This window comes from Flavobacterium sp. JAS, assembly GCF_020991455.1.
GTDB lineage: Bacteria > Bacteroidota > Bacteroidia > Flavobacteriales > Flavobacteriaceae > Flavobacterium.
Map to the genome: position 1 here is coordinate 1 of NZ_JAJMOX010000017.1, position 57,671 is coordinate 57,671.

A 57,671-nucleotide genomic window follows, 5' to 3' on the forward strand; every position below is an offset into this window, starting at 1 on the left:
ATCACAACCGCCACTTACGCTAAAGCCTTGTTTGAAGGTTTCGAAAGCAGCATTTACCGCAGCCTGATCGGCATAAGCACAAGCTGAAGCAGTGAATGGATCTGGTGATACCGGAACTACTGCCGCTGGAGCGGTGATAGTGAAAGTAGCTGAGCATGATTTCTGTAATCCGCAAGCATCAGTAACATTGTAATTTACAGTTACAGTTCCGCCGCATAAAGCTGGAGGAGTCAAATTCTCCAATCCTGTAATTGTTAAAGTTCCGTTACCTCCTGAAGCTGAAAATCCTTGTTTAAAGATTTCGAAAGCAGCATTAACTGCAGCCTGATCAGCATAAGTACAAGAGCTTTTTATATTATCCGGAGGACAAACTATATCAATAGGTGTTGGCGGAGTACTTGTAATAGTTACTGAATCTTCTGCCGAACATCCATTTATTGGGTCGGTGACTGTTAAAGTATAAGTCCCCGCTTTATCAATCGTTGGTGTTAGAGTCGTACCGTCTGAAACAATGTGTCCGTCTAATGTACTCCATAAATATGTAGCATTAGGCGTACTTGATGAGCCTGACAATTTTATCGACGTTATCAAACAAGTTAAGGCTTTATCGTTTCCTGCATTAACATTTGGCGGTACTTTATTTTCAAGAACCGTGACGGTTTTTTTAGCAAAACAGCCTTCTAAATTAGTATAAGCATATACGGTATAAATTCCCTTAACAGATACAACAGGTGCATTTCCCGCTATAAATGGTCCATCGACAATACCATCAGGTGAAGGTCCGTACCATTTAATAGTAGCATTTGCAGGAGTTGGTGTTGCTGTTAAAGTTGCTGTTGGATTATTACAGGTTAAAGGATTACTAACATTGCCTACTACGGCTACATCAGTAATATTTCCGAATAAAAATGGTCCTGAAAAATCTTTTAATTCTGAAGTAAATGAAGATGAAGATCTTGTTTTTACTAAAAGTGAGCCTAATAAATTTGAGCAAGGACTTTGGTTAATATTTCTACTATCTAATCCTAATGCTGTCAAATTAAGTCCAAACTCTGTAAACTGCAAAGCTTCGTAATCATTTTGAAAAGAAGCTTGTGAGCCTCTTAAAGTTCCCCATGGTGGCCCTAGTGTAGAAGCAGTTACATTAACAACTGCAAAAACATTCATATTTATACCTCCACCTTTTGCATTTATTTCTGCATATCCGTAAGGAGGCGCACCATTACCCTGGTCAAAAACACCGGTTAGATCAAAAGGTCTGTTAGGTTTTGAATTAAAAGCTGCTACATCAGCACTAGACATCCAAACTCTTACACTGGCAATTGGTTTTGTACCACCATTTTCAAAATCAATGGCGACAATTACATCCCCCGGAACAAGTATTTTTCCGGTGCCGTCAAAAGTCCATGCTGTGTGTCCTGACTGGCCACCTGTACCAACTAAAGCACTACCGTTAAAAGTAACTTCTGTTCTGAAAAATTCAAAATCAAAATGTGAATTCCCATCAGAGGAAATTTTAGATGCTCCTCCATATCCCCATAAAACTCCATTAGGATTAATTGCTAATGCGGCCGGAGATAAATCTCTTTTTAGGTAGCCGTATACATCAACAATATCATCTTTTTGAGGAATACTACCCGAACCTAAAGACCAAGTAGCAGGATTATCACCATTTTTGTTAGAATTTCCAGAAAAAGTATTAGAATCGCTGTTACTTTGAGTAGAATTTCCATCACGCCCGTAAACAGCATCAATCCACAAAAAATTACCAACCATGGTATTTTTTGGTTTCGACATTCTTTTTTCAAATGTAAAATTATTATTCGATTGGATTGATGTTTTTAACCCTGCCGCATTGCTCTGATCAATAACATTTTCACCGGTTCCATTAGCAAAAGCTGAGCTAAAAAACCAGTCATCATAAATACCAGAAACCGTAGGGGGAACCAAAAATTGTTCTTTGTTTGCATAAACATCAGCATCAATACCAAAATTAGCTTTTACAGCTGCTCCTGATACGGCTTGCGAATACAAATAAGGGTGGAAAGCAAATAGCATAAAAAATACCAATAAGCAAAACGGATACTTTTTGTGCATACTAATTTTCATCAAATTAAAATTTGGGAAAATTAGACTAATAAAAGAACAACGAAAGATTTTACACAATTCATGGTGTGTAATCTTCATGTGATAAAAAATAGTTTTTTTCATAATAATAGTATTTAAAATACCATTACATTAGTAAAAACCAGGAAGTTTACAGATTTGGAAATTACATGAAAAATAATTAACCATCTTCAAAAAGTTATGAAGTACAAAATCTAAAAACTCTTTTAAAAAGAATTGACCCTCAGAAAAAAATCTGACTTTAACGATCATGGGGAAAAAACATTTGTTAAAATTAGTTAATAACATAAATGCTCTCACTTAAAAGGAAGTATAATCGATATTATTCAAATAAAATCGACGAACGGAATGCAACAATAAGAAAAGTAGTATTTAATGTTTTTAAATAAATAAAAATCAGGCCTATCTATTTTTCGAAAATGAAAAATATAGACCTGATTTTTATGAATATCACAAAAAAGCGACTTTATATTAAACTAATAAAAGCCTTACTAATTAAAAAAATATTAATTTCGTAATTACTTCGTTTTAGGTTTAAACAATATTTTGCTAAAAAATAATACATGATAAGGCAAAGAATTTTCCCAATAATCCCAGGTATGTGCTCCTGGACGTTCGGTATAATCATGTTCTACTTTATTATATACTAATCTTCGGTGTAACTCTCTGTTAGATTCTATTAAAAAATCATCTACACCACAATCTATAATTAAAGGTAATTTGTTTGCTTTGATTTTATCTAGCATATTCATAACCGCATATTGTGCATACATTTCTGAGCTATCACTTTTATCTCCAAAAACGGGCTGCATTAATTTCACTACTTGCCCTGAAGATTCACGATTAAGCATTGTGCTCATATCAACGGCACCACTCATGCTTCCGGCAGCACAAAATAAATCAGGATGTTTTGCCGACAAATACAAAGCGCCATGACCACCCATAGAAAGTCCTGTAATGACTCTTCCACTTCTGTTGCTTATTGTTCGGTATGTTTTATCTACTTTTTGAACTACTTCCTGCGTGATAAAGGTTTCGAACTGACTTCCTTTATTCACAGGACTATCCAGATAAAAACTAAAAGTTTCACCTTCAGGCATCACAATAATAATATTGTATTGATCTGCTAAATTCTGAACTGTTTTTTTATTCGGCGTATTTTTTAACCAATCGCTAAAATGTCCATAAGCTCCATGTAACAAATACATTACGGGATAAGTGGTTTTGCTTTTAGCATACGAATTTGGCAATACAACAGCGGCTTTGTAGGTTTTGCCCATCGCTGTACTGGCAACTTGTAAAGTATCTACTTTTGCAGCATAACTCATAGACGAGGCACACAAAAGAACCGTAAATACTAAGATTTTAAAGTTTTTCATATTTATATTTTTCGATTAAGGAGTGTAAATATACCTTTTTTTCGAATTAATTATATGAAAAATCCGACCAGTTTTTTACTGCTCGGATTATGAGTTTGTGATATTATTTCTGCCATGGATTGCACAGATTAAAAGATTTTTTTCTCTACGGTAAATGTTTGCCACGAACTGAATACTGGATATTTTTTTGCCACAGATTATGTGGATTAGAAGAATTTTTATTTGTGGTAAATGTTCGCCACGAATTTCACTAATTTTCGCTAATTTAATTCGTGTTAATTTGTGACCCGAGCGATAGCGAACAGGCGAAGCAAATTCGTGGTGAAAACCCGTAAAATCCGTGGGCAGCTATCTTAGCTAATAATAATCTTATGCTCAAGACGATATTGCGAAGCGCTTTTACCCGTATATTGTTTGAAAGATTTACTAAAGTGACTGAAATTATTAAAACCGCTTTCGTAACAAACCTCATTAATACTCATTGGTTTTTCGGCCAGAAGCTTGGAGGCGTGAACCAATCGATATTCGTTTACAAATTCGGTAAAAGTTTTATTTGAAATCTTTTTGAAATAACGGCAGAATGAAGGCGTGGTCATACTCACCAGATTCGAAACCTCATCTATTGCTATAGATTCCTGAAAGTGATCTTTTACGTAATTAAAAATCACATTGATTCTGTCACTATCCTGCGTTTGCAATTCCAGCGAAAAACCGTCGGCGTTAAGCACTGTATAATCTTGTGAGGAATCTAACTCGTCGAGAATACTCAAGAGTGTCAGCAAGCGTTCAAACGGAAGCTGATGTTCCATCATTTCGATTTTCTTGCCTATATGTTTTTTAGTTTCTCCGCCAAAAGCAATTCCAACTTTGGCCTGATTAAAAATATTCTGAACCTTTTTCATTTCGGGAGCGATAAAAAAATCATTTCCCAAAAACTCTGGTTTAATATGAATAACGGTTTCGTTTTTGTTTCCCGTTTGTTCGTTCGTAAAACCACAATGTGGCAAATTAGCACCTATTAAAATCAAATCACCATTCGTATAATAAGAAACATGGCTTCCTATTTGTCTCTTCCCTGCTCCACCGTTTATAAAAACCAATTCAATCTCCGGATGATAATGCCATAAGTGAGCTTTACTATTAGTCTTTTCGGCGTGTTTAGTGTAGGTAAAAGAACTTCCGTAGGAGTTTGATATCACTTCAAGAGCTGGGGCGACTGTTTTCATGATACTATCTTTAAAATATAATAGCAAATTTAACAAAAAAACCTATAATAATTTAAAATTTAACCTATATCGGTTTCGTAAATGAGAATACAGCACGAAAAACAGTAAAATTCTAAAGCTGAAAATCGTGATTATTCGATTATTTTTTCAAGACCCATATTTTTATCCTTGATTTTTTCAATATATCGCATTTAAACAAAGATTTTATAAGTATATGCTAATTTTTGTAAGAATATTGGATAATTCAAAAAAGGTTAATAAATTTGAAAAAGTTAAAAAATAACAACCTAATTAACTAAAATACCTAATATAATTCAAAATTTAACCTATAACGCTTTCGTAAATGAGAATATAGCATCGAAATAGGAAAACACAGTTGTGAAAAAATAAGAGCTCCTGAAGTAATTTAGCATCAGAAAATTAGAAGTAAAAATTTAAAAACGAATAGCCATGAAAAAGATCTTAAAATTAAGCTTAGTATGTGCAGTGCTTTTTACAGGAATGAGTACTTATGCAATTGATGGGAATGATAATGGGAATAACGATTTTAATCTTCATGTATTAAAAGCGAATGGTAAACTAATTACGTTTGCTATGAATCAGGTTAAAAAAGCAAACCTGACAATTTACGATAAAGATGGTACTGTACTATATTCTGAATCAGCTTCAGGTAAAGACGGAATCTTAAGAACTTTTAGCTTAGAAGAATTTCCAGCTGGAACTTATTACTTAGAAGTTGAAGACAATGCAAAAAAAGTAAGACACGAAATTACTATTACTGATGAAACTTCGGTTTTATCATCAAAAGCAGTTTCATCAGTTTATAAAGCAGGAGTTTCTGCTAAAAATACAAGCGTAGCAGTACGCTAGAAAAGTTTATACTCGCATACAGTATAAAAATGAGGTTAGATAGTTAGTAAAGTTTAAAAACTGTATAGTTTTAGAAACAGCTCTTTGTGGTTATTGAGCTGTTTTTTTTTGCTTTATACTTTTTTAGTTTAACAACAAAGTTTTTTTGCCTTGGATTGTGGATTTTAACCGCAAAGCGCGCAAAGTTTTTTTATTCTGGATTGCGCATAGGAAACACAAAGTTCGCAAAGCTTTATCAACACAAAGCTTTGCGAACTTTGCGTTTATGTAAAAACTCGCGTATAAAAAAAATCTTTGCGTACTTTGCGGTTAAACTTTACCACCCACTTTTTATAAGAACCAAACACAAAGCTTTGCGAACTTTGCGTTTATGTAAAATCTCACATATAAAAAAACCTTCGCGCACTTTGCGGTTAAATTCTCAAGCACATTCTTTTGTAAGAAATGTAGATAAATTTACATTATCTTAATTCAAGTAAAACGTTGAAAAATAATAATCAAATTAACAAATACGATAAATATAATTCAAATTTTAACCTACAACGGTTTCGTAAATGAGAATATAGCATCGAAATCGGCAAATAGAGTTGTGAGAATATGTTTATTTGATAAGTAATTTAGCATCAGAGAATTAGAACTATTAATCTAAAAATTAAATACCATGAAAAAGATTTTAAAATTGAGTTTAGTATGTGCTGTACTTTTCACCGGAATGAGTACTTATGCAATCGACGGGAATGAAGATTTTAATCTTCACGTAATTAAAACGAATGGGAAAGTGATTACGTTCGCTCTGAATCAGGTAAAAAAAGCCAGTTTAACAATTTACGACAAAGATGGTAATCTAATTTATTCTGAATCTGCTTCAGGTAAAGACGGAATTTTGAGAACTTTTAGTTTAGAAGAATTTCCTGAAGGAACTTACTTCTTAGAAGTTGAGGATAATGTAAAAAAAGTGAGACATGAAATTACAATAACTGACGGTACTACGGTTTTGTCTAAAAAAGCAGTTTCATCAGTTTACAAAGCAGGTTTTTCTGCTAAAAATACAAGTATTGCCGTGCGCTAAAAAGTTTACGCACATAAAAAGTCTAAATGTGAGATTAGACGTTGTGAAAAATTAAAATAATAGTCTTCAAAAAACAGCTCCTTTGACGTTAATGAGCTGTTTTTTTATGCTCTTTTTTTACCGACTCTTTGCAAACCATTTTTTTTTGGAAAACTATTCTTAATAATTTCAAAAGTCTGGTTTTTACGGGATTAAAAAATTGCTTTTAAAAACATCAACGAGCCCAGTAATTACGTACATATTTCAGTAAAAACACTGAAACGTCTTTAATTCAACAATTTACACTTATAAAAAAATGTTTTTTTTGCATAAAATTAAATTTTAATTTTTAGTTTTGGGCTTGCCTCAAATACTAATAAACAATTAAAAAAGACATGACAAAATTTATCAAAATGGGCTTAGTTGTTGCCGTATTTTTAACAACTATTTTTACTTATGCAATTGATGGAAAAGGTGATTATATTTTGAATATAAAAACCGGAAATGGAAAAGTGGTTAGTTTTACTTTGAACACCGTTGAAAAATCAATTTTCTCAATCTATGATGAAAACAATAATTTAGTTTACAAAGGAGATTCTGCTGCAGACAAATTAGAGATTTCAAAAACAATAAGCTTAGAAGGTTTTCCTTCTGGAACTTATGTATTAGAAGTAAAAGAAAACAGTAAAGTTGTAAAACACGAAATTAAAGTTGCAGCTAAAAAAGAAAAAGCAGTTAAACTTGACGAAACGGTAAACGAAAGTCCTGGTTTCCGTCGTTAATTTTTTTTGCCCTAAAAAAAATTAAAAGCATCAGCCACGGCTGATGCTTTTTTTATGTGCTTTCTTTCCTGCGCAAATCACTTCCAAATTGAACCAGTCTCCAGAAAACATCGCAATCTGATGGAACCGGAATTTTTTGACTATCATTTTTTAAACTCTCCTGATAAATAGATGAATGTAAAATAGCATAGCAGTAATCTAATACATCTATTGTTGTAAAGCTTTGTCTAAATTCCGGGCGCAGTTCTTCACTATTTGCAAAACATACATTGCCTTCGCTTTCTTTTTCATTTACAAACAATAAATCTAAGTTTTTGGCTATTTGCTTCATAAATTCAGGGTTTATGAAAATAGAGTTATCAGCTACTTTTTTAAAAAGAACAAAATATATTCCATTACGCTCTATTGCAGTCTTTATAATAAGATTTTCCAATGCTACATTATCCAAATGTTCACTTATGCCTTCTGCAAGATACAAAGTATTGATTTTATTTAGATATTGCTGAATTGTCATGATGATTTTAGCTTAAGAAATATAAAGTTATGTCATATATTTAATATAAGTACACCGCATCTATAAAACGTTTTTTACCAGATAAAAGTTCCTAATTTGTTGCATCAGTTTTTTTAGGATAATTAGCTTCAGCCCTAAAAAAAACACTCGATTATCTTTTTATATCATTGATTTATATACATTTGCAAAACAAAAGCACCATTTTCAATAAACAAATGAAATTTTCTTACGTTATAAATTATTCAATATCAATAAAGGAAAAAAAATGAGTAGCCCTAACATTTTTTTAAACTAAAACCTATGCAAAAAAAAATAGTTCTTTTAGCACTGCTGACATTTTTTTCATTTCGCATTTCTGCGCAAGATGAAAAAAACTATGTAACCGATAAAGTAAGTAAAAAATACGCTTATGTTAATGTAATAGCGACCTACGAAAGAGTTGCTGCAAAAGGCTATAAATCAGTAGAGTTATTTCAAAAATTAGGAAATTCTTCTTACTCTGATTGTAAACTGGAAAAAGCGGCAATATGGTACGGTGAATTGTTTGCCTTAACATCTGATTTAGACCCTGTATATTATTATCGTTATGCCGACGCTTTACAATTCATCTGTCAAAATGAAAAAGCTGATGCCATACTTGCAAAATTGAAACTCAAGCCTAAAGGATCCTAAAAAAGTAAAGTCAAAATAAAGTAGCGGAGTTAATGATTGCTGTGGGAGGTCAGGAGACTTCGCACAGCAATTGTGAAAACTTAGCGGAGCGTGGGTTCACGGGCGAGACGCTCGCACCAGCAGTGGCTGGCAGGTATAATTTTTCCATTCGTATGTTTCTCTTTTGCGTTTTAATTAACACCTAAAAAACAGTTAAAAACGATATGAATCTTTATAACTCACCGAACCTTCATAAATACAAACACTATCAACTTCTACAGGTTTATGGTATCCGAGAGGTCGATTATGTTTTAAGATATGGTTAATGTTGACATTTCCGTTAGTTTAGTTTATATGTTTTTTTTTAGTAAATTTTAATTTTTTAACAGGAAATTCATGAATTATTAAACATACAATAAAATATGAAAGTTTTAAAAATAGCCAGTAAATAATTTACAAAAAAACAAAACAACTCAACAATTCTATTAAGGTTTTCCATAATTCAAAACATATAAAAACTCTATTAAACAAAAAACCTCCCATTTCTGAGAGGTTTTTCCATAAATATAAAATCGTAAAATCTACATATTCCTTCTATACTGCCCGCCAACTTCAAACAATGCCGAAGTAATCTGACCAAGCGAACAAACCTTTGTAGCTTCCATTAAATGGTCGAATAAGTTTTCGTTTTTAATAGCGGCTTCTTGCAGTTTGCTTAAATGCTCGTTTACTTTTGCTTCGTGAAACTGGTGTAAGTTATCCAGCATCGTAATTTGATATTGTTTTTCTTCTTCGGTGGCGCGAATTACTTCTGCCGGAATTACCGTTGGAGAACCTTTTGAACTTAGGAAAGTATTTACACCCACAATTGGGAAATCTCCGTTGTGTTTTAAGGTTTCGTAATACAAACTTTCTTCCTGAATTTTAGAACGTTGGTACATTGTTTCCATTGCTCCAAGAACTCCGCCACGTTCTGTGATTCGGTCGAATTCTTGCAGAACGGCTGCTTCAACTAAATCTGTTAATTCTTCGATTATGAATGAACCCTGAATTGGATTTTCGTTTTTAGCTAACCCTAATTCTTTATTAATAATCAACTGAATCGCCATGGCACGACGCACAGATTCTTCGGTTGGTGTTGTAATTGCTTCGTCATAAGCATTGGTGTGCAATGAATTACAGTTATCGTAAATCGCATACAAAGCTTGTAAAGTGGTTCTAATATCGTTAAAATCAATTTCCTGAGCGTGTAACGAACGTCCGGAAGTCTGAATATGATATTTTAGCATTTGTGCTCTTTCGTTGGCTCCGTATTTGTTTTTCATGGCTTTTGCCCAAATTTTACGTGCCACACGGCCAATAACCGAATATTCAGGATCTACTCCGTTTGAGAAGAAGAATGATAAATTAGGCCCAAAATCGTTGATGCTCATTCCGCGGCTTAGATAATATTCCACGTAAGTGAAACCATTAGAAAGCGTAAATGCCAATTGCGTAATTGGGTTCGCTCCTGCCTCGGCAATATGATATCCTGAAATCGAAACCGAATAGAAATTACGAACATTTTTGGTAATAAAATATTCCTGAACGTCCCCCATTAATCTTAAAGCAAATTCGGTCGAGAAAATACAAGTGTTTTGCGCCTGATCTTCTTTTAAAATATCTGCCTGAACCGTTCCACGAACTTGTGATAATGTTTTGGTTTTAATTTCATTATAAACTTCCAAAGGCAAAACCTGATCTCCGGTAACGCCCAAAAGCATTAAACCTAAACCATTGTTTCCTTCTGGTAAATCGCCTTGATATTTAGGGCGTTCCGTTCCTTTTTCTTTGTATATTTTGTTGATTTTAGCTTCAACTTCTTTCTCTAAATCGTTGGCTTTGATGTAATATTCACATTGCTGATCGATCGCCGCATTCATAAAGAAACCTAACAACATTGGCGCTGGCCCGTTGATGGTCATACTTACAGATGTTAAGGCATGAACCAAATCAAAACCTGAATACAACTTTTTAGCATCATCCAAACAACAAATCGAAACTCCTGCGTTTCCAATTTTTCCATAAATATCAGGACGAATATCTGGGTCGTTTCCGTATAAAGTCACACTGTCGAAAGCTGTCGAAAGTCGTTTTGCCGGCAATCCTGCACTTACATAATGAAAACGTTTGTTGGTTCTTTCTGGTCCGCCCTCGCCCGCAAACATTCTTGACGGATCTTCGCCTTCACGTTTAAACGGATATAATCCTGAAGCAAAAGGAAATTCTCCAGGAACATTTTCCTGTAAATTCCAACGTAAAATATCGCCCCAAGCTTCGTATTTAGGCAAAGCAATTTTCGGAATCTGCAAATGCGATAAACTCTCTGTATGTGTAGCGATTTTAATTTCTTTATCACGAACTTTAAACGAGTAAACCGGATTTTTGTATTTGTTTACTTTCTCATCCCAATTCAGGATAATTTCCCAATTATAAGGATCTAGATCCATTTTTACTTTATCAAACTGATTTAGTAAAAGGTTTAAGAAAATACGATTCTCGTCGTGTGCTTCGGTTGCGCTTGGTAAAACAGCCGAATCATCAATTCCTGCTTTATTAATTTGCGGAACTTTTCCAGAAACAGATTCTATCGTTTTAAAGATTCCGTATAGTTTTTGAGCTACTTTTTGCTGCGAAAGTGCGATTTCATCATAAGATCTGTTATTCTCAGCGATTTCAGATAAATAACGTGTTCTGTGTGGAGGAATCACGAAGATTTTCTCGCTCATTTCGCGTGTAATTTCAAAAGTCGATTTTAGATCTGAAGCTGTTTTTTCGACAATTTTATCCATAATCGCTTTATAAAGCGTATTCATTCCCGGATCGTTAAACTGCGAAGCAATTGTTCCGAAAACCGGCATTTCATCAGGGTTTTTATCCCATAAATTATGATTGCGCTGGTATTGTTTTTTAACGTCACGAATCGCGTCTAATGCTCCTCTTTTGTCAAATTTATTTAAAGCTACCAAATCAGCAAAATCAAGCATATCGATTTTCTCCAATTGTGTTGCTGCACCAAATTCAGGCGTCATTACATATAAGGATACATCTGAGTGATCCATAATCTCCGTATCTGATTGTCCGATTCCCGAAGTTTCAAGGATAATCAAATCGTATTTTGCGGCTTTTAAAACCTGAATCGCTTCGGCAACATATTTAGATAATGCCAAATTAGATTGACGTGTTGCCAATGAACGCATATAAACACGTGGATTATTAATCGCATTCATTCTAATTCTGTCTCCTAAAAGTGCTCCTCCTGTTTTACGTTTTGAAGGATCGACAGAAATTAATCCGATTGTTTTCTCTGGAAAATCAATTAAAAAACGACGAACTAACTCGTCTACCAAAGATGATTTTCCGGCTCCACCTGTTCCTGTAATTCCAAGAACCGGAATTTTAGAATTGGCATTATTGGTATGAATTTGATCAAAAACTGGTTTTGCTATTTCTGGGAAATTCTCTGCTGCCGAAATCAAACGTGCAATTGCGGTTGGAATTTTGTTTTCGATATGATCAATTTCTCCGTTTAGTTTATCTCCAATTGGATAATCTGCACGTTCTACCAAATCATTGATCATTCCTTGTAAACCCAAAGAACGCCCATCATCCGGAGAATAAATTCTGGTAATTCCATATTCATGTAATTGTGAAATTTCGCTTGGCAGAATTACTCCGCCTCCGCCTCCAAAAATCTTGATATGTCCTGCTCCTTTTTCGTGAAGCAAATCATACATATATTTAAAGTATTCATTATGTCCTCCTTGATAAGATGTCATGGCAATAGCATTTGCATCTTCCTGAATAGCTGTATTTACAACTTCTTCTACACTACGATCGTGACCTAAATGTATTACCTCAACTCCAGTTGACTGAATAATACGGCGCATAATATTGATGGCAGCATCATGTCCGTCAAAAAGTGAAGCAGCGGTTACAATTCTTACTTTATTTTTAGGATTATATGGTATTTGTTGTTCCATTTTATGAATATGATAATTTTAAGGGAGCAATTTACAAAATATTTTAATATTTGATCACTTCGATAGCTTTATGTTAACAAAAAAAGGAATGTTTTTTTTCATACCAAGGGTAACAATCTAAACCATTAGTTGATATATACATATAAAACCTACAAACATGGCAATTTCGCAACATTTAAACACAATGCAACAACTTATGTAACAACATGATAGAGTAATTTAGCACAGAACAAAAACCCCAAATTTTTGCCAAAACTAATTTATCTAAAGTAGTAACGTAAAAATTTAAAAAATGAAAACATTATATTCCACCAGCCTAATTTTTGTCTTTAGTTTTTTTATCTTTTCCTTTAATCGAATCGAAAAAAATGACTCCGGAACAGTAAAAACTTTGACAAACAGTTATAATCACACCACAGATGATTATTCTGATCCATTGGTAGATAACAACGTTCAAAATGCTTTCTTTAAAACATATAATGATTTAAAAAAACAACAAAACGATGTAATCTCTATTTATAAGAATAAATCTTATGAAACTTTATTAGATACTCTGATCAAACCTAAACGATTGGAAAAAAATGATGAAGTACTTTTTAATCAATATTACAAACTTCAAAATGCTCTAAAAAAATATCAAAAAATAGAAAAAGAAAATAACTGGAAACCAATAACTTTCGCAAGTCCTTATAAAGACATTCGACCAGACGAAAAATCGATCACTGTTGCACAAATCAGAAACCGATTATTTGTAATGGGAGATTTGAAAAATGACTCTAAAAGTGATTTTTATGATCAGGAATTAATGGATGGTGTAATGAAATACAAATTGAGAAACGGGTTAAAACCTAATTACATTATTAATGAAGATCATATTAAAGATTTAAACACTCCTATTGCAGACAAAATCAAAACATTAATGATCAACATGGAACGTTGCCGCTGGATTTCGCCTCAACTTTTAAAAGACAAAGAATATATCATGGTTAATGTACCATCGTTTGAATTGGTTTATGTAAAAAATGGTAAAATCGAATTGGTTTCTAAAGTGTTTGTTGGTTCTCCATTGACTGAAACAACAATTTTTAACGGCAATATTGAGAAAATAGTTTTTAGCCCTTATTGGACAGTACCTCAAAGTATTGTGGACAATGAATTGAAATCAAAAATTGCTGCTGATGAAAATTATTTGACAGAACATAATATGGAGATCATAAATGGTCAGGTGAGACAAAAACCGGGTCCGGAAAATTCATTAGGGTTAGTAAAATTTATTTTCCCAAATCCAGATGATATTTACATGCACGATACACCTGCCAAAACATTATTTGATTTTGAAAAAAGAACTTTTAGCCACGGTTGTGTGAATGTAAGTAAAGCTAAAGAATTAGCAATTGCAATGCTAAAAGATTATCCTGAATGGACAGAAGAGAGAATAAACAAAGCCATGGACGGTACTGAGGAAACTACTTTTAAATTGCCCAACAAAGTGCCTATCTATATTTGTTACTTTACTTCGTGGGTAAACGAATCTGGTGAGGTGAGCTTCTTTCAGGATGTTTATGACAAAGATGGCGATTTGAATAAAGTTCTTTTTCCTGAAAATGCTGTAGCTGATAAGTAATATAAATTGAGAATATTAATCTCGTAAGAGCTGTACAAAGTCATTCTTTTTGTACAGCTTTTTTTTTGTCTTATTCTCACCTATTAAAACAACCTTAACTTATTAATTTTAAATCTTTTAAAGGATAAAAAAAACACCAAAACTGAAAGAACTTTGTATCATAATAATACCACTAATTTCTAATTAAAATTAATTATCATGAAAACAGAGAATATCGAAGGATTAACACTTTTTGAAATAAATCTATTGATTCAACAAGGCGGAAGATTTGTAATGTTTCCAAATCTGATGACCAAATTAAAAAGTTCAACTATCTATTTTGTTCGTCCTGAGGAAAAAATAATAAAATATGCATTACGACATTTTTTAAGAATTTCTTAAATGGTTGGCGCTCATTACCTCTAAGACCTTTTTACATCTCAAAATCTATATTTTATTTAGCGATTGGCGGTAGAGATTATACACACAATATATTAGCCGACTTAAAGCAAATCAACCCTGTTTACAATCCTAATTTATACTGCTTGCAATACGTATAAATTTCACATACTTAAAATCAAAGCGAAAATAGAATTAGTTCTGTTTTCGCTTTTTTTATTTATTGAATAAAAAACAATGTCTTAAAATACCAATTTTAAATCTTTTCAAATCCGTTTTTTAAATCGGTTAAAAAGATATTTGCAGGCATTTTCATTCAAGCATTTGAAAATACCTTTAATTAAGAATAATGAAAAAACAGCTTGTAATTTTTAGTATTGTAATAATTTTACTTTCTTCCTGTAATAATTTTACTTCTACTGAAAATAATACCTCAAATGAAAAAAACATTCCGCGACCTACACCTCCAAAAACCAGCGGACCCCCACACATATTGTTTATAGGAAACAGCCAGACAGAATATTTTGTAAGCGCCCCTATATTATTTAAAGAATTTTGCGACGCCAACAATCAACCAATGAATGTTGATCAATTAATTACCGTTGGAGTTTCGCTGCAAAAAGTTTATGAAACAAATAAAACAGAGGCAAATCAAATTTTTTCTAATAAAGATAAGGATGGTAATTATTTCGATTATGCAATTATACAGGAATCAACTGCCATAGCTTTATCTGAAATCGGGAACTATAAAGCCAATGTCAAAATGATTGTTGAAAAAATACATAAAAACAGTCCAGATGTTGCAATCTATATTTACCAAGGAATATCGCCCTTAGCTTATACAGATTCTGATTTTATAATGTCTCATAATACAATACGCAAAAATGCGATTTCGATTGCGGCATTTATAAAAAATGCCGGTTTGTTGAGAGTAGGCGATGCTATTAAAGATGCTTATGATGGTAAAAATGGTTATAATTATTTGGTTGAGAATAAAGACAATCTACGTTACGGGAAACATACACTTCATCTTATAAACGACGGTGGATTTATGCAGGCAAATTTGCTATATGCTACTATTTTTGACAAAAAACCAATTATTCCTAAAAAACTTCTGCTAATTACCGGAACAGGATATTACGATTCTTTGAGAAAACAAGAAGTTACTACGGCCATTAGCAACCCAAATGCTCTGCAGGAAATAGCCTTCGATAATAAATAGTCTAATTTTATCACATTTTATACAAAATCATCTTACGAAATAAGATGATTTTGTATTTATAATACTCTTATCTTATTAAAAAATATGTACTTTTAAATTCAAATTTTAACACAAAACATATATCGCCTTTAATCTAAAACTATGGAAGATTCAAACGAATTAATTGTTAGAAAAAGTTGGTGGGACAGAAACTGGAAATGGTTTGTTCCAACAGGATGTTTAAGTCTTTTGGTACTTTTAGGTTTATTTATAGCTGGAATTTTCTTTGGTATAACTTCTATGCTAAAAGGATCAGATTCGTACAAATTTGCTATGAACGAAGCACAACATAATAAGATCGTAATTGAAAAACTAGGAAGTCCTATAGAGGATGACGGAATTGCTTCGGGCAGTATTAGTTCAACTAATAATATGGAAAGCTGCGACTTACAAATTCCGATAAAAGGACCTAAAGGAAAAGGAACTCTATTTATTGTTGGTACTAAAAGAGGAACCTGGAAATACAACGAAATGAGCCTTTATATTGAAGCTTCTAAAGAAAAAATTGATTTATTAAAGAAGTAATTCTATTTTTAGATTGCTGAAATTTCCTGTTATTGATAAAATCTTTGTCGAAGTTTAAAACTTTGACAAAGATAAAAACCTTCCCAAATTTTATATGAAATCATTCCTTTTTGTGTGTTTCTGCCTTTTTAAAACTATTTGCATTTCGGCACAATCTCAAAATAAATACGCACAGTACACTAATAAAATTGTGCAATTTTCAAAACCCGTAAAAGTTTTAAACAACCACATTGATGCAACCGGAAGCGGTTCTATCGAATTTACAAATGCAAAGAAACAAGTACTTCGGTTTCGTGTTATGAATCACAAATTGCAAGTACTACATGGTGAGATTGCTTTTCAGCTTTTCTATTACAATAATAATTTTTTAGAAAGGGTCGAAACTTTTGATACAAACGGAAGTTTAGCCGGCGAAAGAGAATCAAATAATGAAGCCGCAGTCGTCTTTATTATTGAAAAACCACGTTTGTACTTAAAGAAAAAGAAACTAATTGACGCTGCCGAAGGAAACATCAGCCTAAAAGATGACAGCAACGAAAAAATTATAAGAGTACAATTCTACGATCACAACAATCTTCTAATACCAGAAATGCACTATACCTATATTTCAAGCAAAACATATTGGAATCAAAATATTAGGATGAATTGGCCGTAAACAAGGTCCTGAGGTTCTAAGTTGCTAAGATTTTAAGTTACATAAATCAATTATAATTTTGCTGTTTTGAGCAATTACTCAGCACTAAATAATGTATAATAAAATAAAAAAATGGCTAAAGAACCGTTCGCAGCAACACTAACATTACTCTGGATTGGAGGCTTTTTCTTTTGGATGATAAAAGGCTTTAAAGGAAAATTAGCAGATCAATATAACGAAGAATTTAATAATCGAAATATCTGGACCGGTTATACAATTACATTAATTTTTACAGGGATAATCGTTTATTTCATTATCCGAAACGAACTTTAATATACCAAACAAACAGGCAAATATCTTAATTTAAGAAGTTTATTAAACAATTGTTTCTTTTTAATTAAAACATCGTTTTTAAACTAAATTTAATGTCCATATTCATATATTTGGCAAAAATAAACCTATGAAAAAAATTACATTATTCTTGTTGCTAACTATAATTGGCAGTAGTTCTTATGCTCAGAAAGCAGACACAAATAAGAAAAAAGTTAAAATTAGTATCCCAAAGTCGGAGTTTTTCAAAAACATCAAAACGTATAACATTATCGTTCAGGGAGATGATACCTGGAATGCAACTTATGCCGATAAGGACACAAAAACGTATGAGCAAAATGTTCCTAAAAACACTATCGAAGATTACACTAAAAAAGATGTAACAAACCCAGATATCCGTGTATTAATGGGGTACAAAGGCGCAACTTATAAAAAAGCCGACAATGGCACATACCTTTTAGATGGAGATTTCAAATATTTAGTTTTAGGTAAAAACAATGAAATTATATACGAAAAAGGAACAAACGCTAAGATGTATTCCGCTGCTTATGTTAATGGAAAACCAAATCAAAGTTTAGCTAGTGATTTGAATAATATTGGTTATAAATATCTTACTGATAATAATATTCTTGCTGCTGAAAAGGAGTTCTCTTTAAACTATGGTTTATTTGAGAAAGCTGAAGAGTTCAGTGAACTAGTTGAATATAATACTAAAACTGATGAGTTTTTAAACAAAATAGCAAGTAGTTCTTTAGATTCATCATACTTAACAGATTTAGAAAAATTCTACTTGGGTTATGTAGGTAAAGAATATAAAAAAATGAAGCCTAAAGATTATAATAAAGTAATTTATTTAAATTTAGCTTTAACACAAATGTTTCTTCCAAATTTCGAAAAGTCATTAGAATATCTTGAAACTGCTAAACAAGGTGCAGGTATGATGAGTATGTGGCCAGGTGATACCGAGGCAAACATAAGAAGTTTGATGACTATTAATCAACAAAAGTTTACAGCTAAAGTTGAAAATCCTACGTTTGATTCTGCTTATTATATTTATATTAACGGAACTGTATCTCAAAACGGAAAAACGCTGGCTGGAAAATTAAAAACAGATCGTTTTACCAACAATGCTGAAGGAAGTATCATGCAATCAAACAATCCTACAGAAGCTAAAGTTTGGGTTTATAAAGATAATGGAGATGTTGATTTTGTTATTGTTAATGATAAAACAACCATTGCAAATGACAAAGGTCTGGAGTTGAAATTTATTTCATATAACAACTCTTTTATTTTAGTTGAAAAAACAGGCGATTCATGCTTTAAAAAATACGAATCTAATTCAACAGATGTTTATTGCGAGAAAGATGGCAAATTTGAAGTAAAAAAATAAATTTCTTTCTTTTTAAGAATACAAAAATCAAAAGAGATTCAGCTTATGTTGAATCTCTTTTTTTTATTAGTAATTGTAAAACCAAAAAGCTCTCCTTTAGGCCCGATAGAAGTGGAAATCTTTTTGCTTTTTCCTTTAAAAAGCAAAAGATTACTTCACCTAATACTTATTTTATTTGGAGTTCAGTGAACTTCGTTTGAAACGAATAGCTGGATTAGGTCCTAAAAAAAACTTAGAACCTTAGTAACTCAGAGGCTTAGAGACTAAAAAAAACAAATTGTTAATTATGAAACAAATTGTTTATGCTCCTAAAATAAAATTGTGGCTTTGTTTTTGAATAAGTAGTATTTTTGAAACTTATATAAAAACCTACTCAATGAAAAAGATTTTAATTTTAGCCCTTGTTTTTTCTCTTAGCTCTTGTGCTCAGGTACAACAAACCCTAAATCAACTACCTCAACTGTCTTCGCAAATTCCAGGATTGGGTGGCGTTGATATCGCATCTGGATTAAAAGAAGCTCTTAATAAAGGTATTACGCAACAGGTAAGTAAATTAACCGCAGTTGATGGTTTCTATAAAAATGAAGCCGTAAAAATATTAATGCCTGCCGAATTACAAAAAGTAGATGCTACTTTACGTAAAATTGGTCTTAGTTCTCTTGCCGATGAAGGTATTAAAGTGCTAAATCGTGCGGCTGAAGATGCAGTGAAAGAAGCAACCCCGATATTTGTTTCGGCGGTTAAGAATATGTCGTTTACAGATGCTAAAAATATCCTTTTAGGAAATGACAGCGCTGCAACTAGTTATTTGCAAAATAGCACTACTACAGCTTTATACGGAAAATTTAATCCAGTTATTAAAAATTCTTTTGCAAAAGTGGGTGCCGATGTAGTTTGGACAAACATTATAAACAAATACAACACGATTCCGTTAGTTAAAAAAGTAAATCCAGATTTAACTGATTATACTACAAATCAAGCTTTGGCAGGAGTTTTTAAAATGATTGCTGTTGAAGAAAAAGATATCCGAAATAATATTAGCGCAAGAACAACACCTTTGTTAAAAAGTGTGTTTGCAATGCAGGACGGAAAATAATTTTTTTGAAGGCTCAAAGGCTCAGAGTTACAAAGGTTCAAAGCAACCTTTGTCGCTTTGAACCTTTGCAACTTTGTAACTAACCAAAATAAACCAAAATGCAAAAAATTACCATTCTGATTCACTGTAAAGACCAAAAAGGAATTATCGCAGCCGTGACTACTTTTATTGCAAAGGTAGAAGGAAACATTATCTACATTGATCAGCATGTTGATGTGGAGCAAAATGTATTTTTTATGCGATTAGAATGTGAATTAACCAATCATAATGTTACTATCGAAAGCTTTAAAGCCGATTTTGACCAGACGATCGCAACTCAATTTAATATGTCCTGGGATTTGTACAATCAGGAGCAAAAACCAAAAATGGCATTGTTTGTATCTAAATACGATCATTGCTTATTTGATATTTTAGGACGTTACAGCGCTGATGAATTAAATGTTGAAATTCCGGTGATTATCAGTAATCACAACGATTTAAGATCTATTGCCGAACGTTTTGATATTCCGTTTCACTGTGTGCCTTTTACCAAAGACAATAAAGAAGAAGGTGAAGCCAAACAAATTGAATTACTAAAAAGATATCATATCAATTTTATTGTTTTGGCGCGTTATATGCAAATTATTACACCAAAATTGATTTCACTTTACGAGAATAAAATTATCAATATTCATCACTCGTTCTTGCCGGCTTTTCCGGGAGCAAAACCATATCATTCGGCTTTTAAACGTGGCGTAAAAATTATTGGAGCAACAAGCCATTATGTTACCGAAGAATTAGACGAAGGTCCGATTATCGAACAGGATATTGCTCGTGTTTCGCACATACATTCGGTAGATGATTTTATTATGAAAGGACGTGATTTAGAACGTATTGTTCTGGCTCGAGCCATAAAATTACACGCCGAACGTAAAACTATGGTTTATAGTAATAAAACAGTTGTTTTTTCATAGGTTCAAAGAGTCAAAGTACCAAAGGTTCAAAGGTCAATCATAAAATAAAACAAAACCCGACAGATTTAATCTGCCGGGTTTTGTTTTAATATCAAGTAAAAGACTTTGAGCCTTTTATTTAACTAAATCGAATCTATCCAAATTCATTACTTTAGTCCATGCTGCAACGAAATCTTTTACAAATTTTTCTTTGGCATCATTACTTCCGTAAACCTCTGCTATAGCTCGAAGTTCTGAGTTAGAACCAAATATAAGATCTGCACGGGTTGCTGTCCATTTTGTTTCTCCTGTTGCACGATTATATCCTTCAAAAACTTCTCCGGTTTCGTTAGTTGCTTTCCAGGTAATACCCAAATCTAATAAGTTAACAAAGAAATCATTACTCAATGTTCCTGCTTTTGCAGTAAGCACACCATGCTTAGAACCGTCGTAATTAGCATTCAATACTCTCAAACCTCCAATCAAGACCGTCATTTCAGGTGTTGTAAGGGTTAATAATTGAGCTTTGTCTACCAAAAGTTCTTCTGTTATTGCAGTTGTTTTAGCGCTTTTATAGTTTCTAAATCCATCCGCTTTTGGCTCTAACGCTTCAAACGAATGTACATCTGTTTGTTCTAAGAGTGCATCACCTCTTCCTTGTGTAAAAGGAACCTCTATATTTAATCCGGCATTCGATGCTGCTTTCTCGATCGCTGCTGATCCTCCCAAAACAATTAAATCTGCTATAGAAACTGATTTTCCTGAATTGTTAAATTCCTTTTGTATCGCTTCTAAAGTTGCCAATACATTTTTTAATTGATTTGAAGAATTGACTTCCCAACTGATTTGAGGTTCAAAACGAATACGAGCCCCATTAGCTCCTCCACGTTTATCAGAACCACGGAATGTAGAAGCTGAAGCCCATGCAGTATGCACTAATTGTGAGATCGAAAGACCGCTTGAAAGGATTTTATCCTTTAAAACAGCAATATCATTTTGGCTTAATTCATTTTTACCAGCAGGAATCGGATCTTGCCAGATCAATACTTCACTTGGAACTTCAGGTCCTAAGTAACGTACAATTGGCCCCATATCTCTGTGAGTTAGTTTGAACCACGCTCTGGCAAAAGCATCAGCAAATTTGTCAAAATTTTGCATATAGTCTCTTGAAATTGGTTCATAAATAGGATCCAATTTCATTGCCATATCTGCCGTTGTCATCATTGGAGTATGTTTTTTCGTAGGATCAAATGCATCTTCTACGATTGTAGCACTTTCATCAGTTGGTGTCCATTGATGTGCTCCTGCAGGGCTTTTAGTCAATTTCCAATCATATTTAAACAATGTTTCAAAATAACCATTGTCCCAAGTTGTCGGATTTGGTTTCCATGCACCTTCAAGACCACTTGTAATAGCATCTTTACCTACTCCGGTTCCAAAACTACTTTTCCATCCTAACCCCATTTGTTCGATGCTTGCACCTTCAGGCTCTGCTCCTACTAATGCTGCATCTCCTGCTCCGTGCGCTTTACCAAAAGTGTGTCCACCCGCTGTTAAAGCCACGGTTTCTTCGTCATTCATAGCCATACGGGCAAAAGTCTCTCTGATATCTCTACCAGATCCTAGTGGATCAGGATTTCCGTTTGGTCCTTCAGGATTTACATAAATTAATCCCATTTGCACTGCTGCAAGAGGATTATCAAGTTCACGCTCTCCTTTATATCTTGTATCACCAAGCCATGTTGTTTCATTTCCCCAATTAACATCTTGTTCTGGCTCCCAAACATCTTCTCTACCACCTGCAAATCCAAAAGTTTTGAATCCCATAGATTCTAAAGCGCAGTTACCGGTTAAGATCATCAAATCTGCCCACGAAATTTTATTCCCGTATTTTTGTTTAATTGGCCAAAGTAAAAAACGTGCTTTATCTAAATTACCATTGTCAGGCCAGCTATTAAGAGGTGCAAAACGCTGATTCCCTGAACTCGCGCCTCCGCGACCATCAGATATACGGTAAGTTCCGGCACTGTGCCATGCCATACGTATAAACATAGGGCCATAATGACCATAATCAGCCGGCCACCAGTCCTGAGAGTTTGTCATTAAATCAAAAAGATCTTTTTTGACTTCATTTAAGTCTAAAGTTTTAAACGCAGCAGCATAATTAAAACCTTTTTCCATAGGATCTGACAAACTAGAATGTTGACGCAATATGTTTAAGTTTAAACGATTTGGCCACCAATCTTTATTAGATGTTCCTGTACCAGCAGTTTCTTTCATTTGTCCATTGTGATAAGGACATTTACTTTCGTTTGAATCACTCATTTCTTTTGTTTTTTTATTAATAAAGTTAACGGTTCTCTAGCAAATGCTAATTTTTTAAGAAATCACATATTACTGATATTTAACACTTTATCAAATATACAAACTTATCTTTACGATATTCATAAACAAAATTGATTGTTATTATATTTTAATAACTAAAAATTATTTAACGTTACATAAAGCTCAGAACAGCGATTTAAAGAATCTTAACTTATGTCCAACAAAGTAATAACAAAACCTTAACAGCTAAACATTCATATATGTTGGATCTTTGTAGTGTAATAAACTGGTTATTTATTATTTTGGTTTTGGTTAGTTAAATGATGCCGGCTTCTTCGAGATGCCGGCATTTTTTTTGCTCTTTTGTTTCAGGTTTTTTTTGTTTCAAGTTTCAAGTTTGTTGGATTGTGTATTTAACCGCAAAGTGCGCAAAGTTTTTTATATACTGTATGTTCAGAAAACGCAAAGTTCGCAAAGCTAAATCAACATAAAGCTTTGCGAACTTCGCATTTTTATAAAACCACACTCATAAAAAAACCTTGCGCACTTTGCGGTTAAATTATGTTCAAAGTAAAGCAACCTGAAACCTGAAACAAAGAAAACTTGAAACTAAAACTAAAACTAAAACTAACTTTTAAGTCGCTCTTGTAATATTTTAAAATATGGGAAAGCCTTTAATAGGCGGCTTCCGTGCCAGGAGAACATTTCGCCATCTACAAAGATGGTTTTGGCGTGATGTGTAAAACGTCCAATTTCGAAAGCATCTTCTTCTTTAAAAGGATAAGGTTCTGACGAAAGGAAAACCAAATCTGGATCGCCTTCTAAACGCATTTTTTTAAGATCTACTTCAGGATAACGGCCTTTATCGGCGTAGATATTCTGAAAATGATTCAGTTTTAATAACTCATTAATATAAGTATCATCGCCTGCAACCATATATGGATTTTTCCAAATGAAGTAAGCTGCTTTTTTAACTGAAATATCCTGAATGTATTTTTTGAAATCGCTTAAAGCGAAAGTCAGTTTGTCATTCCACTTTTGAGCTTCGGTTCGGCAATTGAAAAGCTGTCCGAAATCAGAAATCATCTGAAAATTATCTTCGATCGAAATGATGTTTGTTACCCAAACCAGACAAATGGTGCTTAACTGTTCGACAATCTCCGGAGTGTTTTCTTCTTTATTGCAGATAATAATATCTGGCTGTAGTAATTTTATTTTTTCGAAATGAATTTTCTTAGTTCCTCCAACAACTTTTTTAGTCGATTTAAAATGATATGGATGCACGCAAAACTTTGTGATTCCGATGATTTTTTCTTCTAAACCTAAATCATACAATAATTCAGTTTGCGAAGGCACTAAAGAGATTATGCGCTTTGGAGCACTCTCAAAAGAATGTAAAGTACCAAGCTGATCAATTAGTTGTTTCATTTGTTTTTTGTTTCAGGTTTTCTTTGTTTCAAGCTTCAAGTTTATTGGATTGTGTGGTTTTGTAAAAACACAAAGTTCGCAAAGCTTTATGTTGATTCTAACTTTGTGAACTTTGTGTTTTCTGAACATATTGTTACATAAAAAAAACTTTTTGTTACATAAAAAAAACTTTGCGCACTTTGCGGTTAAATTATGTTCAAAGTCAAGCAACTTGAAACTTTAAACCTGAAACTTAGAATTTATAATCTCTTCCATTTCTTTTTGAACCGTCAATGCTTCTTCTCTGGCTTTTTCGGCAAAATCAGTTCCTTTTGAGGCGTAGATTATCGCTCTCGCTGAGTTTACTAACAAACCAACTTTATCATTCATTCCGTATTTACATACTTCTGATAAACTTCCGCCTTGAGCGCCAATTCCGGGAACTAGTAAGAAACTGTCCGGAACAATTTTTCTGATATCTGCAAAATATTCGGCTTTTGTAGCGCCAACAACATACATTAAGTTATGGCTATTTTTCCATGTTTTAGAAGTTTCTAAAACTTGTTTGTATAATTCTTTTCCGTTTGTAATTAAGGTTTGAAAATCAAAAGCACCTTCGTTAGACGTCAATGCTAACATGATGGTATGTTTATTTTCGAAAGCCAAAAACGGCTCAACGGAATCTTTTCCCATATAGGGAGCAACAGTAACACTATCAAAACTCAAATCTTCAAAAAAAGCTTTTGCATACATGCTCGAAGTATTTCCGATATCACCACGTTTTGCATCTGCAATGGTAAATATTTCCGGAAAATTCTCATTGATATAATTGATTGTTTTTTGAAGTGAAATCCATCCTTTTATACCATAAGCTTCAAAAAAAGCAGTATTTGGTTTGTATCCCACTGCCAAATCGTGCGTTGCATCAATTATCGCTTTATTGAACTCGAAAATAGGATCTTCGGTTTCTAATAAATGTTGCGGAATTTTGGTTAGATCGGGATCCAATCCAACGCATAAAAAGGATTTTTTTAAAAGGATTTGTTCGTGTAGTTGTTGTGTTGTCATATTGTATTTTACTAGTGCGGCAAAATTACAAATAATATTATTGGATTTTTACCCCAAAGCATGCAAAGTTTTTTCATTAGAACTGTGTTACACAAAGTTCGCAAAGCTTTGCGTCCCGAGGCTTCGGGCAATGTCATTAAGTTAAGCTTTCTTTTAGCAAATTATGCTTAATCTTTTTCTTGCAATCCCGATAGCTATCGGGAGCAAAATTGCCAAGTTTTTTTGCCACAGATTAAAAAGATTTTGTTTCACGCAGATTATGCAGATTTTAGCAGATTTTTTTTAATTACAATCTGCTAAAATCTTTTTAAATCTGCGTGAAAGACTCTTGTTGAAGTTCACGGCGTATTTTAACTGCCAAAAATAAAATGGGGGTAAATTTGGTGATTTTTCTCCCGATAGCTATCGGGATTGCGAGAGATTTATTCTCATAGCTTTGTGGATTTTCTCTTAACTTAATGACATTGGGCTTCGGGATGTCATTTCATTAAACTGTGAAAAAAAACATTGCGTGCTTTGCTGTTGATTATTTTCTTTCAGGTTATATTTTATCTGTGTTATCAAGCTGTTCAGATATTAATTTTTCACTTCTACCTTCTAACTTTTTACAAATAACATTGAATTCATGTAACATCTTTGGCAAATTATATAAGAAAAAAGGAAACTCTCTTTTCTAACTTTGAGAATGAACCTTAAATCAGGAAATTATGAGTCTGCATATCGGAATAACACCAAAAAACTTAAAAAAGAGTACTGCCATATTAGCCACGATTTTATCTAATGAAATGACCTTATATGTAAAAACCAGAAAGTTTCACTGGAATATCTCCGGAAATAGCTTTATGGAATTACATAAATTGTTTGAAGATCAATACCGAGTTCTGGAAGCTAATATCGATGAAGTTGCAGAACGCATTAGTCAGCTTGGCGAGAAAGCGATTGGGACCATGAAAGAATTTATAGAAAATTCGACTCTAAAGGAATCTCCCAAAGAATATGCTTCGCAAAAACAAATGCTTGAGGAACTTCTTGAAAATCATGAACAATTGGTAACCGAGTTTAGAGCCTATATTCCAGTTTTTGAAAATGATAATAATGATATTGGTTCAGCAGATTTTGTGACAGGCTTATTGCAGGAACATGAAAAAATGGCCTGGGTTTTACGCCGCTATCAGGTTTGACAAAAACGAAATGTGAATTATGCAACACTTAACGAAATATATATAACGCAAAACAGGCTAAGATTTTGCAACTTTACAATACTAATAATTGCATAACGAAAAAGGTATAAATAGTACCTAAATAAAAAGAAACTGGGATGAGTTAAAAGGAAAATTGAAATGAAAATGCGTAACTCTGACAGATGATGATTTGGTGTTTGCTGAAGGAAAGGTAGACGAAACGTACGGAAGACTTCAGCAAAAGTTGGGAATAGCAAAAGAAGAATTTCATCAAATCCTATCAGATTTACAAATCCTTGACAACTCAAACAGGGAATACCGTCTAATAAAATATATTAGACGGTATTTTTTTGAGAATTTTACTTATTTTTTTAGTGTTTATGCAACTCTGGCAAGCATTATAAGCCATAACCACGAATAAATTAATTATCTTTAACCAAATTTCTTTAAAATGAAACTATTTATAAAGTTCGACATAAATACCATTTGCACTCTTTATTTAAAACACAACCTGGATCAACAAAATATAAGTTTTACAAGTCTGGGATTTGGTGAGATTGAAGTTGCCGACAATCTTGATGCGGATGCGCTTGAAACTTTAAAAAATAATTTAAGTCCTTGTGGTTTTGAAATTGTCGAAAATCAAAAAAGTGTATTGGTTCAAAAAATAAAAGATGCTATAATTGAGTTAGTATTTATGGATGACAGTAATAATTATAAAAGTTCTGTTTTTCTGGCCGAGAAACTCAATCATAGTTATGGTTATTTATCGAATGTTTTTTCGGAAGTAACCTACTCTTCTATTGAAAATTTTATCATTTTACAGAAAATCGAAAGAGCAAAACAATTAATTATTATCAATGAAATGAGTTTAACCGAAATTGCGTTTTTACTAAACTATTCGAGTGTTGCACATTTGAGTACGCAGTTTAAAAATACAACCGGAATAACGCCATCGGCCTTTCAGAGAATAATTAAAAAGCGCAGAGAGAATTTAAAATAAAAATCAAATACCACGCAAAATGCAAAAACACGCATTATATATTTTATTGGCTGACGACGATGAAGATGATCGCCTTTTTTTTAAAGATGCATTTGAAGAAATCAAAATACAAACTAACCTAAATTTTGTACACGACGGAATGCAGTTAATGGATCATTTGATGGATTCTGATAATAAGTTACCGGATATTTTGTTTTTGGATTTGAATATGCCTAAAAAAACAGGTAAAGAATGTTTAATTGAAATAAAAAAAACAGAACGTCTTAAAGATCTCATTATTGCAATTTATTCTACTTCAGCATCTGAAGAAGATATTGAAGACACCTTTGTTCAGGGAGCCAATATTTACATTAAAAAACCAAGTGATTTTAATGCGCTGAAAAAAATAATTAATGAAGTCGTGACTGTAAACTGGCACTATCATACCTCAGGGTTAAATCGTGATAATTTCCTGCTCCGACTAAAATAATAGAATACCAATGAAATGGATACCAAATTTTAATTCTTCAAACTCATTGAGAGTTATTTTTGTAATCGCAGTTTTCATTTTGTTATTTCTATCTTCCATTGCTTACAAACACAATCAGGATTTGAACGAATCCAGTAAGTTGGTAATGCATACATATGAAATAAACATACAACTGGAGCGATTAATGTCGGCGGTTAAGGATGCAGAGACGGGTCAGCGTGGCTATATTATTACACGCAATGCCCGCTTTTTAGCGCCTTATATTTATTCGCGCGAAAAAGTAAACACTTCATTTATTACCCTAAAAAAATTAACTGCAGATAACCCAAAGCAGCGGCAAAATCTTGAAAATCTATTCAAGCTGATTATTCAGCGTTTTGTTTCTTTTGAAAATTGCCTAAAATACAGCGATCCCAAAACTTATGACAAACGAAAACTAGACAATCATATGTTTGGCGGCCGAATCCTGATGGAAAACATTCGTTTTAAGGTTGATGAAATGAACGACATCGAAAAAAACTACCTGACCAAAAGATTAAAAATCTACGATGCAGAAATTTCTTTAAGTCCACTTTTTTCTATTTCATTGTTTCTGGTTGCATTATGTTTCATTTTACTGGCTTACAGACAAATTAGCCGTGATTTTGAACGTTTGAAAGTCGTCAATAAAAGAATTTTAATCTCAAACGGACTTATTGCCGAGTCTGAAGCCATTGGAAAATTCAGCACCTGGCAATGGGATCTGGATACTAATAAAATAGATTATTCAGACAATCAATTTCGTTTATTAGGTTATGAACCTAAAGCTTTTGTTCCTGTAAAAGAAACTTTTCTGGATTTTGTTCATCCTGATGATAAACAAACCGTTTCTAACTCTATGGAAGGAATTTTAAACAATAAACAATTGCCTTTTGTTTATTATAAAATTATACTTCCTAGTCATGAAATCAGATACTTTAAAACTACCGGAAAATTAGTAACCGATCAACAGGGAAGTAAAATTCTACTTGGAATTAATTTTGATATTACCGATGAACATTTGCTTAACATAGAACTTCAGGAACGAAACAAAGAGCTAGAAAAAAGCAATAAAGAGCTGGCTTCTTTCAACCATGTTGCAAGTCACGATTTGCAGGAACCACTTAGAAAAATCCAGACTTTTATCTCCAGAGTTTCAGATGCTGATAAAGCTATGGTATCGCAAAGCACCAGAGATTATCTTGCAAGAATTGAAATTTCGGCCAAAAGAATGCGTGTTTTAATTGATGATTTGCTTTTGTTTTCGAGAACCAATACAACCAAAAAAGAGTATATCAAAACCAACTTAAATGAATTGATCGAAAATGCCGAATCTGAATTAACTGAAATTATTGAGGATAAAAAAGCGGTTATTACAGTTTCAAAATTGCCAAAATTGGCTGTTATTCCGTATCAAATCGAGCAGCTTTTCATCAACCTGATTGGAAACTCTTTAAAATACAATCGGCCAAATGTTGCTCCTGAAATTACAATAGAAAGCGTAAAAGTACTCTCTGCCGATTATCCGGACTTATTAGAACAGGATGTGAAGAAATTTCATAAAATAACTTTTACAGATAACGGAATGGGGTTTGATTCTCAATTCAAAGAAACCATTTTTGTATTATTCCAACGTCTGCATTCGAAAACAGATTACCCCGGAACCGGGATTGGCCTTGCCATTTGTAAGAAAATCGTAGACAATCACAAAGGTCATATTATAGCCGACAGCATGCCTGACAAGGGTTCTGTTTTTACCGTTTTTCTTCCAGATTAAAACTTTTAAGCAACACATAATAAGCGTTATATAAATCCATTATGGGAATTATATAACGTTTCTTTTTTATGCTGTAAAGCAAAATCTTAGTTTCATTGCCATCTTTGTAATGTAATACTTTATGAAGTAATAATGAAAACAATTCCCCCCTTGAAAGCTACAATTTTTAGAGCTGTTTTTTTATTGATAATCGTAATCTGTGTGTCATCATGCAAGAAAAACACTCCAATAGAAACATCTCTAAAAAATGAAACTTTTACAAAAAATGAAAAAGAAGAAATCGAAGCCTTTTTTTTTATAGCAACGGCAAATGTGAGTAAATCTATTATTTCGAAAAGTCAAATTGCACAACAAAAAAGTTCAGATATCAACATACAGGAATTAAGTGAAAAAATTGAGTTTCAGCAAAGCAATTTACTTGAGGAAGTAAATAAAATGGCCAATAAAAAGCTAATTATTATTACCGAAATAAATCCAACGCACAAAAGAGATTTATATGATCTTATTGATGCAGCAGATATTGGTTTTAAAAAAGCATACTTGAACTCAATGGCTCAATCCTTAAACGAACAAATTAATTTGCTTGAATCGATATCTAAGGAAACCAATGATAAAACAATTTTAAAGTTAGTATTACAATATCTGCCTGGACAATACCAGCTCTTGCGTGAAACAGAGCAAATCAACAGAGAATATATCTAAACGCCGTACAATCAATATTGATTTATATTATAATTACAGATTAACAGTTATTGAAAAACAAAGAAATGTCTCAGAGACAGTTTACTTTTTCTGAGATTTAACTATCATATAATTACAATAATCCATTAAAATCAAATATTATGAAAACGAGTAACACCATTTTAGGAATTTTAGGAGCAGCTGCTGCAGGAGCATTTTTAGGGGTTTTATTTGCACCGGATAAAGGATCAAATACCCGAAAAAAAATCTCAGATAAGTCAAAAGATTACGGAGACAAAGTAAAAACCAAATTTGACGGAATTGTGAGCACAATTACTTCTAACGGCAAAGGAATTCTTGAAGAAGGAAAAGCAAAATTCAATGAGGTTAAAGAGGACTTCAACTCTATTAAAGATGAAGCAAAGACCGTAAAAACGAACTACTAAAAGTGACCATTTTAAACCATAAATACCCTCAATCATGGAATCAAATGCAACAACAAACGAGAACTTAAATCTTTACGATAAAGCCGAAAATTATACCAAAACGAGTTTAGAATTAATTAAACTAAAAACGGTATCGACATCGGCTGATGTTTTATCGACATTAACATCAAAGATCGTTGTTGGCGCTGTTGTTGCATTTTTTACCTTATTCCTTAATATCGGGATTAGTTTATGGCTTGGTGAAGTACTTGGAGCGTATTACTACGGTTTTTTTATCATGGCGCTATTCTATTTAATTGTTGCCATTGTGATGCACAAAACGCAGCACAAACTGATCAAAACCCCTATTGGAAATATGATTATTTCCAGTATTCTAAAAGAAACTAAAAAAGACATCAAAGCTGATTTAAATTAATTGATAAACCGTTGAGTGTAAATTAATAAAATTTCATTTAACACATAGAAACATAGATTTTTATGTGTAAAAAGAATGTAAAAAAGAAATATATTTCTTTCACATAGCCTAACTCTATGCCTTTAAATAAGTGAAACGCCTTTTTTGAAAGTACAAAATCTATGTTTCTATGTGTTAAAATTAATTTACCTCCAAATCATTAATTTATAAACCAAAAAAGACTGTTATGGAAACTGTTTACACTATCGATTCATTAAATCAGATGATTGAACAACTGGAAATCCGACAGGACGCCGAATGGTGCGCTATTAAAGACGAAATTGATGAAATCAAAGATAATTTAAAACCTCTGAATCTCATTAGAAACACAGTCGAGGAAATCAACGAAACTGTAGGTTTTAAAAGCAATCTGGCACAATCTGCTATTAGCATCGGGATTGGTTATCTCGCCAAAAGATTTGTGGTTGGAAAAAGCGATTCAACATTCAAAAACATCTTCGGATCACTATTGCAGCTTGTCGTAACCAATTTAGTTTCGAAACCACATGAGCCCTCAAAAGAGGAGCCATAACAACAAGAACATCAAAAGAGTAATTGTCTAACTAAAATTTAAATATTATGGAAAAGTTTAGCCAAATAGTATTAAAGAACAGTGTGTACATGTACTCTAATCTATATAAATGTTTTGAATTCACAAGAGTATTTCTAGGTATCTAACTCGCTTTATACGTTTCGTAAACAAACGGTTAAACAGTTAATATCCTTCATTATATATTTTAAGGTTCAAAGGTACAGAGGCTCAAAGGTACAAAGGTGCTGGGTTATCAGATTTTGAACTTTATAAAAAAAAGACTGTTTCACAAGTGAAACAGTCTTTTTTAATTTTAAGTAAGATCGCAGATTTAAACCTTTGCGCCTTTGTATCTTTGAACCTCTGTATCTTTTTCTTTAGAAAACCTCCGAAGCTTCCTTCAATTTCTCCATATTGTTAACCAATTGAAGCTCGGCAACAATTTTTTGGATATCACCATTCATGATGTTTCCTAGATCGTAAAGTGTCAAACCAACTCTGTGATCTGTTACACGACCCTGAGCGTAGTTGTACGTACGAATCTTAGCAGATCTGTCACCAGAACTAACCTGAGAAGTACGTTTTGTAGCATCTTCAGCTTCTTTCTTAGCCAATTCTTGTTCGTATAAACGAGAACGTAAAACGTTCAACGCCTTATCTTTATTTTTATGCTGTGATTTCTGATCCTGACATTGCGCCACTAATCCGGTTGGAATGTGCGTTAAACGTACAGCAGATTTCGTAGTATTTACAGATTGTCCTCCAGGTCCAGACGAACAGAAGAAATCAACACGAACATCATTCATATCAATTTGCACATCAAACTCCTCAGCTTCCGGTAAAACCATTACTGTAGCAGCCGATGTATGCACACGACCTTGAGTTTCTGTCTGAGGAACACGTTGTACACGGTGCACACCAGCTTCAAACTTCAAAGTTCCGTAAACATCTTCACCCGAAACCTCAAAAATAACCTCTTTGAAACCTCCCGAAGTTCCTTCGTTCATATCAACAACCGAAGTTCTCCAACCTTGGTTCTCACAATATTTAGTATACATTCTAAATAAATCTCCTGCAAAAATACTCGCTTCATCTCCACCCGTTCCGGCACGAATCTCGACCATTACGTTTTTAGCATCTTCAGGATCTTTAGGGATCAACATAAACTTGATTTCTTCCTCAAGTTCAGGCAATCTTTCTTTTGCTTCATCAAGTTGCATTTTGGCCATTTCGGTCATATCTGCATCACTTCCGTCAGCAATAATTTCGTTTGCCTCATCTATATTAGCCATCAAAAGCACATATTCATCACGCTTTTCAGCCAATGCTTTCAAGTTTTTGTACTCTTGATTCAATTGCACATAACGTTTCTGATCAGAAATAACATCCGGCTGGATAATTAAATCTGAAATCTCGTCAAAACGTTGTTTTACTATTTGAAGTCTATCTAACATTTTCTAATTCCTTTTATTGGAGTGCAAATTTACGAAATTTTTGTTTAAAATTCTATCATTAACTTTTTGTGTTTTTTAAGGCTGATTTTGAGCGGAATTTTGATAGTTTTTGGATCCCGATAATTATCAGAACAGCCTATTTGTTATATCTTTTTTGGAGCTGTTTCCTGCTATTCGCTACAATCTTTTGTTCCGCTAAAGCTTCACAAAAGGATTTCCACTTCTATCAGGGCTAGGGTATTGATTTTCAAAATTGAGTTTATGGTTTTCCGTAAAGTTATTGAATTAAAATAAGTTAAATTTGAGAAAAAATCAACCCAATTTACTGTTGGAATATAACAAATTAGTAATTTTCAAAGAAATGAAAAAAGCAAATATTTTAAATAGACTCAACGAAATAACAAAATCATATTCCTTTTTTTTTGTATTAGCTACTATTGTTATTCGAGATTTTAGTGGGCCAATTGATACATTGTTTTCTAAAAATAACAAAGATCATTTGAATCATAATGAGTTTTCATTTTTAATTGGCTTATGGATTAAAAACATAGATTTTAACAATAAAAATGAATTAAAAGAAGAAGAAATATTCCCGGAAACTTACGATTTAATGGAGAAGCTTCATTATACATTTTTTAATGATTTCAAATTTAACCCCGAATCAATTCCAGACTTTAAAGAACATTTTTCGAAAGCAAGAATATTGCAAGAAACAATGTTTTATGCTGGAACTGGAGCTTACGACAAACAATATAAAGAATTAGTAACTGAAAAATACAAATATGATGTTGAATGGCTACAAAATGAAAAAGGTTTTAATTTAAATTCCCTTCCACAGTTCTATGATAATATTAAAAATGTTCTTCAAGAAAAATTAAACAATAGAAGATTTAAAAAAAACCTTTCGCATCGTGAAATGGCAATTCAGGTATTTTGCCTTAATAAAGAAGAAATAGTAAAACAAAATAAGGATTTTGAGATTATCTTAAATCATTTTCAAATTGACTTAACTGAAGCAAACAACAAGCAATTTAATGATTTAGGTGATTTTAATTTATTCTCAGAAAAACCTATACTCAAAATTAAGGATAATTTATATTTTATTCCAAGCACTTTTGCTTTATCAGAATCAATGTATGAAAGCTTATATTATTGGATGCTGGCAGATAAAAAGTATTTAGATACTGCATTAAAAAATAGAGGGAATGTAGCGGAAGAAATTACAAAAAATATTCTAGAACCTGTTTTTGGTTCTAAAAACATTTATCAAAATATAATAATTAACAGAACAAAAAATGAGCAAGTTACTGATATAGATATGCTTGCAATATTAAATGACACGGCAATAATCTTTCAGATCAAATCAAAAAAATTGACTTCCCTTTCTAAAAAAGGGAACATGGATTCAATAAAAAATGATTTTAAAAAAGCCATACAAGATGCTTATGACCAAGCAATTTTAAGTAGAAAATGCTTAGAAAATTTCCAAAATTATAAGTTTCCTTTTCAAGATGACGATTTTAAAAATCGATTACCTAAAATTTAAAATTTTCTTATAGTTACAGTTGTATTAGATGATTATCCAGCAATAACACACCAAGTCCATGTTTTATTAGAAAATAATTCAGAAGAACTACCTGTCGCAATAAATATTTTTGATTTAGCATTAATTGCAAAATATCTCTCAAAACCCGAAAAATTTACTGATTATATTAGTAAAAGAACAAAATATAGTAACTATTTTAAGGCTACTAATGAAATGGGATTTTTAGGTTTTCATTTAGACCAAGGATTAAAGAAATATGATGGCGATCTTGTTTATCTAGATGAAAGTTGGGCAAAATCTATTGACAAAAAGTATTATAAAGAAGTTTACAAAGATAGAGAAGAAAAAACTCAATCAAAAAAAATTCAAAGAAATGATCCTTGTTATTGTAGTAGTGGTTTGAAATATAAAAAATGTCATGGCAAATTATAAATTCTACTTTAAAAACTTAATAATTAAGAATTTTAAGAATAAACATTAAAATAAATCAATGAAAATAGAAAGAAATGAAAAATGCATTTGTGGTAGTGGAAGAAAGAATAAAGTCTGTTGCAATTTAAAAGAAATAGAAGACGAAAGCATTACCGAAAAACTATATGAAATTTCTGAAAAAACACTATCCTATAATGAAGATTTATTAATTAAGTCAATTAATGAATTAGAGTCCTTCCTATCTTATTCTCATTTATCAAACGATAATAAAACACAGATAAGATTAAATCTTACTGGTGCTTACCAAAGAAGAGGGCTACATAACAAAGCTTTAAAACTAATTTCAGAAATTCAAGAAGAAAAAGGAAAACTAAAATCTGAATCTCATTTACATAACTATCTCATCCAATTAAAGGCCAAATCTCTTTCTGCAATTGAAGATTTTGAAGAAGCGACAATTGAATTAGATAAAGTAATTGAAAATCTTCTTTCTGCTAAGGACAATAAGGAAGGGGCGGGTTTCTTTTTAGTGGAAGCTAGTAAAATATATATAAATGGTGGAAAAATTGAAACAGCTCAAAAATGCTTGGACAAATCAATATTTATCCTAAAAGATGATGAAAAAGAAATTGAACATTTTGAACGAGCAAAGGCCAACAAAGCTATTCTAATGCTTCATAGTACGGTTGACAGTACAATAAATGAGGGTGTTAAATTACTTCAGGAAAACATCTACACAAAGAGTGAAATTGGAGATTTAGAAGGGCTTGGTACTAATTATTGCAACCTTGGATTACATTACTGGAGAAATGATGAATTCAAAAGCGCTATAGCATACCTTAGAAAAGATTTATGGATAACCCGGAAAATTGGAGATTTACATGGTGTCGCGATTAGCTTAAGAAATTTGACATCTTTATATATAATTCTTAAACAATACAAAAGAGCAAAAAAATTAGCCCGTGAATCTATTGAAATTGGCGAAAAAATTAATGACAAAGCTATTGTTGATCATGCGAAATTTCAATTTAACCAAGCAATTGAATATGCTAAACAAGCAGGAATTGCAAAAGAATCATTTGGTGAAAAATGTTTGTGTATTTGCAAAAGTGGTAAAAAATTCGACGACTGTTGTGGAGAAGCTGATCACGAACCAATTGATTTTCCTTTTCGCTTCGAAGGAATGTCAGAAGAAATTAAAGAACTAAATAATGAACAGACTTCCCGATTAGACTTCATTTTTAGAGATAGTGATATGGCAAAAACACGTTTGTCGTGGCAAAATATTGAAATTAAAAATGGATGGTATAAGTTATCGGAATTACCAGATATGGCAAATATGTACTTGCTATCTGCAAAAAACATACTAGAAAAAATAAATGAAAACGATGACAATTTTCACAATCCTCTTTCTTGTTTAATACTCTCCGTATCGGCACTAGAGGCCTATATTAATCAAGTAGCTTATTTTTTAGATGACATAAAAAATTATCCAGAATCAAACCTTCATAATATCCCAAATGAATTTAATAATGGAGTTCTTGATTTTCAGCGAAACACAGAATTAACACTCAAATGGACAATATTAGGCACATGCATTTGCGAAGAAAAATGGACCCCTAGTCAAGATACCTGGAATAACTTCAAGTCTTTAATTTCAATCAGAAATGAATTTATTCATTTCAAATCATCGGAATATGAACAGATTATTCCTTCTCCTAAAACCGCACATCCGATATTAAAAAAATTACCCAAAGAAGTAGAAACCAGAAAAGTATTTCATTCATGGCCAATGAGAATATTGACTCCCAGCTTAGCCGAATGGTCAATTAAGACCGCAGATGAAATGATAGAGTATTTCAAAAAACAATACAAAGAAAAAAGAATTAAAAGTGCATAATTCTCCGATAGCACGAACGTGCCTCTTGTGAACATAAGCCATGTCAATAAAATACTCTACAGGCACAACCGAGACGCTCGCGCTAGCCAAAAAAATAAACAATAAATTTTAAAGCTACACAAACTTGTCTTTGCGTAGCTTTTTTTATAAAGTACAGACCAGATAAAAGTCTTCTCAATATTTACAAGTCGGCTAAAAAGAAGCATATCAAATCAATTGATAATGAAATAATTAATCAAACATCAGAAAAGGCAAAACTCTTTTTCAAGTAAAACTACTCGCTCAGAATTGAATTGATCTATTTAACTTTACATTGATCGTAGCAAATGGCTTGAACAACTAAAACTTAAATAATGATGGAGGATACAGAAGAATCTTTAGATAATATTCCAAAATCTCAATCGGAAGATTATTTTCAACCAGAAAATATAACAACTAACCCTGATCAAGAAAGCGAAAATATGGAAGTTCATCATCACACCCACCCTGCCCACGGAAAGAAAAAATGGAACGATTATTTCTGGGAGTTTTTAATGCTTTTTCTAGCGGTTTTCTGCGGTTTTTTAGCAGAGTATTATTTAGAACATCGAATTGAAGCTGACAGAGAAGAAGTGTATATTAACTCTCTGATTGAAGACCTGCAAAAGGATAGCACAAATTTGGCTTTCGTTATAAAAGAATTTCAATCTGTAGATAAAAGCTTTGATACCATTTTAAAAATGTATCCCAAGATTTCGACGGGCTACAATGAAACACTACATAGAAATCTTTGGGATGTTAGCTCTTATTATCCCGATTTTGTTTATTCTGACAGAACAATGCAACAACTGAAAAACTCTGGTGCGATGCGACTTATACAAAATAAAAAAGTAGCTGACGGAATTCTAAATTATGATTCAGAAGTAAGAGATCTTACTAATATTGATGTACCATTTGTAATCGTTGAGCTTGAAAATTCGAAACAAATAAGGCGTGAGTTGTTTGACCGGCAAGATTTAGAAATAGACTGGAAAACCAAATCAATAGCAGAAATGGAAAACGGAACTAAAAATTATCTTTTAACAGAAGATAAGGCATTACTGGGGCAATATAACAATACTCTCAGAGACCTTAAACATCAATACAAAATGATAATGAAAAAAGAAATGGCATTAAACAACGATGCAAATAAACTAATTGCATTAATAAAAACAGAATACCATATTAAATAGGTATCAATTCAATTATTTAAAATTTAATTTAAAATCATACTTATGACTGAAAATCTAAAAACAACATTAATAGCTGGTTTTTTTACTTTGGTTGGAGCAATTGGAGGAACTTTTATATCTGGTTTATCACAAATAGAACTTGCAGAAAGAAAATTTAATTCAGACTTAATAATGAAAGCCTTAGAGTCAAATTCTCCCGAAGAAAGACTAGCATCTTTAAATTTACTTCTTGAAACAAATCTTCTAAAAGATAATGAAATAAAAGAAGGAGTTGCAAACTATACAAAAGCACATAAAAATAAACCTTTTTCAATTCCTCAAATCAAAAATTCAAATCAATTTGAAACTCCTACAATTCCAAATTCCCGAATTTATCTTCTTTGCGGAAGTGAATCTAAGAAAAGTCTTTTGTCCCAGTATAAACAAGAATTAGAATCTGCAGGATTTCAAATTTTAGGATCAAAATTAATTAATGATCCAGGAAGACCTATATCTGAAGAGGTTAGATATTTTAATAGCGCTGATACAAAACAGGCAGAAAAAATTGCAGAAGTTCTAAAATTCAAATTATCTCTTCCAGAACTTAAAGCAAAACTATATTCAGATCAATCAGCAAAACCTGGATATATTGAAATTTGGTTTGGAAAGTAATGGCTGACAAACGGAAACGACAAAGGCAAATCTGAATATATAGAAATCGAATAAAGAACATATACCAAGCGAGACGATAAATTTTCATCAATAAAAATAACAAAATAATGAGAAAAACCATAACAAAACAACATACAGTAAATCAGTATCTTATAAATTAATTTATATATTTGATAAGTTCCAAAAATCTATTTTTTTGATTATTTTTTCTAACACTACTACTAATGAAAGAACTTATTAAAATTGGCCGTCTTTTTTATGGTATCGGCATCATTGCTTTAGGAATTCATCAACTTGTTATCAAAAATTTTCGTTCAGAAATTTTATCTCCATTTCCTGCCTGGGCTCATAACAATATTATCTTGCCCATTCTTACCGGAATAGCTTTAATATTTGCCGGAATTATCATTTCGGGAGTATTTAAAATTAAATTTATTGACACAAAAAAAGTATGTCTTTATTTAGGTTTTTGTTTTCTTGCTGCTGTCATCACTTCTCACTTACCTTATATTATAATGCTTAGCGCAGATAAAACTCCAGATTTTCAAGTTTGGATAAATGCCATCGAAGAATTAACCTATAGCGGTGGTGCATTTGTACTGGCAGGATCATTTACAGAGAATAGCTCTGCAAGAGACGAAAAGAATTTCACCTCATTATTAGAAAAACTTATTCCGTCTGGACGAATTTTTTATTCAATTCTTATAATACTATTTGGATTGAGTCATTTTCTTTTTGCTAACTTTCTCTCTACAATGGTTCCAAAATGGTTACCAGCGCCAATGTTTTGGACTTATTTTTTTGGTGTTGCCCTTGTCATTTCCGGCATATCAATTATTTCCAAAATAGTAATAAAACCAATTGCGCTTCTTTTAGCATTTACGCTTTTATTGTTTTTTCTATTCTTTCATATTCCTGATGCCATTGCAAATCCATCAGCAGGCGGCGGAAATGAAATTGTACGTGCATTTGTTGCGTTGCTTTTCTGTGGTATTGCATTAGTAATCGCATTAACAAATGATCGTAAAACACAACTTTAGCTGAAATAATATAGAATGTTATTTTACGGAAATTAAGCAACAGCACATTCAATCTTTTTTTGTTCGATCATCTGCATATCAATTATTTTTTGAGCAACAGTTCCTCTTTCAAATAATCGAATGAATTTAAAAACGGCACTAACAAAATAGCCCGGGTTCGAAACTAATCGGGCAATTTCTGTTATTCTTTCATCTCTTTGCTGTATGCAGGTTTCTCTTTGATTTTCTGGAACTGCCACAAATTCATTGGCAAATTTCCAGGCTCCGTCTCTGGCGGTTTCCATGCTAAAATCAATAAAAAAGTTGTCTATTTTACCCGTTAGTTTTAGTATCCTCGTGAGCGTTGGCCAAATCTTGATTAAGCATTTCTCAACATCTGCTACCAGATTGCTAAGAATGGTGTTTATTTGGTCAAAATCAGATTTTAAGCTCGCAATATCCTCTACAGTGCTCACTTGGGCTGAGGCTATTCCTAAATCAAGATTCACATGCGCATTAATTCCGAGTAGTAAATGCTGCACAACTATTGGCCAGAATTTTTCGGCTTGTTCAAAAGCGAATCCCCAACATTCTGATGGTTTTTCTTTGGCTTTATATTGGTAATAAGCTTTCAGATATCGATTGGCAAAAATAACATCCAGTTTTTCCATTCGTTCTCCATTTTGAAAAGAACCATCCTGAATGCCTTCTTTTACTTTTACCGTAACTTCACGATATAGTGCCGCAAACAATCCCAGAGCACTTTGTTCTACTTTTGATTTTTCTATTATTTCATCCAAAAACTGAATTACTTCGTCTATAGTAGTTGCTTGTTTCATACTCATTTATAATTGGTTATGGATAAAATTAAGAAGAACGAATATAATTATTTTAATTTTTTAAAATGCACTTTTTGAAGCAATTATCTTGTTATTATTTTATTTTAAGATCAAAGACTGATTAGCATAAAAATTGTCGTCTTCTGCTTCAAAAAAAAAAACCTTTCTGAAAAAATTATAAATTTGATAAAGGCTTACTTCTTTTATCAAATCGTTATAAAATTTAACAAATATTTACACATTATCTTACGGCTTTCCGTAAGGTTTATGAATTAAAACTCAGTAAGTTTGAACCTGTTTAAGGCACTTCTGTCAATCTTAAAACCATTTTAAATCAATTTTAAAGAATTAATAACCTAACCCATGAAATTAATACTTGCCGTTTTACTTTTTATTTTAAACCTGACATTATCTGCACAATCGAACAATTTTGCCGGTGATTATACTCGTTCACTTAGCGAAGACACAAAAAATACAACTGAATATAAATTGACCTTAAACCAAGACGGAACATTCCTATTTCATTACTACACAAAGATACAAGGCGGAATTCCTCCCGAAATAAACAAATACGGAAAAGGAAAATGGAGTGCAAAAAACAATATGATTACTTTTTCTTCAAATAAAAAAGAAGACATTGACGAAAAATATACTTTAGATTTTAATAATTCTACTGCGAGATTTGTGACCAAAAACCCAAGAGACAAAACAGATCAGATCGTTAAAACAAGGCTTACGTTTCTGGAGTCTGGAATTCGCTGGATGCAAAAGATTGATATTTTTAAGATATAAATAACCAATTATCATCTCGTTATGAAAATAACCCAGATAATTTCAGTTTAAAAAAACAACCACAAAGTACTTTGTAATTAAAAGTAAATTTATACTTTTGAGTATTCAAATAGGTTATTTAATCTTAAATTATACTCAAATGGGAACAAAAACATTTAGAGTTGTGACTTCCATATCAATGGTACTAGCAGTTACAGCAGCAATTCTCAGTATTATTGGTGTTCCAATCACTGGTTTTTATCCAGCGATTATTGTGTTTGTGTTAGTAGCTTTAATTGCAATTGCTTCTAAGTTTTATGCTGTAAAAATTAGTAACAGGTCGAGTGATTTTCAGAGAAATTATTACACAATTAGCACCATTATCAATTTGCTGATAATTCTGGTCGTATTATGGATGACATTTGTGATCGTGCATGATCGTGTTCTTCATGACTGTTGCTAATTTTAATGGGAAGGTAAATTATATACAAACCTTAAAAAAACTTTGCAACTCTGCGACTTCGCGAGATTAAACAAAACATTCTTCAGAAAAAAACTTCGAGTCATAACGTCTTAGTGGCAAAAAATTTCGATACCAAATTCTAAATCCTTAATTTCGCCTTTAAATAACGAAGGAGAAAAATGAAGGTCTGTATTGCCGAAAAACCAAGTGTAGCACGAGAAATCGCATCCGTTTTGGGAGCCAATACCAAGCACGATGGATATTATGAAGGCAACGGATACGCCGTGACCTATACTTTTGGGCATTTATGTACCTTAAAAGAACCTAACGATTACAAACCACACTGGAAAAGCTGGGATTTGAACAATTTACCCATGCTTCCTGAAAAATTCGAAACCAAAGTCGTTGAAAATTCAGGAATTCAGAAGCAATTTAAAATCGTAAAAAGTCTGTTCGACAAAGCCGAAGTGGTTATAAACTGCGGGGATGCCGGGCAAGAAGGAGAACTTATTCAGCGTTGGGTGATGAACGAAGCGCATTACAAAGGCGAAGTTCAGCGTTTATGGATTTCGTCCCTAACGACAGAAGCCATAAAAGAAGGTTTTGAAAACTTAAAACCGTCTGCCAACTACGACAATTTATTCTACGCCGGATTTTCAAGAGCCATTGGCGACTGGTTATTAGGTATGAATGCCACACGTTTGTACACTGTAAAACATGGCGGTTACAAACAAGTATTGTCTATCGGTCGTGTGCAAACACCAACATTGGCAATGGTGGTTGATCGTTGGAAAGAAATCGAAAACTTTAAACCTCAGCCCTATTGGGAATTACAGACTCTGTACAGAGAAACACTTTTTAGTTATGAAGAAGGTCGTTTTCTAAAAAAGGAAGATGGAGAACTTTTGTCGAATAAAGTCAAAGAAAGTGAATTTGAAATTGTTTCGGTCGAAAAAAAGAACGGAAACGAGTTTGCTCCTAAACTATTTGATTTAACAGGTTTACAAGTATATTGCAATACAAAGTTTGGATTTTCGGCAGATGAAACGCTTAAAATTGTACAAACCTTGTACGAGCAAAAAGTTGTTACCTATCCCAGAGTTGATACAACGTTTTTACCAAACGATATTTACCCGAAAGTCCCAGGGATTTTGCAAAAATTAACGCATTATGCCGAATTAACACAACCTCTTTTAGGTAAAAAAATAAAAAAATCCCCCAAGGTTTTTAACGATAAAAAAGTAACGGATCACCACGCTATTATTCCAACCGGAATAGAAGCCAATTTGCAGTACAATCAACAGCAAGTTTACGACATTATTACCAGACGTTTTATTGCCGTATTTTATGATGATTGTTTGGTTGCCAATACTACAGTAATTGGAAAAGCTGCCGAAGTGCACTTTAAAACCACCGGAAAAGAGATCTTAAAAAAGGGATTCCGTGTTGTTTTTGAAGACCCGAATGCCAAAGAAAAAGAAGCCGATATATTACCAAGTTTTGTTGTGGGAGAAAAAGGTCCGCATGAACCCTCTTTTTTAGAAAAAGAAACAAAACCACCCAATCAGTTTACAGAAGCGACTTTACTTCGTGCGATGGAAACCGCAGGAAAACAAGTAGACGATGAAGATTTGCGCGAATTGATGAAAGAAAACGGTATTGGACGTCCGTCAACACGTGCGAATATTATTGAAACACTTTTTAAGCGTCAATACATTGTTCGAAATAAAAAACAGGTTTTACCAACACCAACGGGGATTCAATTGATTGATACAATTCAAAACGAATTAATCAAATCAGCCGAACTTACAGGTTCTTGGGAAAAACAATTGAAAGATATTGAAAAAGGTACTTTTACCGCAGGAGCCTTTATCAAAAATATGAAGCGGATGGTCGAGGCTTTGGTTACCGAAGTACGAAGTGAAACCAGACACGCTAATATTTCGCATGCCACTGCCACTCAAAAAGAAATTGTAAAAGTAGAGAAAAAGAAAGCTGCCGGAATCTTGGCAGAAACCTGTCCGAAATGTCAAAAAGCAACTCTTATAAAAGGGAAATCGGCTTATGGCTGTGGTAATTACAAATCAGGTTGTGATTTTGTATTGCCTTATACTTTTGCAGAGAAAAAAATAACGGAGAGTCAGTATTTAAGATTGGTTCAAAAAGGATCGACAGTCAATATAAAAGGCTTTAAAATCGAGGACAGAACCGTTGAGGGCTTGATTCGCTTTGAAGAAAATTACAAACTCAAATTAGAACCAAAGAAAGCAACTCCAAAAGTAAAATCAGATGCAGCTTCGGATGCACTAACATGTCCGAAATGTAAAAAAGGCACCATCATGAAAGGAAAAACTGCTTATGGCTGTGGCGATTATAAATTAGGCTGTGATTTCAAAGTCACTTTTGACGATGTGAGAGCCAAATTAAAAGATCAAAAACCGACTAAAGAACTGGTTTATTCCATTCTACAAGAAAGCGTATAGATTTTTTTTACCACTCCCGATAGCTATCGGGATTCACTAATTAGCGCGAATTTTTATTTCACACAGATTCTGCAGATTAAGGCAGATTTAATTTTGATATAGATTATATAAATCTGCGAACATATGCTTAAATCTTTTTAAATCTGCGTGAAAAAAAATCATTTTAATCCTTTTAATCTGTGGCAAGTTTTTTTTCATACTTTAGTACTTCAAATTAACACCAAATATCAAACTATATGTTTCAGAAAATTACTCTTTTAATACTTTTAACAGCCGTTGTTTCTTGTCAAAAAAAGGAATCTGTTGAGAAAGATAAAATCAAAATAGCCGATTGGCTTATTGGGAACTGGGAAAATACTTCGCCAGACGGAGTACTTTCCGAAAACTGGATCAAACTAAACGACAGTACTTTTAGCGCTGCATCTTATTTTATAAAAGAAAAAGATACTATTCATCTTGAGAACATCGTTCTTGCTCAAAAAGGCGAAACGCTGACTTATCTTGCGACTGTAAAAGGTCAGAATGATGATAAACCAGTGGCTTTTCCTTCAACTTCTGAATCTGACAAACAATTGGTTTTCGAAAATCCAAAACACGATTATCCTCAAAAAATCACTTATACAAAAGGTGCTAATAACACTTTGACTGCTGAAATTTCCGGGAATTTACAAGGGAAAATGACTACGGAAAGATTTATTATGACGAAAAAATAATGATCTCTCGCAAAGACTCAAAAGCGCAAAGGTTTTTAGCTTTTTTCTAACTGTGCGCAACTGGACTGAAGTCCAGCTCTACAAAATTTGCCGAACCGATTGTTCTTTTTTGTTGATTTTAGAATTCCGAAGGAATGGATTATACTGTAGCAACAGATTTCAATCCGTTGAAATTTAATTTATAATTTGGTTTAAAAGCTTTCTAATTATCTGCAAAAAAAACCTAAAAACCTTTGCGCTTTTGCTCCCGATAGTCATCGGGATTGCGAGAAACGAACATTCGTCTCTTAGAGTCTTTACAACAAACGTCCTCAGAAAAAAAACTTAGAACCTTAGCAACTCAGCATCTTAGTAGCTTAAAAAAAACTACTCGTTCTCCCCTATTTTATTCACCATAAAAATCATCAGAATACCTAAAAGCGCCATTACAAAAAATGCCCATTTCATACTTAGATATTCAGAGATAAACCCAACCATTGGCGGAACAAGTAAAAAACCCAGATAACCAATTGTTGAAATAGAAGTTAAAGCAGAACCACTGCTTAGTTTTGATGATCTTCCGGCGATACTAAACACTAACGGAACGACACAGGAAACTCCAAATCCAATTAAAACATAACCAAAAATAGTTGGATAAACGTATGGCATGACAAAACAAATACCAAATCCTAAGGTGATCAAAATACCGCTGTAAAGCAAAATTCGTTTTGTTCCAAATTTCATTACGCCATAATCTCCAAACAAACGCCCTAAAGTTACCGCAGTTGCAAAAAATACAAATGCCGCGCTGGTTAGTTTGGGAGAAGCTTTCAAAATATTCTTAAAATAAATACCACTCCAATCGTACATGGTATTTTCGCAAGCCATAGAAACAAAACAGATCAAAGCAAACTTTATTAGATTTTTTTCCGGCATCGAAAAGAACTTCTTCTTAACCGGTTCAGGCTCATTATGAATACTTACAGGATAAAAACAAGCTGTAAGTCCCATTAGAAAAATACTTACTCCCAGCAAATGATAAACAGGCGTAATATTCTGTGTAACCATTATGTAACCAAAACCTGCTCCGGAAAAAACTGCAATACTCCAAACTGCATGAAAACGCGTTATGATTGATTTGGGATATAACTTTTGAACCTCCAGAGATTGTGCATTAATAGATAAATTAAAAATATTGCGGGAAGCTCCAAACATTAAAAGTATAATAACTAACTGCCATACAAATGCAGCCAAACCAGGCAACGACAAAGCAATATTAAACATGATTGCTCCTAACAACATAATATAACGGCTGCTATATTTATTTAACAACATTCCTGTAAAAGGCATTGTTAACATTAAACCTATTGGAAATGCAAATAAAACAGCACCAAATTCAGCTTCAGACAAATGCAATTGCGCTTGGATGTGTGGAATTCGGGATACCCAGGAAGAGTATCCAAATCCGGAGATGAAAAAAAATACAGTATTGGCTAAACGGAATCCTTTTGGCGAATTTTGCATTTTTTTTAAGAAGGGTAAAATCATGTAGTAACTCTGTTTAATGCTGCAAAATTAAGCTTTTAAAGGCAATCTATTTCAAGATTGTTCTTTCTAATTTCTAAGTCCGCTTTACAACGTCAAAAATCATTATTAGTATTTATTCTAAATAAATATTGTTTAAATAATATTAAACTTTACATTTGTGATAGTAAACATTAACTCTTTAATTTAATACTATGAAATCTAAAATTTTAAAATCTATAACATTTTCACTTCTAATGTTAGTTGTTAGTCCTGCCCTATTTGCTCATGCTCTTTGGATCGAAACTAAAGCAACCGGTACTAAAGGTAAAGCACAGGAAATCTCTGTTTTCTTTGGAGAATTTTCAGATAACGACATTACTGCTTCTGCTAAATGGTTCTCTGATTTAAAAGACTTTTCATTAGTAGTAATCAGTCCTTCAAACAAAGAAACGAAACTTTCTGCAACAGCTTTAGAAAATAAATATCAGGCTTTTTTCACACCAGATGAAGACGGTGTTTATACAGTAGTAATGCACCATACGGTAAAAGATGTTTACGGAACAATGAAATTGGACTATAACTCAAGTGCTACCGTTACGGTTGGTAATCCTGCAAAAGGAAACGAAGCATCAGTAAATTCAAATGTTATCAGCTTATTTTCTAAAGATGCAACAACTGCAAAACAAAAAGCTAAAATTAATGTAAATGCATTATACGAAGCTAAAGTAGCCAAAAAACAAAAAATGAAAGTAATTGCCCCAAACGGTTGGGAAAAAGAATTATGGAGTAATGAAAACGGAGAAATTTCGTTTACACCAATCTGGCCAGGAAACTATATGGTAGAATTTGCTTATACCGAAAAAGCTGCCGGAGAACATAATGGTAAAAAATATGACGAAATCTGGAAAATGGCTACTTATTTAATTACTGTAAAATAGATTGTTTTCTACCTCCTTCAACAAACCTTGCTTCTTTACAGCAAGGTTTTTTTTGTTTTTGTTTAAAAAAAATCAACTTTAACCAACAACAAAAACCATTTTACATATTAATTTTCCTGCAAATATATTTCACAAATAATTAACATATAAATAGTTACAACATTAGCCATAATTAATCTAAATAAACTTTGCGAGAGAAGATCTACCTATTTATATTTGCAAAAATTATTTTTACTTATTCTTAATAAACAACATGAAATATATTTTACTCTTCGGATTTTCATTTTTAAGTTTAGCCTCTTATAGTCAAAACTATGCAAGTTCAGAAAGCGGTTCGGCTGTAAACGACACTGTAAGAAACAAAAAAGGAGAAATTCTTAATGAAGTAATTGTTACTAAAAGCAAAGAACCAAAACCAGTAACAGCAGTTCGTTCAGGATTAAAACCAATGGATAATCCACAAACAATACAAGTTATTGGTGCTGAAATTATTGAGCAACAACAAGCAATCAGATTAAGCGAAGTAGTAAAAAATGCAAATGGTGTTTACGTAAGTTCAGCCCGTGGTGGTGCTCAGGAATCTTTTTTCTCAAGAGGATACGACATGTCAGCCAATAATATGTTTAAAAACGGATTTCGCTATAATGCTGGTTCTATCCCAGATGTTTCTGGTTTAGAGAAAGTAGAATTTCTAAAAGGAGGGTCAGCCTTATTATTTGGAAATGTTGCGCCAGGTGGAATCTTAAATCTTGTAACCAAAACACCATCGTTTAAAAAAGGCGGTGAAATATCAATGCAAATGGGTAGTTATGCTTTTTATAAGCCATCTATCGATTTTTATGGTCCTTTAACTAAATCTATTGCTTTTAGAATTAATGGATCATATGAAAACTCTGAAAGCTTTAGAGATGTAGTAAAAAACGAACGTTTATACATAAATCCATCTTTACTTTTTGATGTAAGCAAAAAAACACAAATTACTCTTCAAGGAGATTATTTAACAGCAGACTGGACTCCGGATTTTGGAACTGGAATCATAGGAAAACAAATTTTAGACTTGCCACGTAATGCTTTTTACGGATCTCTTTGGTCTAATGGTAATACAAAATCTGCCAGCGCATCCGCATTATTAAATCATGACTTCAATAAAAACTGGAAACTTAATTTTAATAGTTCATTCCAGACTTACAACAGAACCCAAAAATCAACAGCACAATTGTCTAATTTAGATGATACTAAAATATACCCAACACCTGGCTACTGGAATAGAGGATTAACTCAAGGGAAAAACTTAGAGCAAATTCTTGGAGACCAATTAAGCCTGCAAGGAAACTTTAGTACCGGATCTGTAAAACATCAGATATATACAGGTGTAGATTGGGAAAATTCATTTGCAACTGCTTATACTTATGCTTTTAACGAAAAAGCAGTTAAGGTAAATGGTAAATATGATCCGAATCTTTATGATACTATCTATCTTTTTGATTTCGATCCTTCGACACAAAGAAATGATATTCCGAATGCAAGAGCTACTCAAATCGCAAAAACGGAAACCAATCGTTTTGGTGCCTATTTTCAAGACTTGATTTCTATTACAGATAAATTCAAGGTTTTAGCTGGTGTTCGTTGGTCTTGGCAAGAAGCTGAAGTAACAACTTACAAAGAAACCCTTGCTAGCGGAGTTCAAACCGTAAGCCCGGAAAAAACAACACCCGTTGTTGGTAGTAAAAAACTAGATAATGCTTTTTCTCCAAAATTTGGATTAATTTACCAACCAACAAAAGAAATCTCTTTGTTTGGTAGCTACTCAAGTTCATTTACACCAAATACAGGAACAACTGCAGATTTAAAACCAATTGCTCCATCGATTATTGATCAATATGAAGCAGGAATTAAAACAGATTTCTTACGCGGACTTTTTAGTGCAAACTTTACGGTTTATCAAATTACGAACAGTAATTTAGCACAAACAGCCGAATTTAAAGCAGACGGAACAACTCCAAATATTGACACTAACGTAAAAGTCTTAAGCGGGGAAACTAAAAGTAAAGGTATTGAAATTGATATTACAGCAAGACCAACTGAAGGTTTAAACATTATTGCAGGTTACAGTTATAATGATATGCGCTATACACAAACATCTGGATTAAACGGAAGTTTTATAGAAGGTGATCGTTTAGCAAGAACTCCCGCAAACACAGCAAATTTAAGTTTCTTCTACACGCTGCAAGATGGTTTCTTTAAAGGAGTTTCTGTTGGAGCAATCGGAAATTATATTGGAAAAAGAACTGGAGGTTGGAACAATCAATACGATTCTACTAAACCAAACGGAATCTGGGATAGAGAAATCCCTTTAGAAGGTTACACAACAATAGACGTGTCAGCTGGTTATACTTGGAAAAAAATCTCAATCTTATGTAGATTATCAAATATTACAAATGAATTGAACTATACTGTTCACGAAAATTACAGTGTGAATCCAATTGCACCTCGTCAGATTATGACAAGCTTAAGATACAAATTCTAAAAATTTGAATTAGATTTTAATCAACCAAAGCTTTTTCTGTTTCTTTCTTTTGAAAAGCAGAAGAAGCTTTGATCTTTATAAAAAACCTCATTTAGTGATAAATGAGGTTTTTTGTTTTGACTAAAAAGAAGTAAAAACAGAATTACTAATGACATAGGGTTGTCACCAGATGTAATTTACTTTGTAATCTAAACATCCAAAAAATGAATAAATTAGATTTAACAAAGACAGATAAGATATATTATACTGCCAAAGCTAAGCCTCAAATAATACATATCGAAAAAGCACATTATTTATCAATTGTGGGCAAAGGTGATCCTTCAGGTGAAGCATTTGCAGATAATATTCAGGCGTTGTATCCAACAGCTTATGCGATAAAATTTATGTGCAAAACATTAAATAATGATTTTGTTGTTCCAAAGCTTGAAGCTTTATGGAGTTTTGATGAAGAAAAATACAATAATATATCTATTGATGAAGCACCATTAAAAATTCCAAGAAGCGAATGGAATTACAGACTCATGATTAGAATGCCAGATTTTGTTACCAAAGAACAAGTTGAAACTGCTATTGATATTGCCATCAAAAAACAAATAAAACAAGCAGACACAATTGAATTTTATGAAATGACAGAAGGCAAAGTAATACAAATTCTTCATATTGGACCTTTTGCCAATGAGCCCGAAACGCTTAAACAAATTCAGGAGTTTTCTAAGAACAATAATTTGCAAAAAAACGGAATGCATCATGAAATCTATTTATCTGATTTCCGAAAAACGCCTCCCGAAAAATTGAAAACAATATTAAGAGAACCCGTAAAATAAAACTTAATTAAATGCAAAAATCCCAATACTAGTTTTAGTATTGGGATTTTTTATTTTTAAAAGTAAATCTGATTCTTATTTCAAACCAGCAATACTTTGCTCGATTGTAGCAATTTTTGCTAATGCATCAGCTTCTTTTTGCTTTTCGTTTGCCAGAACTTTCTCTGGTGCTCCGGCAACAAATTTCTCATTCGACAATTTTGCCTGAACAGATTTTAAGAAACCTTGTGTGTAAACCAACTCTGCGGTCAGTTTTGAGATTTCGGCTTCAACATCAATATTTCCTCCTGAAATTGGAATGAAATATTCATTTGATTTTACACGGAAAGATAATGCACCTTCAACTTTAGCTGAAACATATTCGAAAGCTGATATATTACCTAATTTCGTTACGATTGTATCAAAATATGTCGAAATGTTCTCGCTGTTGATTGCTTTCAATTCGATTGCATCTTTAAACGGAATATTTTTATCTTTTCTAATGGTTCTAATTCCTGAAATTACTTCAATTGTATTTTCAAAATCAGTAATCAAACTTGCGTTGAATAGTTTCAATTCTGGCCAAGTCGAAACAATTAAAGCTTCTTCCGGAGTTCTGTCAGCAATTAAATGCCAAATTTCCTCAGTTAAGAAAGGCATAAACGGATGAAGTAATTTCAAGTTACTTTCTAACATTTCGATTGCTTTATCAAACGTTGCTTTATTAATTGGTTGTTGATATGCCGGTTTAATCATCTCTAAAAACCAAGAACAGAAATCATCCCAAACCAATTTATAAATCGCCATTAAAGAATCTGAAATTCTGTATTTCTCAAAATTATCTTCAATGTCAACTAAAGTTTGTTGCAACTTCGCTTCGTACCATTCGATCGCTACTTTTGATGATTCCGGTTGTGGAATAGTATCTGAAACTTCCCAACCTTTAATCAATCTAACAGCATTCCATATTTTATTAGTAAATGATTTTCCTTGAAGACATAATTCTTCATCAAACATAATGTCATTTCCTGCAGAAGCACTCAAAAGTAATCCTACACGAACTCCATCTGCACCAAATTTTTCGATCAAGTCTAAAGGATCAGGAGAATTTCCTAATGACTTAGACATTTTACGACGTTGTTTATCACGAACTAAACCCGTTAAATATACATTTGTAAATGGTTTTTCACCAGCATATTCGTAACCTGCAATAATCATTCTGGCAACCCAGAAAAACAAAATATCCGGACCTGTTACCAAGTCATTTGTTGGATAATAATATTTATAATCTGCACTTTCCGGATCCATTATTCCACCAAAAACTGACATCGGCCACAGCCAAGAAGAAAACCAAGTATCTAATGCATCAACATCTTGTTTTAAGTCAGATGTTGTTAGTGAATTGTTAGATGTTCTTTCTTGTGCTAATTTTAATGCATCTTCGATGTTTTCTGCAACTACGAAATCTTCTTTTCCATCGCCATAATAATAAGCCGGAATTTGTTGTCCCCACCACAACTGACGAGAGATATTCCAATCACGGATATTATTTAACCAATGTGCATAAGTGTTTTCAAAACGTTTTGGATGCAATTTAATATCTCCATCAACCAAAACAGATTGGATTGCAGGTTTTACTAAATCTTCCATTTTCAAAAACCATTGATCTGATAATCTTGGTTCGATTACCGCTTTGGTTCTTTCAGATGTTCCAACTTTATTCAAATGGATTTCAGTTTTTGCCAAAGCTCCCATTTCTTCTAATTCTTTTGCAATTTCGGTACGAACCACAAAGCGATCTTTTCCTTGATAATGTAATCCGAAGCTATTTAGCGTAGCATCTTCATTAAAAATATCAACGATTTCAAGATTGTGCTTCTCTCCTAGCGTTTTGTCATTCATATCGTGCGCCGGAGTCACTTTTAAACATCCGGTTCCGAATTCTACATCTACATACTCATCTTCGATAATCGGAATTACACGACCACAAATAGGAACGATTGCTTTTTTACCTTTTAAATGGGTAAAACGCTCATCGTTTGGATTAATACAGATTGCAGTATCTCCAAAAATAGTTTCAGGACGTGTTGTGGCAATGGTCAAAAATTCCTCAGTTCCTTCAATTTTATATTTTAAGAAAAATAATTTTCCTTGTTGTTCTTCATAAATAACTTCTTCGTCAGATAAAGTTGTTTTTGCTTCAGGATCCCAGTTTACCATTCGATATCCTCTATAGATTAATCCTTTATTATATAAATCAACAAATGACTTAATTACAGAAGCAGACATATCAGGATCCATCGTAAATTTGGTTCTTTCCCAATCGCAAGAAGCACCTAATTTTTTAAGCTGATCAAGGATTACGCCACCATATTTATCTGTCCATTCCCAAGCATGTGCTAAAAATTCTTCGCGAGTTAAATCATTTTTATTGATTCCCTCTGCTTTTAATTTAGCTACAACTTTTGCTTCAGTCGCAATCGATGCGTGATCCGTTCCCGGAACCCAACAAGCATTGAAACCCTTAAGACGTGCTCTACGAATTAAAACATCCTGAATTGTATTGTTCAACATATGCCCCATGTGCAAGACTCCTGTCACGTTTGGCGGCGGAATTACAATTGTATAAGGTGTTCTATGATCTGGCTCTGAATGAAAATAATTGTTTTTCATCCAGTAATCATACCATTTATTCTCGATCGTCTTAGCGTCAAACTGTGCTGGAATTGTCATTTTATCGTGGATATGTTTAATTGTTGGTTTAACCGTTTAATTGTTAATTTGTTTAATCGTTGATTTGTTATGTTTTTAAACCAATTAAACGATTAAACAGTTAAACAAATAAACAGTAAAAAAAAACTGGTTCAATTTTTGTAATTATAACTGACAGCAAAAGTAAATAATTAAAGACACTATAAAAAGCGAAATAAAAATTTGTGTATTAATTAAAACAAAGTATATTTACTTACAATTTAAAATAATTTCAAATGAAAAATGTTGCCACTTTTATTGTAATCGCATTGTTTTGTACAATTGGTTATGCGCAAAACGGCCCAAAAATTGAATTTGCCGCCCTAGACAACACAATCGATTATGGAAAAATTTCTAAGGGTGATAATGGAGTTCGCTCTTTTGAATTTACAAACACAGGAGATGCACCACTATTAATTACTGCTGCAGAATCTACTGTAAGCTCAATTGTCGTTACAAAACCTGCCGCAGCTATTTTGCCAGGAAAAAAAGGAAAAATTGATGTAAAATACAATATGATTTCCGGTCCTATTCGTAAAACAATTACTGTTGAAACCAATGCTGTAAACTATCCTGACGGTAGAGTTGCCTTAAAAATTAAAGGAGAAGTTTTATAAAAACAATAAAATCTAAAAAATAATAAAAGCCGTTTCTTATTAAAGAAACGGCTTTTTTTTATGAATACAATTCTGGATTAAACCCGACAGGTTTTAAAAACCTGTCGGGTTTGTCTAGAATATGATAAAAGTTAGATTGTCTAACTTTTATTTACCAGTACATTCAACTGTTGCAAATTTATATTTTACGTTTACAAAATCAATTGGTTTATCTTTTACTAAATAAGTAACACCCATAGTGGTTTGCATCGTTCCGTTTCCTAGAATAAGTTGTTTGTCACGTTTTAAAAATGCCATTGGGTTTTTGAACTTTGTATCTTTATTGGCAGTATCAACAAAAGTATAATCTATAAATAAAGTATCACCTTTAAATTCTCCTGCTACTTCACCGGTTCTTACCGGCGCTTTAGCAACTTTCATTATCATATCTCCAGATACCTTTCCGTTTTTTAATGTATTTACTTTTAAATCAATTGTGTCTTTTTCATATATCGCTTTATAACATTGAACACTTACAACTTTTTCTCCATCAGCTTTTGCAGCTTCAAGTTCTTTCTTTTTTTCATCGTTTTTACAACTTTGGAATCCAATGCAAGCTATAAGCAAGCAAAATATAACTGGTTTTTTCATAATTAAATATTTTAAGTTCATTGTTATTTTATAAAATTAAATAAAAAAGAAGCCAAAAAAAAGGCTTCTTTTTAAAATTATATTTTTTCTTATTTCTAACAGATTTAAATCGGCTTATCTATAATTTCTTAATGACAAATTCGCTTCTTCTGTTTAATTCGTGCTCTTCTTCTGAACAGGAATCATCTGTTTTACATTTTATAATTGGCACAGATTCTCCGTAACCTTTGGCAGTAACTCTGCTTGCATTTATCCCAGACTGAATAATAAATTCTCTGGTCGAATTAGCTCTTTTTTGCGACAAGTCTTCATTAAATTTAGCATTTCCGCGCGAATCTGTATGCGAACCAATTTCGATAACCATTCCCGGATATTTATTCATCAAAGCTACAACTCTGCCTAAAACTACTTTAGATTCTTTACGGATGTACCACATATTGTAATCAAAATAAATAGGGTCTGTTTTGATTATTAATCTGTCCTTATTATCTTTTACAACATCTTTTTCCTGCTTTAAAATCTCAGCAACTTTTTCTTTCTTCTTAACTTCTGCCGCTTCCGCTAAAGCAATAGCAGCCAAAGCTTCTTTTTTCTTATTTTCCTCTTCTATAATAATCTCTTGTTTTCTTTTATTTTCTGCATTTTGCTTTTCTTCCAATTTAATTGCTTCTAAAGATTTAAGCGCCAATGAACCGTCGTTAGTTTGATATCTTACTTTTCCTATCACCAAAGTTTTCGATTCATTTGTGTATTTTTCTTTAAATGCCACAACTGTATAAGCACTTTCGCAAGCAACAGTAAAACTAAATTTCCCGTCTGAAGTTGTAGTAAATGTGCTTAATGTCTTTTTATCTGAATCTTGCAATATTACAGTCGCATTTTCAAGAACCAAATTGGTATTAATATCTGTAATTGTTCCTGCAATAAACTGCTTACAATCTTCTACAATTAAATCTTTTGTTTCTTTAAACGAATAAATATCGTCATTTCCTTTTCCGCCTTCTCTATTGGATGCAAAATATCCTTCTTTGGTATCTGAATCAATATTAAAGGCAAAATCATCCAAATTAGAATTCAAAGGCAAACCAATATTAACCGCTTTTGTATGTTCATTTCCTTTAGTTTCTGAAACAAAAACATCAAGTGATCCGTAACCCAAATGTCCATCTGAAGAAAAATAAAGTTTATTATCTGCCGAAACAAAAGGGAATTGTTCTCTTTTATCTGTATTTACTTCCGGACCTAAATTTCGCGGCGTATCAAACGCTCCTTTATTTACATTTACCGAATAGATATCAAACGAGCCTAAACTTCCAGGCATATCTGATGCAAAGTACAATACTTTTTCATCTGGACTTAGAGCAGGATGTTCTACAGAATAATTTGGACTATTGAAAGGTAATGAAACTATATTTTTCCATTTTCCGTCAACCAATTCGGCTTTAAAAATTTGAAGATTAGAAATTTTCTGATCGTTCTTTTTCCTTCTTCCTTTCTTAGAATTATTTCGCGTAAAGTAAATCGTTTTTCCATCTTTTGTAAAAATAGCATTCGATTCGTGCATTCCGGTTTTTAATTCATCAGCAAAATAACTAATATCTGCATCGGTAGAATTAATGTTTTGAAGTGGCACTTTTACAATATTCAAATAGGTTTCATTATCCCATTTAAATTTTTTATCAAATAATCCTGGTTTTAGCTTTACTCCGGCAAACACTAAATTGTCTTTATATTTTACAGCACCAAATTCAGAATTTGGAGTATTTATAGCCAGATTTTTAATCTCAAATCGTTTCCCAATTGCTGACACATTTTCTAATGTTTTAATCTCATTTTCGAAATTAGCAACATCTTCAGTTTTACCGGATTTACTGTAATATTCTCTTAAAACAGCATTTGCATCATCATAACTATTTGTAGCTTTTAGCGCCTGAGCATATCTAAAATAATAGTCCCGACTTAAATCGTTACTATAACTTTTAATTAAAAGTCTATAATAACGTTGTGCTTTTATCAGATCATTGGTATAATAATAAGAGTCTGCCAGATTTTTAATAACTTCCTGAGAAGGTTTTTCTTCGGCAAGCTTTCCATATAATGTAATGGCTTCTGCATAATATGTTTTATCAAAAAAACGTTTGGCTCTAACCAAATCATTATCCTGAGCATTTATAAACTGTATTGAAAATACGAATATAATAACGAGTAGTTTTTTCATATTTTTCATCTTAAAAGAATCTTGGCGATTTATCATATCCTTTTCCTAA

49 protein-coding genes and 1 pseudogene (1 of these 50 running past the window's edge) are annotated in these 57,671 nt (G+C 32.7%); 35 read left to right on the forward strand and 15 right to left on the reverse strand.

Going from position 1 to position 57,671, the window contains the following annotated elements; translation table 11 throughout:
• The 3 genes and pseudogenes from LPB88_RS21730 to LPB88_RS21740 all read right to left on the reverse strand — a co-directional run.
• A pseudogene (locus LPB88_RS21730) lies at window positions 1-2,109 on the reverse strand (hypothetical protein); the annotation flags it as partial.
• Window positions 2,110-2,645: 536 nt separating this feature from the next.
• Complete coding sequence (locus LPB88_RS21735) at window positions 2,646-3,506, reverse strand: alpha/beta hydrolase family protein (protein WP_230717762.1); 861 nt, start codon at window positions 3,504-3,506, stop codon at window positions 2,646-2,648.
• Window positions 3,507-3,859: 353 nt separating this feature from the next.
• Window positions 3,860-4,732: an AraC family transcriptional regulator gene (locus tag LPB88_RS21740; RefSeq protein WP_230717763.1), complete on the reverse strand. Its 873-nt coding sequence runs from the start codon at window positions 4,730-4,732 to the stop codon at window positions 3,860-3,862.
• A gap of 450 nt (window positions 4,733-5,182) precedes the next feature.
• Here LPB88_RS21740 and LPB88_RS21745 point away from each other — a divergent pair, with 450 nt between their 5' ends.
• From LPB88_RS21745 to LPB88_RS21755, 3 genes are all read left to right on the forward strand, one after another.
• Complete coding sequence (locus LPB88_RS21745; protein WP_230717764.1) at window positions 5,183-5,602, forward strand: DUF3244 domain-containing protein; 420 nt, start codon at window positions 5,183-5,185, stop codon at window positions 5,600-5,602.
• Window positions 5,603-6,263: 661 nt separating this feature from the next.
• Window positions 6,264-6,671: a DUF3244 domain-containing protein gene (locus LPB88_RS21750; protein WP_230717765.1), complete on the forward strand. Its 408-nt coding sequence runs from the start codon at window positions 6,264-6,266 to the stop codon at window positions 6,669-6,671.
• A gap of 374 nt (window positions 6,672-7,045) precedes the next feature.
• The gene (locus tag LPB88_RS21755; protein WP_230717766.1) at window positions 7,046-7,432 is read left to right on the forward strand and encodes a secretion protein; all 387 of its coding nucleotides are present in this window, start codon (window positions 7,046-7,048) and stop codon (window positions 7,430-7,432) included.
• Between the two features lie 52 nt (window positions 7,433-7,484).
• On the opposite strand, the gene LPB88_RS21760 is transcribed toward LPB88_RS21755, so the two are convergent.
• Window positions 7,485-7,946 carry a type ISP restriction/modification enzyme gene (locus tag LPB88_RS21760; protein WP_230717767.1) on the reverse strand — a complete coding sequence of 154 codons (462 nt, stop codon included), beginning with the start codon at window positions 7,944-7,946 and terminating at the stop codon, window positions 7,485-7,487.
• Window positions 7,947-8,246: 300 nt separating this feature from the next.
• Between LPB88_RS21760 and LPB88_RS21765 the strand changes: the two genes are divergently transcribed.
• Window positions 8,247-8,618, forward strand: a complete 372-nt coding sequence (locus tag LPB88_RS21765; protein WP_230717768.1) for a flagellar motor protein MotB — start codon at window positions 8,247-8,249, stop codon at window positions 8,616-8,618.
• Between the two features lie 560 nt (window positions 8,619-9,178).
• Here the strand turns inward: LPB88_RS21765 and LPB88_RS21770 are convergent.
• Window positions 9,179-12,619, reverse strand: coding sequence for a methylmalonyl-CoA mutase family protein (locus tag LPB88_RS21770; protein ID WP_230717769.1), 3,441 nt, complete (start codon window positions 12,617-12,619; stop codon window positions 9,179-9,181).
• Window positions 12,620-12,911: 292 nt separating this feature from the next.
• Here LPB88_RS21770 and LPB88_RS21775 point away from each other — a divergent pair, with 292 nt between their 5' ends.
• From LPB88_RS21775 to purU, 9 genes are all read left to right on the forward strand, one after another.
• Complete coding sequence (locus LPB88_RS21775; protein WP_230717770.1) at window positions 12,912-14,243, forward strand: murein L,D-transpeptidase; 1,332 nt, start codon at window positions 12,912-12,914, stop codon at window positions 14,241-14,243.
• A gap of 198 nt (window positions 14,244-14,441) precedes the next feature.
• Window positions 14,442-14,624, forward strand: a complete 183-nt coding sequence (locus LPB88_RS21780; RefSeq protein ID WP_230717771.1) for a hypothetical protein — start codon at window positions 14,442-14,444, stop codon at window positions 14,622-14,624.
• Window positions 14,625-14,970: 346 nt separating this feature from the next.
• A complete protein-coding gene (locus LPB88_RS21785; protein ID WP_230717772.1) occupies window positions 14,971-15,843 on the forward strand; it encodes a hypothetical protein in 873 nt (290 codons plus the stop codon).
• Between the two features lie 141 nt (window positions 15,844-15,984).
• Window positions 15,985-16,407: a cytochrome c oxidase assembly factor Coa1 family protein gene (locus LPB88_RS21790; protein ID WP_230717773.1), complete on the forward strand. Its 423-nt coding sequence runs from the start codon at window positions 15,985-15,987 to the stop codon at window positions 16,405-16,407.
• 94 nt (window positions 16,408-16,501) lie between these two features.
• Window positions 16,502-17,062 (forward strand): hypothetical protein, encoded by a 561-nt coding sequence (locus LPB88_RS21795; RefSeq protein ID WP_230717774.1) that lies wholly within the window; start codon window positions 16,502-16,504, stop codon window positions 17,060-17,062.
• A 111-nt stretch (window positions 17,063-17,173) separates the two neighbouring features.
• Entirely contained in the window at window positions 17,174-17,374 is a 201-nt protein-coding gene (locus LPB88_RS21800) for a hypothetical protein (RefSeq protein WP_230717775.1), read from the forward strand.
• Window positions 17,375-17,501: 127 nt separating this feature from the next.
• A complete protein-coding gene (locus LPB88_RS21805; RefSeq protein ID WP_230717776.1) occupies window positions 17,502-18,761 on the forward strand; it encodes a hypothetical protein in 1,260 nt (419 codons plus the stop codon).
• A gap of 376 nt (window positions 18,762-19,137) precedes the next feature.
• Window positions 19,138-19,857 carry a DUF4197 domain-containing protein gene (locus LPB88_RS21810; RefSeq protein WP_230717777.1) on the forward strand — a complete coding sequence of 240 codons (720 nt, stop codon included), beginning with the start codon at window positions 19,138-19,140 and terminating at the stop codon, window positions 19,855-19,857.
• Between the two features lie 98 nt (window positions 19,858-19,955).
• Entirely contained in the window at window positions 19,956-20,810 is an 855-nt protein-coding gene (gene purU / locus LPB88_RS21815; RefSeq protein ID WP_230717778.1) for a formyltetrahydrofolate deformylase, read from the forward strand.
• 114 nt (window positions 20,811-20,924) lie between these two features.
• Here the strand turns inward: purU and katG are convergent, their stop codons facing one another.
• From katG to pyrF, 3 genes are all read right to left on the reverse strand, one after another.
• Complete coding sequence (gene katG, locus LPB88_RS21820; protein ID WP_255673730.1) at window positions 20,925-23,114, reverse strand: catalase/peroxidase HPI; 2,190 nt, start codon at window positions 23,112-23,114, stop codon at window positions 20,925-20,927.
• A gap of 627 nt (window positions 23,115-23,741) precedes the next feature.
• Window positions 23,742-24,542, reverse strand: coding sequence for an ABC transporter substrate-binding protein (locus LPB88_RS21825; RefSeq protein ID WP_230717779.1), 801 nt, complete (start codon window positions 24,540-24,542; stop codon window positions 23,742-23,744).
• A 219-nt stretch (window positions 24,543-24,761) separates the two neighbouring features.
• Complete coding sequence (gene pyrF, locus LPB88_RS21830; protein ID WP_230717780.1) at window positions 24,762-25,589, reverse strand: orotidine-5'-phosphate decarboxylase; 828 nt, start codon at window positions 25,587-25,589, stop codon at window positions 24,762-24,764.
• Window positions 25,590-26,296: 707 nt separating this feature from the next.
• Between pyrF and LPB88_RS21835 the strand changes: the two genes are divergently transcribed.
• The 8 genes from LPB88_RS21835 to LPB88_RS21870 all read left to right on the forward strand — a co-directional run bounded on the left by LPB88_RS21835 (window position 26,297) and on the right by LPB88_RS21870 (window position 32,150).
• Window positions 26,297-26,770 (forward strand): Dps family protein, encoded by a 474-nt coding sequence (locus tag LPB88_RS21835; RefSeq protein WP_230717781.1) that lies wholly within the window; start codon window positions 26,297-26,299, stop codon window positions 26,768-26,770.
• A 451-nt stretch (window positions 26,771-27,221) separates the two neighbouring features.
• Window positions 27,222-27,773 carry an AraC family transcriptional regulator gene (locus LPB88_RS21840; protein WP_230717782.1) on the forward strand — a complete coding sequence of 184 codons (552 nt, stop codon included), beginning with the start codon at window positions 27,222-27,224 and terminating at the stop codon, window positions 27,771-27,773.
• Between the two features lie 19 nt (window positions 27,774-27,792).
• Window positions 27,793-28,242 (forward strand): response regulator, encoded by a 450-nt coding sequence (locus LPB88_RS21845; protein WP_230717783.1) that lies wholly within the window; start codon window positions 27,793-27,795, stop codon window positions 28,240-28,242.
• A gap of 10 nt (window positions 28,243-28,252) precedes the next feature.
• Complete coding sequence (locus LPB88_RS21850) at window positions 28,253-30,037, forward strand: CHASE3 domain-containing protein (RefSeq protein WP_230717784.1); 1,785 nt, start codon at window positions 28,253-28,255, stop codon at window positions 30,035-30,037.
• Window positions 30,038-30,169: 132 nt separating this feature from the next.
• Window positions 30,170-30,739 carry a DUF4142 domain-containing protein gene (locus LPB88_RS21855; protein WP_230717785.1) on the forward strand — a complete coding sequence of 190 codons (570 nt, stop codon included), beginning with the start codon at window positions 30,170-30,172 and terminating at the stop codon, window positions 30,737-30,739.
• A 140-nt stretch (window positions 30,740-30,879) separates the two neighbouring features.
• Window positions 30,880-31,164, forward strand: a complete 285-nt coding sequence (locus LPB88_RS21860; protein WP_230717786.1) for a YtxH domain-containing protein — start codon at window positions 30,880-30,882, stop codon at window positions 31,162-31,164.
• A 34-nt stretch (window positions 31,165-31,198) separates the two neighbouring features.
• Entirely contained in the window at window positions 31,199-31,579 is a 381-nt protein-coding gene (locus LPB88_RS21865) for a hypothetical protein (RefSeq protein ID WP_230717787.1), read from the forward strand.
• A 226-nt stretch (window positions 31,580-31,805) separates the two neighbouring features.
• On the forward strand, window positions 31,806-32,150 hold the full coding sequence (locus LPB88_RS21870) for a hypothetical protein (protein WP_230717788.1): 345 nt from the start codon (window positions 31,806-31,808) through the stop codon (window positions 32,148-32,150).
• A gap of 377 nt (window positions 32,151-32,527) precedes the next feature.
• Here LPB88_RS21870 and prfA read toward each other — a convergent pair whose 3' ends face one another.
• Window positions 32,528-33,604, reverse strand: coding sequence for a peptide chain release factor 1 (gene prfA, locus LPB88_RS21875; RefSeq protein WP_026981929.1), 1,077 nt, complete (start codon window positions 33,602-33,604; stop codon window positions 32,528-32,530).
• Window positions 33,605-33,905: 301 nt separating this feature from the next.
• Here prfA and LPB88_RS21880 point away from each other — a divergent pair, with 301 nt between their 5' ends.
• The 6 genes from LPB88_RS21880 (at window position 33,906) to LPB88_RS21905 (ending at window position 40,384) form a co-directional block, all read left to right on the forward strand.
• Window positions 33,906-35,150, forward strand: coding sequence for an NERD domain-containing protein (locus LPB88_RS21880; protein ID WP_230717789.1), 1,245 nt, complete (start codon window positions 33,906-33,908; stop codon window positions 35,148-35,150).
• 213 nt (window positions 35,151-35,363) lie between these two features.
• Window positions 35,364-35,582: an SEC-C metal-binding domain-containing protein gene (locus LPB88_RS21885; protein WP_230717790.1), complete on the forward strand. Its 219-nt coding sequence runs from the start codon at window positions 35,364-35,366 to the stop codon at window positions 35,580-35,582.
• Between the two features lie 58 nt (window positions 35,583-35,640).
• Window positions 35,641-37,482, forward strand: a complete 1,842-nt coding sequence (locus tag LPB88_RS21890; protein WP_230717791.1) for a tetratricopeptide repeat protein — start codon at window positions 35,641-35,643, stop codon at window positions 37,480-37,482.
• 353 nt (window positions 37,483-37,835) lie between these two features.
• Window positions 37,836-38,693, forward strand: a complete 858-nt coding sequence (locus LPB88_RS21895) for a hypothetical protein (protein ID WP_230717792.1) — start codon at window positions 37,836-37,838, stop codon at window positions 38,691-38,693.
• A gap of 42 nt (window positions 38,694-38,735) precedes the next feature.
• Window positions 38,736-39,344 carry a hypothetical protein gene (locus tag LPB88_RS21900; protein WP_230717793.1) on the forward strand — a complete coding sequence of 203 codons (609 nt, stop codon included), beginning with the start codon at window positions 38,736-38,738 and terminating at the stop codon, window positions 39,342-39,344.
• 224 nt (window positions 39,345-39,568) lie between these two features.
• Window positions 39,569-40,384 (forward strand): hypothetical protein, encoded by an 816-nt coding sequence (locus tag LPB88_RS21905; protein WP_230717794.1) that lies wholly within the window; start codon window positions 39,569-39,571, stop codon window positions 40,382-40,384.
• Between the two features lie 32 nt (window positions 40,385-40,416).
• Here LPB88_RS21905 and LPB88_RS21910 read toward each other — a convergent pair whose 3' ends face one another.
• The gene (locus tag LPB88_RS21910; protein WP_230717795.1) at window positions 40,417-41,208 is read right to left on the reverse strand and encodes a DUF5995 family protein; all 792 of its coding nucleotides are present in this window, start codon (window positions 41,206-41,208) and stop codon (window positions 40,417-40,419) included.
• 357 nt (window positions 41,209-41,565) lie between these two features.
• Between LPB88_RS21910 and LPB88_RS21915 the strand changes: the two genes are divergently transcribed.
• From LPB88_RS21915 to LPB88_RS21930, 4 genes are all read left to right on the forward strand, one after another.
• A complete protein-coding gene (locus tag LPB88_RS21915) occupies window positions 41,566-41,994 on the forward strand; it encodes a hypothetical protein (protein WP_230717796.1) in 429 nt (142 codons plus the stop codon).
• A 97-nt stretch (window positions 41,995-42,091) separates the two neighbouring features.
• Window positions 42,092-42,436 (forward strand): hypothetical protein, encoded by a 345-nt coding sequence (locus LPB88_RS21920; protein ID WP_230717797.1) that lies wholly within the window; start codon window positions 42,092-42,094, stop codon window positions 42,434-42,436.
• A gap of 179 nt (window positions 42,437-42,615) precedes the next feature.
• Window positions 42,616-44,919, forward strand: coding sequence for a type IA DNA topoisomerase (locus tag LPB88_RS21925; RefSeq protein WP_230717798.1), 2,304 nt, complete (start codon window positions 42,616-42,618; stop codon window positions 44,917-44,919).
• A 236-nt stretch (window positions 44,920-45,155) separates the two neighbouring features.
• Window positions 45,156-45,632 carry a DUF6265 family protein gene (locus LPB88_RS21930; RefSeq protein WP_230717799.1) on the forward strand — a complete coding sequence of 159 codons (477 nt, stop codon included), beginning with the start codon at window positions 45,156-45,158 and terminating at the stop codon, window positions 45,630-45,632.
• A gap of 366 nt (window positions 45,633-45,998) precedes the next feature.
• Here LPB88_RS21930 and LPB88_RS21935 read toward each other — a convergent pair whose 3' ends face one another.
• Complete coding sequence (locus tag LPB88_RS21935; protein WP_230717800.1) at window positions 45,999-47,135, reverse strand: MFS transporter; 1,137 nt, start codon at window positions 47,133-47,135, stop codon at window positions 45,999-46,001.
• Window positions 47,136-47,350: 215 nt separating this feature from the next.
• Here LPB88_RS21935 and LPB88_RS21940 point away from each other — a divergent pair, with 215 nt between their 5' ends.
• The 3 genes from LPB88_RS21940 to LPB88_RS21950 all read left to right on the forward strand — a co-directional run bounded on the left by LPB88_RS21940 (window position 47,351) and on the right by LPB88_RS21950 (window position 51,427).
• A complete protein-coding gene (locus LPB88_RS21940; protein WP_230717801.1) occupies window positions 47,351-48,076 on the forward strand; it encodes a hypothetical protein in 726 nt (241 codons plus the stop codon).
• Between the two features lie 253 nt (window positions 48,077-48,329).
• Complete coding sequence (locus LPB88_RS21945; RefSeq protein WP_230717802.1) at window positions 48,330-50,603, forward strand: TonB-dependent siderophore receptor; 2,274 nt, start codon at window positions 48,330-48,332, stop codon at window positions 50,601-50,603.
• Between the two features lie 203 nt (window positions 50,604-50,806).
• The gene (locus tag LPB88_RS21950; protein ID WP_230717803.1) at window positions 50,807-51,427 is read left to right on the forward strand and encodes a GyrI-like domain-containing protein; all 621 of its coding nucleotides are present in this window, start codon (window positions 50,807-50,809) and stop codon (window positions 51,425-51,427) included.
• Window positions 51,428-51,502: 75 nt separating this feature from the next.
• Here LPB88_RS21950 and LPB88_RS21955 read toward each other — a convergent pair whose 3' ends face one another.
• Window positions 51,503-54,139 carry a valine--tRNA ligase gene (locus tag LPB88_RS21955; protein ID WP_230717804.1) on the reverse strand — a complete coding sequence of 879 codons (2,637 nt, stop codon included), beginning with the start codon at window positions 54,137-54,139 and terminating at the stop codon, window positions 51,503-51,505.
• Between the two features lie 254 nt (window positions 54,140-54,393).
• Between LPB88_RS21955 and LPB88_RS21960 the strand changes: the two genes are divergently transcribed.
• Window positions 54,394-54,774: a DUF1573 domain-containing protein gene (locus LPB88_RS21960; protein ID WP_230717805.1), complete on the forward strand. Its 381-nt coding sequence runs from the start codon at window positions 54,394-54,396 to the stop codon at window positions 54,772-54,774.
• A gap of 147 nt (window positions 54,775-54,921) precedes the next feature.
• Here LPB88_RS21960 and LPB88_RS21965 read toward each other — a convergent pair whose 3' ends face one another.
• The 3 genes from LPB88_RS21965 to LPB88_RS21975 all read right to left on the reverse strand — a co-directional run.
• The gene (locus tag LPB88_RS21965) at window positions 54,922-55,404 is read right to left on the reverse strand and encodes a hypothetical protein (protein WP_230717806.1); all 483 of its coding nucleotides are present in this window, start codon (window positions 55,402-55,404) and stop codon (window positions 54,922-54,924) included.
• A 118-nt stretch (window positions 55,405-55,522) separates the two neighbouring features.
• On the reverse strand, window positions 55,523-57,622 hold the full coding sequence (locus LPB88_RS21970) for an OmpA family protein (protein WP_230717807.1): 2,100 nt from the start codon (window positions 57,620-57,622) through the stop codon (window positions 55,523-55,525).
• Window positions 57,623-57,632: 10 nt separating this feature from the next.
• Window positions 57,633-57,671, reverse strand: the final stretch of a protein-coding gene (locus tag LPB88_RS21975; protein WP_230717808.1) for a type IX secretion system membrane protein PorP/SprF. It continues 897 nt past the right edge of the window; 39 of the gene's 936 nt are visible here — the last part of the coding sequence; its start codon lies off the right edge, out of view; the stop codon is at window positions 57,633-57,635.

Coding starts and splice junctions, on each gene's coding strand:
- LPB88_RS21810 (WP_230717777.1), top strand. CDS start 19,138: ATGAAAAAGATTTTAATTTTAGCCCTTGTTTTTTCTCTTAGCTCTTGT.
- LPB88_RS21825 (WP_230717779.1), bottom strand. CDS start 24,542: ATGAAACAACTAATTGATCAGCTTGGTACTTTACATTCTTTTGAGAGT.
- LPB88_RS21800 (WP_230717775.1), top strand. CDS start 17,174: ATGGCTAAAGAACCGTTCGCAGCAACACTAACATTACTCTGGATTGGA.
- LPB88_RS21750 (WP_230717765.1), top strand. CDS start 6,264: ATGAAAAAGATTTTAAAATTGAGTTTAGTATGTGCTGTACTTTTCACC.
- LPB88_RS21795 (WP_230717774.1), top strand. CDS start 16,502: ATGAAATCATTCCTTTTTGTGTGTTTCTGCCTTTTTAAAACTATTTGC.
- LPB88_RS21805 (WP_230717776.1), top strand. CDS start 17,502: ATGAAAAAAATTACATTATTCTTGTTGCTAACTATAATTGGCAGTAGT.
- purU (WP_230717778.1), top strand. CDS start 19,956: ATGCAAAAAATTACCATTCTGATTCACTGTAAAGACCAAAAAGGAATT.
- LPB88_RS21790 (WP_230717773.1), top strand. CDS start 15,985: ATGGAAGATTCAAACGAATTAATTGTTAGAAAAAGTTGGTGGGACAGA.
- LPB88_RS21905 (WP_230717794.1), top strand. CDS start 39,569: ATGAAAGAACTTATTAAAATTGGCCGTCTTTTTTATGGTATCGGCATC.
- LPB88_RS21780 (WP_230717771.1), top strand. CDS start 14,442: ATGAAAACAGAGAATATCGAAGGATTAACACTTTTTGAAATAAATCTA.
- LPB88_RS21860 (WP_230717786.1), top strand. CDS start 30,880: ATGAAAACGAGTAACACCATTTTAGGAATTTTAGGAGCAGCTGCTGCA.
- pyrF (WP_230717780.1), bottom strand. CDS start 25,589: ATGACAACACAACAACTACACGAACAAATCCTTTTAAAAAAATCCTTT.
- LPB88_RS21885 (WP_230717790.1), top strand. CDS start 35,364: ATGGGATTTTTAGGTTTTCATTTAGACCAAGGATTAAAGAAATATGAT.
- LPB88_RS21965 (WP_230717806.1), bottom strand. CDS start 55,404: ATGAAAAAACCAGTTATATTTTGCTTGCTTATAGCTTGCATTGGATTC.
- LPB88_RS21970 (WP_230717807.1), bottom strand. CDS start 57,622: ATGAAAAAACTACTCGTTATTATATTCGTATTTTCAATACAGTTTATA.
- LPB88_RS21845 (WP_230717783.1), top strand. CDS start 27,793: ATGCAAAAACACGCATTATATATTTTATTGGCTGACGACGATGAAGAT.
- LPB88_RS21945 (WP_230717802.1), top strand. CDS start 48,330: ATGAAATATATTTTACTCTTCGGATTTTCATTTTTAAGTTTAGCCTCT.
- LPB88_RS21755 (WP_230717766.1), top strand. CDS start 7,046: ATGACAAAATTTATCAAAATGGGCTTAGTTGTTGCCGTATTTTTAACA.
- LPB88_RS21740 (WP_230717763.1), bottom strand. CDS start 4,732: ATGAAAACAGTCGCCCCAGCTCTTGAAGTGATATCAAACTCCTACGGA.
- katG (WP_255673730.1), bottom strand. CDS start 23,114: ATGAGTGATTCAAACGAAAGTAAATGTCCTTATCACAATGGACAAATG.
- LPB88_RS21850 (WP_230717784.1), top strand. CDS start 28,253: ATGAAATGGATACCAAATTTTAATTCTTCAAACTCATTGAGAGTTATT.
- LPB88_RS21840 (WP_230717782.1), top strand. CDS start 27,222: ATGAAACTATTTATAAAGTTCGACATAAATACCATTTGCACTCTTTAT.
- LPB88_RS21960 (WP_230717805.1), top strand. CDS start 54,394: ATGAAAAATGTTGCCACTTTTATTGTAATCGCATTGTTTTGTACAATT.
- LPB88_RS21760 (WP_230717767.1), bottom strand. CDS start 7,946: ATGACAATTCAGCAATATCTAAATAAAATCAATACTTTGTATCTTGCA.
- LPB88_RS21775 (WP_230717770.1), top strand. CDS start 12,912: ATGAAAACATTATATTCCACCAGCCTAATTTTTGTCTTTAGTTTTTTT.
- LPB88_RS21770 (WP_230717769.1), bottom strand. CDS start 12,619: ATGGAACAACAAATACCATATAATCCTAAAAATAAAGTAAGAATTGTA.
- LPB88_RS21925 (WP_230717798.1), top strand. CDS start 42,616: ATGAAGGTCTGTATTGCCGAAAAACCAAGTGTAGCACGAGAAATCGCA.
- LPB88_RS21745 (WP_230717764.1), top strand. CDS start 5,183: ATGAAAAAGATCTTAAAATTAAGCTTAGTATGTGCAGTGCTTTTTACA.
- LPB88_RS21735 (WP_230717762.1), bottom strand. CDS start 3,506: ATGAAAAACTTTAAAATCTTAGTATTTACGGTTCTTTTGTGTGCCTCG.
- LPB88_RS21785 (WP_230717772.1), top strand. CDS start 14,971: ATGAAAAAACAGCTTGTAATTTTTAGTATTGTAATAATTTTACTTTCT.
- LPB88_RS21930 (WP_230717799.1), top strand. CDS start 45,156: ATGTTTCAGAAAATTACTCTTTTAATACTTTTAACAGCCGTTGTTTCT.
- LPB88_RS21895 (WP_230717792.1), top strand. CDS start 37,836: ATGATGGAGGATACAGAAGAATCTTTAGATAATATTCCAAAATCTCAA.
- LPB88_RS21865 (WP_230717787.1), top strand. CDS start 31,199: ATGGAATCAAATGCAACAACAAACGAGAACTTAAATCTTTACGATAAA.
- LPB88_RS21950 (WP_230717803.1), top strand. CDS start 50,807: ATGAATAAATTAGATTTAACAAAGACAGATAAGATATATTATACTGCC.
- LPB88_RS21870 (WP_230717788.1), top strand. CDS start 31,806: ATGGAAACTGTTTACACTATCGATTCATTAAATCAGATGATTGAACAA.
- LPB88_RS21955 (WP_230717804.1), bottom strand. CDS start 54,139: ATGACAATTCCAGCACAGTTTGACGCTAAGACGATCGAGAATAAATGG.
- LPB88_RS21910 (WP_230717795.1), bottom strand. CDS start 41,208: ATGAGTATGAAACAAGCAACTACTATAGACGAAGTAATTCAGTTTTTG.
- LPB88_RS21855 (WP_230717785.1), top strand. CDS start 30,170: ATGAAAACAATTCCCCCCTTGAAAGCTACAATTTTTAGAGCTGTTTTT.
- prfA (WP_026981929.1), bottom strand. CDS start 33,604: ATGTTAGATAGACTTCAAATAGTAAAACAACGTTTTGACGAGATTTCA.
- LPB88_RS21765 (WP_230717768.1), top strand. CDS start 8,247: ATGCAAAAAAAAATAGTTCTTTTAGCACTGCTGACATTTTTTTCATTT.
- LPB88_RS21890 (WP_230717791.1), top strand. CDS start 35,641: ATGAAAATAGAAAGAAATGAAAAATGCATTTGTGGTAGTGGAAGAAAG.
- LPB88_RS21915 (WP_230717796.1), top strand. CDS start 41,566: ATGAAATTAATACTTGCCGTTTTACTTTTTATTTTAAACCTGACATTA.
- LPB88_RS21935 (WP_230717800.1), bottom strand. CDS start 47,135: ATGCAAAATTCGCCAAAAGGATTCCGTTTAGCCAATACTGTATTTTTT.
- LPB88_RS21835 (WP_230717781.1), top strand. CDS start 26,297: ATGAGTCTGCATATCGGAATAACACCAAAAAACTTAAAAAAGAGTACT.
- LPB88_RS21900 (WP_230717793.1), top strand. CDS start 38,736: ATGACTGAAAATCTAAAAACAACATTAATAGCTGGTTTTTTTACTTTG.
- LPB88_RS21940 (WP_230717801.1), top strand. CDS start 47,351: ATGAAATCTAAAATTTTAAAATCTATAACATTTTCACTTCTAATGTTA.